The following is a 57671-nucleotide window of genomic DNA, read 5'->3' on the forward strand; positions in this document are numbered from 1 at the left end:
ACTGCACAACTTGTAAAAAAGCGGCCAAGTTTTTATCAGATAATGGCGTGAGCTTTGAACCGATCGATATCACACAACACACACCAACGAAAGAAGAATTTCGTCAAATCATTGAGAAATCAGATATAGATATTAAAAAATTTTTCAACACACATGGTGCCAAATATAGAGAACTGAACTTAAAAGATAAGTTAGGAGATATGAGTGATGAAGAAAAGTTAGAATTACTCGCATCTGACGGCATGTTAGTGAAAAGACCACTTGCGGTTTCGGGTGATACGGTAACAGTTGGTTTTAAAGAAGCTGAATATCGTGACATTTGGGTGTCATAAAATAGTTGATTGAACCGTTTCAATGTGTCATGATTAACTTGTAACCGTAATCATTAAATAGGAGGGGATTCAAGTGGCAGTGCCAAGTGGATTAAAATATTCAAAAGAACATGAATGGGTAAAAGTTGAAGGAAATACTGCAATTATTGGTATTACTGACTTTGCACAAAGCGAATTAGGTGACATCGTTTTCGTTGAGCTTCCAGAAGTAGACGATGAAGTATCAGAAGGTGAAACTTTTGGTAGTGTAGAATCTGTTAAAACAGTTTCTGAATTATATTCCCCAGTTTCTGGTAAAGTTGTTGCAGTCAATGAAAACTTAGAAGACGCACCAGAAGCAGTCAATGAATCACCATATGAGGAAGCTTGGATGGTTAAAGTTGAACTGAAAGATGAAAGTGAACTTGATGCATTATTAGATGCTGCAGGTTACGAAAAAATGATTGGCGAATAATATCAAAATGAGAACTCCTAGGTAATTTGATTATCGAGGAGTTTTTTATACTCAAATATTTTTTAGAAGGTGAAGACCATGACGATGATCCATAAGGCTATTGTTGTTGAAGGCAAATCTGATAAAAAACGTGTCCAAGAGGTGTTGATAGAACCTGTCGAAATCATTTGTACCCATGGCACGATGGGAATCGAAAAGTTAGACAATATGATTGAATATTTGTATGATAAGCAAGTCTACATTTTAGTAGATGCTGATGCAGAAGGTCGTCGCATTCGCAAATGGTTTACGACATATTTGAGTGAAAGTACTGATATTTTTATAGATACAAAATATAGTGAAGTTGCCCGTTGTCCACGCGATTACCTCTCAAATGTATTGCAGCATTTTGACTTTAAAGTGAAGCAAGACTTTTATGTAAAAGGGAAGTATTCATATGAAGAGTGTTTCAAAGCAATTGAACAATATATCTGAGCATTTTGATCAAAGCGTGCATCTGATTTTTGGTTATACGCCGATGTGTGGCACATGTAAAATGTCAGAGCGCATGCTAGATATCGCGAATGAAATCACCCAGTTACCGATTGTCAAGCTAGACTTGAACTATCATCCTGAGTGGAGCCAGGAAAAAGAAATTCAATCGGTCCCTATTTTAATACTCATGCGCTACGATCAAGAAGTAGAGCGACTCTATGCATTTCATTCCGTACCGTATTTGTTAGAAAAATTAAAAAAAGTCATTGACGATAGTGAATGACGATGATATGATAATAATCAATCGAATAGTCAGAAAACTCTTATCCAGAGTGGTGGAGGGATGTGCCCTACGAAGCCCGGCAACCGTCTATATGATAGAAATGGTGCCAATTCACATAAAGTAATCATTTACTTTTGAAGATGAGAGAAAAGCGTCCATATTTATGCTTTCTCTTTTTTCTTTAAAAGGGAAAGCATTTTTTTTCGAAATTTTTAAAGTAGCAACACAGGGGAGGAACAGTATGATCACACTTAAAAATATAGTGAAAAAGTACGAAAGTAAGTCGAAATCTGTTACTGCTGTAGATGGTGTCAACCTTGAAATTGGGAAAGGCAAGATTTATGGCATCATTGGTTTTTCAGGTGCAGGTAAAAGTACTTTAGTTCGTTTATTTAATCATTTAGAAAAACCGACGTCAGGGGAAGTGATTATCGGTGGTGACAATATCGGACAATTAAGTCCAGCCGAATTACGTCAAAAGCGTCAAAAAATCAGTATGATTTTCCAACATTTCAATTTATTGTGGTCAAGAACTGTACTAGACAATATCATTTTTCCACTTGAAATTGCGGGAGTTCCTAAAAGCCAAGCAAAAGCACAAGCATTAGAATTAGTGTCTCGTGTAGGGCTACAAGGGCGAGAACATGCGTATCCATCTGAACTTTCAGGCGGACAAAAGCAACGTGTAGGCATTGCGCGTGCACTTGCTAACGATCCAGAAGTATTGTTATGTGACGAGGCAACAAGTGCGCTAGATCCACAAACTACCGATGAAATTTTGGATTTATTACTACAACTCAAAAATGAGAAAAATTTAACGATTATTATGATTACGCATGAAATGCATGTCATTCGTCGTATTTGTGATGAAGTGGCAGTCATGGAAAATGGTCGTGTTATTGAAGAGGGCAAAGTGTCGCATATTTTCGAGCATCCACAACATCAAGTGACACGCCGATTCGTTCAAGATGATTTGAAACCAAGTGATGACAGTGAAGATTTAGCGCAAACTTTTAAATTAGGTAAGGATGAAGTATTGGTTAAGCTGATCTTCTCAGGTGAAAATACGACACATCCTGTTGTGTCACACTTAACACAGACACATGGGATTTCATTGAACATTTTAGAAGGTAATATCAAGCATTCCAAAAACGGCACATTAGGTTATTTATTAGTGCATATTGAACAGTTTTCGAGTATTAACTTTGACCAGATTCAAGCAGAGTTAAAAGCGCAAAACGTTGAGTTAGAGGTGGTCAGTCATGGGTAAAAGTTTTAACGAAATCTTACAAGAAATGATAACAATGCCGAATGTACGCTGGCCAGATGTGTGGGAAGCCACGTATGAAACATTGTATATGACCATTATTTCAACAGCGTTTTCATTCGTTTTGGGATTGATTTTAGGTGTCATCTTGTTTTTAACATCTAAAAGTGAGTCGAAAATCGGACGCGTATTTTACAATATTGTATCGTTTGTTGTGAACCTATTCAGAGCGATTCCATTCATCATTTTAATCTTGCTCTTAATTCCATTCACAAGTTTGCTACTCGGTACAATTAGTGGTCCAACAGGTGCCTTACCTGCCTTGATCATCGGTGCTTCACCATTCTACGGTCGTTTAGTGGAGATTGCATTGAAAGAAATTGATAAAGGTGTGATCGAAGCAGCACGTTCAATGGGGGCAACAACTTGGAATATCGTACTTAAAGTGTTAATTCCAGAGTCATTGCCGGCACTCATTTCAGGTATTACTGTGACAGCTATTGCGTTAGTCGGTTCAACAGCAGTGGCCGGCGTGATTGGTGCTGGAGGATTAGGTAATCTTGCCTATCTCACAGGTTTTACGCGTAACCAAAATGACGTGATTTTAGTTTCAACGATTTTAATCTTAATTTTAGTATTTTTAATTCAATTTCTTGGAGATTGGATTACAAATAGAATTGATAAACGTTAATGATTAAGGAGAATGTGGAATGAAAAGGATTTTATCAATTATTGTTATTTTAGCTTTAGCCATTGGACTTGCAGCGTGTGGTAATCAGTCAGCAGATAAGAAAGATGATAAGAAAATTGTTGTTGGTGCCTCACCCGCACCACATGCAGAAATTTTAGAACAAGCGAAACCATTATTGAAGGATAAAGGTTACGAGTTAGAAATTAAAACAATTAACGATTACACAACACCAAACAAATTATTAGATGCTGGAGAATTAGATGCAAACTTCTTCCAACATACACCTTATTTAGACACTGAGAAAAAAGAAAAAGGTTACAAAATTGAGTCAGCAGGGGACGTTCACATCGAACCAATGGCTGTATACTCGCATAAACACAAAAGCTTAAAAGATTTACCAAATGGTGCAGAAATTTTTGTTTCTAACAACCCAGCTGAACAAGGTCGTTTCTTGAAATTCTTTGTAGACGAAGGTTTAATTAAAATTAAAGATGGCGTTAAAATCCAAAATGCAACATTTGACGACATTGTAGAAAACAAAAAAGACATTAAGTTCAATAATAAACAAGCTGCAGAATTTTTACCAAAAACATTCCAAAATGATGAAGGTGATGCAGTAATTATCAACTCTAACTTTGCGATTGAACAAAAATTAAACCCTCAAAAAGATTCGATTGCTGTTGAAAAAGGTGAAGACAACCCTTATGCCAACTTAATCGCTGTTAAAGAGGGCCATAAAGACGATGAAAAAATCAAAGCTTTAATGGAAGTGTTACATTCTAAAGAGATTAAAGACTTCATTAAGAAAAAATATGATGGTGCGGTATTACCTGCAGAATAAGGCGAATCACACTACCATATGATTTGAAATGAAAATATGATGTGGTGTGATTAGGACAAAGCATTAAAAAGCTTTACTATCACACCATATTCATTATCACAAACAATCAATATGAGGGGAGCGCATGATACATATGAAAAAATTATCTGTATTGTTAACTGCAATTGTGGCATTAGTGCTTGTTTTGGCAACATGTGGTAAAGGAAGTAACGACAGTGATAGTAAAAAAATCGTTGTTGCAGCAACACCTACACCGCACGGTCAAGTGGTGAAAAAGGCAGCTGAAATTATGAAAGAAAAAGGATATGATGTTGAAGTTCGTGAGGTCAATGACTATAAAATTCCGAATAAGTTGTTAGACAAAGGTGATGTTGACGCGAACATGTTCCAACACGTTCCATATTTAAAAGCAGAGCAAAAATCACACGGCTATGAAATTGAAGAAGTCGGGAAAGTCTTAACGACACCAATGGCAGTATATAGTAAAAAACATAAAAGTTTAAAAGATTTACCAGATGGCGCTAAAATTTACATTTCAAATAATCCAGCTGAAGAAGGCCGTTTCTTATCATTTTTCGTTAAAGAGGGATTGATTAAGATTAAAGATGGCGTGAAAATTGAAGATGCAAAATTAGATGACATTGTGGAAAATAAGAAGAATCTTGAGTTCGATAACCAACAAGGGGCAGAATTTTTACCAAAAACATACAATAATGGTGAAGGTGATGCGGTGATCATGAACTCCAACTACGCAATCGATAATGGTTTGAAGCCGCTGAAAGATTCAATTGCGGTAGAAGATGAATCGTCACCGTTTGCGAATATTTTGGCTGTTCAAAAAGGACATAAGAATGATGAGAAGTATCAAGAATTATTGAAAGCGTTACAGTCGGATGAAGTACGTGATTATATAAATAAAGAGTTTGATGGATCTGTCATTCCTGCGAAGTAATGTTAGGGAGTTTTGATGACAACCATTGATATTTGTTTGAGATAGTGTAAGTAAATGTTTAAACGATGAAGTGTGAATAGCGCGACATCAAAAACATCGTATGTATGACCACACTGACTCATGGATTACGTGAGGGAAGCGGGGCAGTAAGTTTATTCAGTGTCACAATCGTTTTGTCCGCATTTCTTCCTATTATAATATTATAAAAAGCACACATGATATCGAAATGATTCATGTGTGCTTTCAATTTATTTTGTTTCAGCTTCGGCAGTGAATTGACCTAAGATGTAACTGATAACAAAACCGATAATGAGTGTTACGATGGAAACAATCCATGTGAGCCCTGTTGATGGTAGTCCTGGGAACACTGAAAATAGTGAACCAATAACAAGGCCTAATATCGCAGCATACGTTAAGTAAGTATAGTGTTCGAGTATAAAAGTAATGATTTTGCTAGCAATCAGAAAGCCAATCACAATACCGATTCCCACTAAGAATATGACGGGTAGACCTTCAAAGTTAAAACGAACGGCTTCTGAAATAGAAAATGTCACTGTACTATAAACACCGAATAATAATAGAACGAATGATCCGGAAATGCCTGGTAACAGCATGGCGCTTGATGCACAAATCCCTGCAATAACATATTTGATTAACATGGGTCCTGATAAATCGATATGTGTTGGCACTGCACTGTCACCTTTGAAAAACGCCATCGATGCTAAAATAACGGCACAGACTACGAGCACGATCCAATGTTGCACATGATATGTTTGTCTAAATCGTGAAATGCGCATTAAAAACGGTATAATACCCAAAATCAGTCCAAAGAAAAAGAACATGGTCGGGACAGTTTGTTCGGCTAATAAATAGTTGATCACACTGCTTAATATACCGATTGCTAAAGCCATCCCAATCGCAATGGGTAATAAAAATAAAATACTCTTTTTAAAATTTTTAGAAAAAACACCACTTACTGATTGAATGAAATCATCATATATTCCAAGTAGTAACGCAATGGTTCCTCCACTTACACCAGGGATTAAATCACTAATCCCCATCGCGAAGCCACGAGGGATATTAGAAAGTTTGAATTTCGACATAATTGTATTCCTTTCCTTTTTATCCATACATCTTAACATATTATACCCAATTTTCTTTAATGATAATATCAACATGATTTGAATGAGAACAGAGTCCTTGTAATTATCAATAATGTTTCTAAAAAAGTTTGGATTCATGATTCTTTTATAAACTGAATATATAACGCGAAACGGTTTATCAATCCTGTTATTTCCGTTATAATAAGCAACTAGATAGATTTGAAAACCTTTTGACGTTACATTAAAATTATTATAAACTAAACTATGGAATCTAACATTATTTTGGAGGGAATATTAATGCCATCAACATTAGAAATTAAAGACTTACACGTGTCTATTGACGATAAAGAGATTTTAAAAGGTGTTAACTTGACAATCAATACAGGGGAAATTCATGCCATCATGGGGCCAAATGGTACAGGTAAATCAACATTATCTTCAGCGATTATGGGGCATCCATCTTATGAAGTCACACAAGGTGAAGTGTTATTAGATGGCGTAAACGTTTTAGAATTAGAAGTTGACGAACGTGCAAAAGCGGGTCTTTTCTTAGCTATGCAATACCCGTCTGAAATTACAGGTGTAACGAATGCGGACTTCATGCGTTCAGCTATCAACGCGCAACGTGAAGAAGGTAACGAAATTAACTTAATGCAATTCATTAAAAAGTTAGATAAACAAATGGATTTCTTAGACATGGACAAAGACATGGCGCAACGTTACTTAAATGAAGGTTTCTCTGGTGGGGAGAAAAAACGTAACGAAATCTTACAATTAATGATGTTACAACCTAAATTCGCTATTTTGGATGAAATTGACTCTGGTCTTGATATCGATGCATTAAAAGTCGTATCAAAAGGAATCAATGAAATGCGTGGCGAAGAATTTGGTTCATTAATTATTACGCACTATCAACGTTTATTAAACTATATTACACCAGACCACGTTCACGTAATGTATAACGGTATCGTAGTCAAATCAGGTGGTGCGGAATTAGCAAAACGCCTTGAAGATGAAGGTTATGAATGGGTTAAAGAAGAATACGAAACAGTAATGGCAAACCAATAATCATCAATAGGAGGAAATAATTATGACGACTGAAACATTAAATATTTCTGAAGCGCAACTTGTTGATTATTCACAAGCCCATAATGAACCTTCGTGGATGACTGAATTAAGAAAAAAAGCACTTAAACAAGTCGAATCTTTAGAAATGCCTAAACCAGATAAAACAAAATTAACGAAATGGGATTTTGATTCATTTAAACAGCATGAAACAACAGGTGCTGTGTACAATGACTTAAAAGAATTACCAAAAGAAATCGATCGTATTATTAATGTGGAAAACACTGAAAACTTAGTCATTCAACACAATAATACGCTTGCATATACAAAGGTCAATGAACAAGCGCAACAAGACGGTGTCATTATTGAACACATTCAAGAAGCGCTAGTGAACCACAGTGATTTAGTGGAAAAATATTTCATGAAAGATGCGGTAACTGTTGACGAGCACCGTTTGACAGCTTTACACACGGCATTAATGAACGGTGGTATTTTCGTTTACGTACCGAAAAATGTCGTTGTCGAACATCCAATTCAATACGTTGTGCTTCATGACGATGACAATGCAAGCTTCTTCAACCACGTGTTGTTAGTGACTGAAGAAAGTGCAGAAGTCACATACGTAGAAAACTATTTATCAACAGCGAGTGGCGAAGGAAACCAATTGAATATTATTTCAGAAGTGGTTGCTGCTGCGAACTCTAACATTTCATATGGTTCTGTTGACTTTTTAGATCAAGGTTTTACAGGTCATATCATTCGTCGTGGTGTGACGGAAGCGGATGCCTCTATTCGTTGGTCATTAGGTTTAATGAATGAAGGCGACCAAATTATTGACAATACAACAAACTTAATTGGAGACCGTTCAACTTCGGAACTAAAATCAGTGGTTGTTGGACGTGGGACACAAACAATTAACTTAACATCGCGTATTGTGCAGTATGGTAAAGAAACAGATGGCTATATCTTGAAGCATGGTGTCATGAAAGAAAATGCTTCTTCTATCTTTAATGGTATTGGTCACATTAAACATGGGGGTTCAGGTTCATCAGCAAACCAAGAATCACGTGTATTGATGCTTTCTGAAAATGCACGTGGTGACGCGAACCCAATTCTATTAATCGATGAAGACGATGTCGAAGCAGGTCACGCAGCATCAGTAGGTCGTGTAGATCCAGAACAACTTTACTATCTTATGAGTCGTGGTATTTCGCAATCAGAAGCAGAACGTCTTGTCATTCACGGTTTCTTAGATCCAGTTGTACGTGAATTACCAATTGAAGATGTTCAACGTCAATTACGTGAAGTGATTGAGCTGAAAGTAGGCAAATAATACAATTCAAGAAAGGTCTGTGATTGTAGTGGCCGATACAAAACTCAATGTAGAAGCAATTATCAAAGACTTCCCCATTTTAGAACAACAAGTGAATGGGAAACGGCTTGCATATTTGGATTCAACAGCAACGAGTCAAAAACCGAAACAAGTGATCGATGCATTGACGGATTATTACGAACGTTATAATTCTAACGTGCATCGTGGTGTGCATACGCTGGGATCACTTGCGACAGACGGTTACGAAGGGGCACGTGAAACGGTCCGTCGTTTTATCCATGCGAAATATTTTGAAGAAATTATCTTTACTCGTGGTACAACAGCGGCAATTAATATGATTGCACATAGCTATGGAGATGCCAATGTAGGGGAAGGTGACGAAATCGTTGTTACGCAAATGGAGCATCACGCGAACCTTGTCCCTTGGCAACAACTCGCGAAACGTAAAGGTGCGACATTAAAATTCATCCCAATGGCAGAAGATGGTACGATCACATTAGAAGCTGTGCGTGAAACAGTTTCAGAACGTACGAAAATTGTAGCTATTGCGCATGTTTCTAACGTTTTGGGAACAATTAATGATATTAAAGCCATTGCAGAAATTGCACATGAACATGGTGCGATTATTTCAGTTGATGGTGCGCAGTCTGTTCCACATATGAAAGTTGATGTTCAAGATTTGAATGTTGATTTTTATAGTTTTAGTGGCCATAAAATGCTTGGACCGACAGGAATTGGTGTCCTTTATGGAAAACGAGAACACTTAAATCAAATGGAGCCAACTGAATTTGGTGGCGACATGATTGATTTTGTGGATTTATATGATAGTACTTGGACAGACTTACCGACGAAGTTTGAAGCGGGAACACCTTTAATTGCTCAAGCGATTGGCTTACAAGCAGCGATTGAATATCTTGAATCCATTGGTTTTGATGCGATTCACGAACATGAGCAAGCTTTAACAACGTATGCTTATGAACAAATGTCCCAAATTGAGGGCATTGATATTTATGGGCCATCTCAAGAGAAACGTGCCGGAATTATTACGTTCAACTTGAAAGATGTGCATCCACATGACGTTGCCACAGCTTTAGATACTGAAGGTGTCGCGGTGCGTGCGGGTCACCATTGTGCACAACCATTAATGAAATGGTTAAACGTTTCTTCAACAGCGCGTGCAAGTTTTTATATCTATAATACAAAAGAAGATATCGATCAACTTGTCGAAGGATTGAAACAAACGAAGGAGTTTTTCTCATATGAATTTTAATAATCTAGATCAATTATATCGTTCAGTGATTATGGATCATTATAAAAATCCTCGTAATAAAGGTGTCATTGAAGATGGAACGATGACTGTCGATATGAACAATCCCACTTGTGGTGATCGCATTCGCTTAACTTTTGATATTGAAGATGGTGTTATTCGTGATGCGAAGTTTGAAGGTGAAGGCTGTTCTATTTCGATGTCCAGTGCGTCGATGATGACTGAAGCGATTAAAGGGCATAGTTTGAAAGAAGCCATGCAAATGAGCCAAGAATTTACGAAAATGATGCTCGGCGAAGATTATGAAATCACTGAAGAAATGGGAGATATTGAGGCATTACAAGGTGTTTCTCAATTCCCAGCCCGCATTAAATGTGCGACACTTGCATGGAAGGCGCTCGAAAAGGGTACTGTAGAAAAAGAAGGTAAAAGTGAAGAATAGTCGTTTGTGATGAATTTTTACACAACGATAACGATAGAGTTGAAAATGAGTTGTCATAAGGCACTCATCAATTAGTTAAGAAATAGGAGTGATCAATGATGGCTAAAAAAGCACCTGATGTAGGCGATTATAAATATGGCTTCCATGATGAAGACGTATCGATTTTTAGATCAGAACGTGGCTTAACAGAAAATATTGTACGTGAAATTTCAAGAATGAAAGATGAACCGGAATGGATGTTAGACTTCCGTTTAAAATCTTTAAAACAATTTTATAAAATGCCAATGCCACAATGGGGCGGCGACTTATCTGAATTAGACTTTGACGATATTACGTATTATGTTAAACCGTCAGAGCGTTCAGAACGTTCTTGGGATGAAGTACCTGAAGAAATTAAACGTACTTTCGATAAATTAGGTATTCCTGAAGCTGAACAAAAATACTTAGCAGGTGTATCTGCACAGTATGAATCAGAAGTGGTTTACCATAACATGGAAAAAGAACTTGAAGAAAAAGGCATTATCTTCAAAGATACAGATACAGCTTTAAAAGAAAATGAAGATCTTTTCAAAGAATATTTTGCATCTGTTATTCCAGCAGCTGACAACAAGTTCGCAGCATTGAACTCAGCAGTATGGTCTGGTGGTTCATTCATTTACATTCCGAAAAACGTGAAATTAGATACACCATTACAAGCGTATTTCCGAATTAACTCAGAAAACATGGGGCAATTCGAACGTACATTAATCATTGCTGATGAAGGTGCATCAGTGAACTATGTAGAAGGTTGTACAGCACCAGTGTACACAACAAACTCATTACACTCAGCAGTGGTTGAAATCATTGTACACAAAGATGCGCACGTCCGTTATACAACAATTCAAAACTGGGCGAACAACGTCTACAACCTTGTAACAAAACGTACATTCGTTCATGAAAATGGAAACATGGAATGGGTTGACGGTAACTTAGGTTCTAAATTAACAATGAAATATCCAGCTTGTGTATTACTAGGAGAAGGTGCGAAAGGTAGCACATTATCTATCGCATTCGCTGGTAAAGGTCAAGTGCAAGATGCGGGTGCTAAAATGATTCATAAAGCACCAAACACATCTTCTACAATCGTATCTAAGTCCATTTCTAAAGATGGCGGTAAAGTTGTCTACCGTGGTATTGTACACTTTGGACGTAAAGCAAAAGGTGCACGTTCAAACATCGAATGTGATACGTTAATTTTAGATAACCAATCTACATCTGATACCATTCCTTACAACGAAATTTTCAATGATCACATTTCATTGGAGCACGAAGCGAAAGTTTCTAAAGTATCTGAAGAGCAATTATTCTATTTAATGTCTCGTGGTATTTCAGAAGAAGAAGCAACTGAAATGATCGTTATGGGCTTCATTGAACCATTTACAAAAGAATTACCAATGGAATATGCCGTTGAAATGAACCGACTCATCAAGTTTGAGATGGAAGGTAGTATCGGTTAAGCTGAACATACATGGTTGAGCGGTTTTGACCTATAACTTAGACAGTTTGATACCTCTTTATTTTGATTATGTTCAAAATAAAGGGGTATTTATTTTTATATAAGTTTTTTAAATCACTGATTACGTCAATCAGAAAGGATACTTACAATGAAAAAGATTATGATTGTTAACACAAGTCAGAATCAGTTTGAAGGCACTCAAAAACCAACAGGATTATGGTTAGGGGAGCTTGTCCATTTTTATGATTATTTTAATCACGATAACTATAAAATTGACATATTCAATATCAACGGTGGGGATACGCCAATCGACCCAGTGAGTTTAAACAAATTGATGTTAGACCGTGTCACTCAGCAATATTATGAGGATACACAGTTTATGAATTTATTAAAAAATGCGCCATCGATCACCGATGCAGATCCTCAAAAGTATGATGCCATCTATTTCACTGGAGGTCATGGTGTGATGTATGATTTTCCTGACAATGCAACTATACAAAATGCGGTCAATGAAATATACAATCACGGCGGCGTCGTTGCTGCGGTATGTCATGGTGTGACGGCATTGTTGAATGTAAAAAATGAAAAAGGAAGATTTTTTGTCGATCGCAAGCAACTTACTGGTTTTTCGAATATGGAAGAAGTTTTAGCCAACCGTAAAAAAATCGTTCCATTTATGCTGGAAAGCGAATTAGAAAAACGAGGGGCGAAATATAGTAAATCGAAGTTGCCGTTTAGACCTTATATCCAAATTGATGAAAGATTAGTGACAGGGCAAAATCCACAATCTCCAAAAGGTGTTGCGCAAGCCGTTGCAGAGCTATTAGAGCAAGATGAAAACACGATTAAAGCATAGGGGATATCTTTGAGTGAGGATGTCTAAATAAAGAGATTTAACGCACATTAAATCATGTTGCAACATGTGTGGAAGTCATGTAGTTATACCGAATGATTCATTTGCATTTTCGTTATCATTCAGACACAATAATACTATGATTGCCGGAATATATTTTCGGTGTATAAGGTTGAAGATGATTGGGAAGTCGTGTGATGTGCTAGGGACTTTAGTTTTCATATTTTCTTTCTACTAATGATGTACTTCATTACAGAAATAATTGAGCTATTTGTTCACCATATCAGCTATTTCCAAGAGCTAGAGATTAAGAGGGGAGAACTGCTTAATGATCATTGCGATCATTTTACTCATCATTGTCTCTTGTTTCTTTTCGGGAAGTGAAACGGCACTTACCGCAGCAAACAAGGTCAAATTAAAATCTGAAGCGGACCAAAATCATCAAAAGTCCGCAAAATTATTAAAGTTATTAGAAAAACCAAGTGAATTTATTACGACCATATTAATAGGTAATAATATCGCAAATATTCTATTGCCAACATTAGTCACGATTTTAGCAGTAGATATGGGCTTAAATGTCGGGATTGCGTCGGCGATTTTAACGGTTGTCATTATCGTATTTGCCGAAGTGATTCCGAAATCCGTAGCTGCAACATTTCCGGATCCGATTGCACGCTTTGTATTTCCAATTATTCGCTTTTTTGTCATCGTATTCAAGCCGGTAACAGTTATTTTGAATGCTTTGACAGATGGCATCAATCGTATGTTGTCGCGTGGCCAAGAAAATCAAGGTGTGTCCAAAGAAGAAGTGCGCACGATGGTGTCGATTGCGGGGACTGAAGGTGCGTTTAACGAAATGGAGCGTAACCGAATTCAAGGGGTCATGGATTTTGATCGTTTGAAAGTGAACGATGTGAGCAATACACCGCGTGTGAATGTCACGTCTTTATCTGTAGAGGATACGTACGATGAAGTGTATGATATTGTGATGAATCATCCATACACGCGTTATCCGGTATATGAAGGTGATATTGATAACGTGATAGGTGTATTTCATTCTAAATATTTGTTAGCTTGGAGTAAGACGCCTGACAAAGCGGTGACAGATTTTTGTTCAGAACCTTTATTCGTTTATGAGCATAACCGAGCTGAGTGGGTATTGAGAAAAATGACGGTCACACGTAAACATATGGCCATTGTACTTGATGAATATGGTGGAACAGATGCCATTGTGACACATGAAGATTTAATTGAAGAAATGTTAGGAATGGAAATTGAGGATGAAATGGATCGTGAAGAAAACGATAAATTGAAACAAATCCGTTAAAACAATATTTATCAGTGAGGATTATTTTGATTGGGACTGGGACATTAACTTTCCTAGTCCTGATCCTTTTATATATTGATGAATGATGATAAAACAGCCCAAAAATGAGGGTGAACTGGACATAAAAAAGATGATTTGGATTGTCTTCATTTCATAAACTTGCCCTTTATTTCCTGTGTTTGGAGTAAGATTGCCCAGAAGGCTGAGACTCCTGAGGGTATGCGTACATACTGCTAACAGTTCCTTCTTTACTTTAATAGTGGATGATGTTTATCCCAGAATCCACTAACGCCTCAATAAATGTAACAGTTTAATCAAGCGTGAGTTAGTCGAAGGGCCAGCCTCTTGGAGCGAAGCCATGAAGGCAATCAAAAATACAATTCATAGGAAAAGGGCAAGTTAAACAAAATACCGAATCAATCGCATCAAAACTTTTTATGTCCCGGCTTTTTCTTAAACTTAAGGGGGAAATGGTAATGTGGTACAAAACGAAAGTGACAGAACAATGTGGTATAGATTATCCGATTATTCAAGCTGGCATGGCTGGAAGTACGACACCTGAACTTGTCGCAACGGTCAGTGAACAAGGTGGACTAGGAACGATTGGTGCGGGTTATATGACGCCAGAAACACTTGAACAAGAAATTTTACAAGTTAAAACACTTACGTCAAAGCCTTTTTCAGTCAATTTATTCGTGCCAGAACCTTTTACATATACGGACGAAGATGTGACGGCTATGAACGATTTCTTAGCGCCATATCGAGAGACGTTACAACTTGAAAAACCTACAATCGGGCAACATGACCCTTCCACATTTGATACACTTGTCAACATTGTCATTCAGCAACAAGTCCCGGTTTGTAGTTTTACGTTTGGCATTCCAGATGAACAAACGATACAACGTTTAAAAGAGGCAGGTATTGTTTTGATTGGGAGTGCCACAACTGTTGATGAAGCAAAAAAAGTGGAAGTAGCAGGATTTGATGCCGTTGTCGCACAAGGGAGTGAAGCAGGCGGTCATCGCGCAACGTTTGACGACACCCCAAAAACATCACCATTAATCGGTACAATGGCGCTCATTCCTCAAGTGGTAGACCATGTGAGCATTCCAGTGATTGCGGCTGGGGGTGTGATGGACGGTCGTGGTTGGGTTGCGAGTCATGCGTTAGGGGCACAAGGTGTTCAAATCGGGACCGCCTTTTTAACAACACATGAAAGTCAAGCAAAGGCAGTGCATAAACATGCGATTTTTAACAGTGTTGAAACGGATGTTATTGTGACACACGAGTTGAGTGGCAAACCCGCAAGAGGCATCAGTAATGCATTCATTCAACATTTACGACAAGAAGGACCTGTCATTTTACCATATCCGATTCAAAATGATTTAACGAAACAAATCCGTGCGACAGCGGGTAAGTTAGGTAAGTCAGCGTGGATGCATATGTGGAGTGGACAAGGTGTACGACTTGCACGTGATGTCGATGCGGCAACCTTTTTCACACAACTCATTCAAAATGCACAATCACAAGTTGAAAAATTCAAAGTGTAACTGTGCATGATGCGTGAAGCTTTATATGGTATTGCCAGCAGTCCGATGTGCCAGCCATTCTAACAACATATTGAGATGTGTTGCACTTGGGTTGATACAATCTAAATGGTCTAAATAGGGCAAGGCATAGAGGGTTAAATATTGACCATGCTTATAGTTTTCTTGTACATAAGAAAGTGTGGTATCCATATGCACGGAAGTATCGTTAAAGCCATGTATAATGAGTGTATCGACATCCACTGGTCCTTGCATTAATGGAGAAGCTGCACGCATCGTATGTGTCGAGTTCGTGTCAAAATATTCTGCTACAGCATCTTGTCCTAAATGTTGATGCAACGTGTAAAGGACGTCTGTCACCGGTGCAAGAGCGGCGATTTGATCGAATAACTGTGCATTTAATAAAGCAAGTTGTCCACCGACTGAATGCCCTATGCCGACCAATTGTTGTGGTTGATAGGTAGAAGCTTTGAAATGTTGAATCGCTTCTGCCACATCGTCACTCGGTATTGGCCATGGATGTGATGTACCACGGCGATATTCAACATTGACAACAGCATAGCCTGCTTCAATCAACGTATCAATCATTAAATCCATCATTGCTTTACTGTATTTTTGTCTCCAATAGCCTCCATGAATCAAAAGAATCCATGCTTGCGACGTTTTCTGTTCATTTTCATAAACATCATAATGCTGGTCTTCATGTGGTCCGTAACTGATTTGTTTCACCATGTTTAAAAACTCCTTTTTGCACGTCTTTAATCCCATTATACCCTATGCCACTTTCCAACAAACGAAGGGCATCACCACGTACATCATCACGGTGGATATGATAAAATGAAGGCGGTGATAAAAATGATAGAGATTGGTCTAACAGGGTGGGGCGATCACGACACCTTGTATGAAGATTTACAACGCAAAACAGATAAATTACAAACCTATGCAAGTCATTTTCCAGTTGTTGAATTAGATGCTTCATATTATGCCATTCAACCAGAGCGTAATATCGTGAAATGGATCAGTGAGACACCGCAACGTTTTAAATTTGTCGTCAAAATTCATCAAGCATTGACATTACATGCGGACTATCATGATTATGCAGACACGATTGAAAGCTTGTTTAATGATTTTCGACTTATGATACAACCTTTAGTTGAGGCTGATCGTTTAGCAATGGTTCTCGTTCAATTTCCGCCTTGGTTTGATTGTAATGCAAAAAACATTAAATATATTCGCTACGTCCGAGCCCAACTTGAACACGTACCTGTATGTATCGAATTTCGCCATCAATCATGGTTCCAAGGCGAGATGAAAGAACATACATTGCAATTTTTGACAGACAATCAACTCATTCATTCCGTATGTGATGAACCGCAAGTAGGTGAAGGGAGCATTCCTTTGGTGAATCGCATTACGCATCAAACGGCACTCGTTCGACTTCACGGCCGCAACAAGTATGGATGGACGAAAAAAGATATGACAGACCAAGAATGGCGAGATGTGCGATATCTTTATAACTATAACGCTGAAGAATTACAGCAATTAGCGGATAAAGTGACGTTGTTAAATCAAAAAGCGCAACATGTATATGTCGTATTTAACAATAACTCAGGCGGTCATGCTGCATCAAATGCCAAATATTTTCAGAAGCTTTTAGGCATTGATTATGAAGGTTTAGCACCACAACAACTTAAATTATTTTAGAGGAGGGCATGACTTTGAGTGTTATCATACTTATTCTCGTAGGCTTTTTATCCGCTATTATCGGTTCCTTAGTCGGAATTGGTGGCGGCATTATTATTGTACCGACGCTCATATATTTTGGTGTCTCATTAAATATTTTAGGGGGGATTACACCTCAAACGGCAATCGGTACGTCATCTATTATTTTGATTGCGACAGGACTATCCTCAACAGTAGGGTATTTAAAACAAAAGCAAGTCGATGTCAAAAACGGGATTATATTCACGATTGGTATTATTCCTGGGGCGTTGATTGGGGCTTATTTAAGTCAGTTTTTAACGTTGCATTCATTTAATTTATATTTTGGTATCTTTCTTATCGTCGTGTCGGTGCTACTCATGGTACGTCATCGGATCCCACCGATCAAAGCCTTCCAACAAGAACGTTATATGAAATCATTTACAGATGCACATGGTGAACATTATCGTTATGGTGTTGTGCCATCTATTGCGATTATTGCATCATTTGTGATTGGTTTAACTGCAGGTTTATTTGGTATTGGCGGCGGTGCACTCATGACGCCACTCATGTTGCTTGTATTCCGATTTCCGCCCCACGTCGCAGTAGGGACAAGTATGATGATGATTTTCTTTTCAAGTGTGACGGGTTCAATCGGCCACATTATGTTAGGCCATGTCCTATGGGGATACAGTCTAATCTTAATCATATCGAGCTGGATTGGTGCGCAGTTAGGTGTGAGATTAAATAAAACAATCAAATCTGACACTGTCGTACTCATTTTACGATTAGTCATGCTAGGATTAGGAATTTATCTCATTTTACAATCATTCTTTAACTAAAAAGTGAGGCGAGATTATGCGTATAACGATTTATCATACGAATGATATTCACAGTCATTTACATGCTTATTCACGTATCACAGCCTATTTAACAAAGGCACGTACACAATTAGCGCACCCTTCTCGATATGTTGATATCGGCGATCATGTCGATTTATCCTTACCTGTAACTGAAGGAACGTTAGGAAAGCGTAATATCGAACTTCTGAATGCAGCAGGGTGTGATGTTGCGACAATCGGGAACAACGAAGGAATGACGATTTCGCATGAAACACTGAATGCATTGTACGACGAGGCACAGTTTAAAGTGACGTGTACGAATGTATTAGATGAATCAGGACAATTACCGCACAATTTTTTATCTTCCTACATTGAACAAATTGAAGATGTGCGTATCATGTATGTCGCAGCGACAGCCCCGTTCACGCCATTTTATCGTGCATTGGATTGGGTCGTTACAGATCCGTTTGATGCGATACGACAAGAAATCGATGCGCACAAAGGGGAATATGACGTCTTAATCATCTTAAGTCATGTAGGGATCTTCTTTGATGAAAAACTTTGTGAAGCGATGCCAGAAATTGACGTCATTTTTGGTGCCCATACACATCATTACTTTGAAGACGGTGAAGTTCAAAATGGTGTATTAATGGCAGCAGCAGGAAAATACGGTCAATTTTTAGGAGAAGTGACTTTAGAGATAGAAAATGGAAATGTCGTTGAGAAAACGGCGAAGTTACACCCACTCGAACAATTGCCGGAAGTTGAAACAAACTTTGAAGCTGAAGGTCAAGCACTGCTCAATACACCGGTTGTGGATCACCCCGTCACTTTACAACGCGCCACGAACCATATTACAGAAGCAAGCTATTTGTTAGCTGAAAGTGTGCATGAATTTACTGAAGCAGACTGCACAATTATTAATGCAGGCCTGATTGTAAAAGGATACACGGAACAGCGATTGACTGAATATGATATCCATCAAATGTTGCCACATCCGATTAATGCTGTGCGCATTCGATTAACAGGTGCTGAACTTAAAGAAGTGTTGTTGAAAGCACGTGCGCAAGAATATATGTACGAATATGCGCAAGGACTTGGTTTTCGCGGTGATATCTTTGGCGGTTATATTTTATATGGTGCCGGTTATATTGAATCGAGTGAACGCTATTTTGTGAACGGTGAAGAAATTGATGATGAGGCGACGTATATATTAGGTACGGTTGATATGTACACGTTTGGACGCTATTTTCCAACATTAAAAGGCAGTCATATCCAATATTTAATGCCTGAGTTTTTGAGAGACATCTTTAAAGAAAAGTTGTTAACGGTTTATTTTGCATGAACAGGTGATTTTAATTTCTAGTAAAGTTCGTTATAATAGAGTAAGACCTATAAATTATGGGAGGTTTTCCGCTGTCATGGCTACAAAAAATGAAGAAATTTTACGCAAACCAGATTGGCTTAAAATAAAGTTAAATACAAATGAGAATTACACAGGCTTAAAGAAAATGATGCGCGAAAAGGGGCTACATACGGTATGTGAGGAAGCAAAATGTCCAAACATTCATGAGTGTTGGGGTGAACGTCGTACTGCAACATTTATGATTTTGGGTGATGTATGTACACGTGCATGTCGTTTCTGCGCAGTTAAAACAGGTTTACCGAATGAGTTGGACTTAGGTGAGCCAGAACGTGTCGCTGATTCAGTTAAACAAATGAACTTGAAACACGTAGTTATCACTGCAGTAGCTCGCGACGATTTGAAAGATGCAGGTTCAAACGTGTACGCTGAAACAGTGCGTAAAGTACGTGAACTCAACCCATTCACGACAATCGAAATTTTACCATCTGACATGGGTGGCGATTACGAAGCATTAGAAACATTAATGGCTGCACGTCCAGACATTTTAAACCACAACATTGAAACAGTGCGTCGTTTAACACCGAGAGTGCGTGCGCGTGCCACTTATGATCGTACATTAGAATTTTTACGTCGTTCTAAAGAATTACAACCAGACATCCCAACAAAATCAAGTATTATGGTGGGATTAGGCGAAACAATTGAAGAACTTCATGAAACAATGGATGATTTACGTGCAAATGGTGTAGATATTTTAACAATCGGTCAATATTTACAACCTTCTCGTAAACACTTAAAAGTTCAAAAATACTACACACCATTAGAATTTGGTAAATTGCGTAAAGTTGCGATGGAAAAAGGCTTCAAACATTGTCAAGCGGGTCCATTAGTGCGTAGTTCTTACCATGCAGATGAACAAGTAAATGAAGCAGCAAAAGCGAAACATCGACTTGGTGAAGAACAACTTAAATTATAAGAACCAGGTGATGAACGTATGATTAAAGTAGGAAACCATTATTTTGAATTATTAACGTCGTATAAAGATGGATTCAATGAAGATGATTTTATTGCGAGATATTCTGAAATTCTAGATAAATATGACTTTGTGGTTGGGGATTATGGTTATGATCAATTGAGATTAAAGGGCTTTTATCATGATTCATATAAAAAAGCAGATTTTAACAAACGCTTTTCCACAATACAAGATTATCTCTATGAATATTGTAATTTTGGATGCGCCTACTTTGTCTTACGTCGACTGTCAAAAGCAGAAGTCGAGCAGCAATTAGGACTTGATACGCCAATTGATGCAACAGATAAATTGAAGGATGTCAAAATACAACCGACAATACAAGATTAAACGATATATGAGCAGCATGTGCATAGTGAAGCATGGATACCTTCATTATGTCCATGCTGTTTTTTTATTTATAGAAGACTCACCCACGTTTTCAGTCAATGTCACATTTCAATAGAGCATTGGGGGAGTGTCAATATAATCAGTAGAAAGCTTACTTCAGTCCTCAAAAAAACGATTGAAATGAAGAAGGGAAATGTTCTTGAAAGCGTGGAGTGATGAAAAAAAGTGGTTGTAGAACACCGTACCATTAGATTTATTATTCCAACATTGCCAAAACCGTGCAAGACTCCCGAGGGAAAGAGCTGAAGCAAAAAACCTACCAATGAAATATTTCGATAGAGCATTAGGGAATGACAATGTAATCAGCAGAAAGCTCACTCCAATCTCCTCACAAAAATGATTGAGATGAAGAAGGGAAATGTTGTAAAAAGCGTGGAGTGATGAAGAAAAGTGGTTGTAGAACACAGTACCATTAGATTTATTATTCCAACATTACTCCAAACCGTGCAAGACTCCCGAGGGAAAGAGCTGAAGCAAAAAACCTACCAATGAAATATTTCAATAGAGCATTGGGGGAGTGTCAATATAATCAGTAGAAAGCTTACTTCAGTCCTCAAAAAACGATTGAAATGAAGAAGTGGAACGTTGTTGAAAGCGTGGAGTGATGAAGAAAAGTGGTTGTAGAACACTGTCTCATAAGATTTATTGTTCCAACATTGCCAAAACCGTGCAAGACTCCCGAGGGAAGAAGTTGAAAACAAAATAACGTCATTTGACTTTGACAGTGGCTACTGTTTATCGCAGTAGCTGTCTGACTTCTCAATGCTTGTGCTTTTGAGAAGTCTAGTCAGCCTTGCGGGGGCAGTACGACGAAATCTTTGTTCCACATGAGATTTCTGTACTGCTCCCAAAATCCTATTTGGCTTCCATCAAGTGTATGGTTCAATCAAGCCGAATTTAGTTGAAGGGTCAGCCCCTGGGAAAGCGCAGCACGGTTCGGCAATCGGACGAACATAGAAAATCAATAACTCGAAGTGCTTAAAAACCCCACTAAAACAGCAATGACTCGAAGTGCTTAAAAACACTACTAAAAGAGCAATAACTCGAAGTGCTTAAAAACACTACTAAAAGAGCAACAACTCGAAGTGCTTATCAACCCTCTACTGAATCACTTCATGTAAATAAGCCGTTATCTCATCGCCTTCTTCTTCACTCACACCTAAAATATAAGCAATATAACTTTCTTCCTCTAAATCATCCGACCCAATAATCCCAAACTTATTCGTCTGTGTATTCAACACCAACGTTTTTCCATAATGACGATCCGTTTGAATCAACACTAAATCATAGCGACTATGTTCACCAACAAAGCCAACGAATCGAATTTGAGAAGGTTCCAAATCATCGTATAAAAACATATCTATCATCTGTGTAACTCCTTTAAAAATCATGTTATGGCAAGTATAGCGATAAATGAAGTTGCATGCAAAATTATGATATGATAGAGAGGAATAGAGGTGACCATAAAGTGTATTTTGTTGATAAAACACAATTAGAAACGAAATTAAAATATTTAAAACAACTGACTGAAGATTATGAGACGGTGAAATCAAATCATTATGCATTTGAACGTGTCGCGCAGATGTTAATTGAGTCATCAGTCGATATCGGTAACATGATTATCGATGCCTTCATTTTAAGAGACCCAGGTAATTATAAAGATGTGATTGATATTTTAGAATTGGAAGGTGCCATTTCTAAAGAGACGCAACACGCATTACATCAAACCATTGATGTGCGCCGTCAGTTCGTGCATTATTACGATACATTAGACACAGCACAATTAATTCCATTATTTGATGAAACAGTCCCATTTTATCAGCAGTTTATTCAAGAAATTTTACAGTTTTTAGAAAATGAAAATGTCCCTGTAACAGCATTTGGAAAAGGAGCGCAATAACCAATGAAAGCATACAAAGGCTATTTAATCGACTTGGACGGTACGATGTATAAAGGAAGTCAAAAAATAGAAGGTGCATCAGAATTTATTGACTACTTAAATGAAAATCAAATTCCGCATTTATACGTTACGAATAACTCAACGAAAGCCCCCGTCGATGTAGTAGACAAATTAACGACAATGGCTATTGAAGCTAAACCACAAGAAGTCATTACGTCCGCCATGGCAACAGCCGATTATATCCATAGTGAAAAGCCAGGTGCAACCGTATTTATGATTGGCGGTTCGGGTTTAGCGACAGCGTTAGAAGAGGCCGGTTTACAACTTAAAAATGATATCGATGTCGATTATGTCGTAGTAGGATTGGACGAAGCGATTACTTACGAAAAATTAACGACAGCCACATTGGCAGTTCAAAACGGTGCTACATTTATTTCTACAAATCCCGACCCATCGATTCCAAAAGAACAAGGTTTCTTACCAGGCAATGGTTCTTTAACAAGTGTCGTAACGGTATCATCTAAGCAACAGCCGATTTTTATTGGTAAACCTGAAACACCGATTATGGAAAAATCGCTAGAAGTGCTACAACTGAATAAAGATGAAGTGGCAATGATTGGCGACTTATACGATACAGACATTATGGCGGGTATTAACTTTGGCATCGATACCATTCACGTTCAAACAGGTGTGACATCAAAAGAAGAAGTCATGCAACGTGACGTCCCACCGACATACAGTGTGAAAGATTTGAATGAGTTACGTGAACAATTAATCAAAGGCGAGTGATCAGAAATGGAAAAAATTTTAGTAACGCGACGAATTCCACAAAAATTTTTAGAACGTCTAGAAACTTTAGGCGAAGTTGAAATGTGGGATCATGAATTAACACCTATGCCACGCGAAAAATTTTTAGCAGCAGTTCAAGATAAAACAGCGATACTTGTAACCTTAAGTGAAAAAATTGATGCGACTTTATTTGAAGCGGCACCGAAATTGAAAATTGTCGCAAATATGGCTGTAGGCTATGACAATATTGATTTACAGGCAGCAGCGCAACATGAAGTCGAAATTTCCAACACGCCACATGTTTTAACAGAAACGACTGCTGAATTAGGCTTTGCGCTCATGATGGCGACATCTCGACGTATCGTGGAAGCTGAAAAATATGTACAAGACGGCAAATGGGAAAGCTGGGGACCTTATTTGTTAGCTGGAAAAGATATTTATCATTCAAAAGTGGGTATTTTTGGAATGGGTGAGATCGGTCGTGCCTTTGCGCGTCGCTTAAAAGGCTTCCACGCTGATATTTTGTACCACAACCGTACACGAAACATTCAAGCAGAACAAGAATTAGGTGCGTTTTACACATCGTTTGATCAATTAATCAAAGAAAGTGATTTTGTCATTTGTACCGCACCATCTACACCAGAAACACAAAATAAGTTCGACAAAGCAGTGTTCAAGAACATGCGTAATGATGCAATTTTCATTAATATCGGTCGCGGTGATTTAGTCGTTGAGGAAGATTTAGTTGAAGCGATTGAAACGGGAGAAATTGCGGGTTGTGGCTTAGATGTCGTGCGCGATGAACCGATTCGTACGGACCATCCGTTACTGCAATATCCGAACGTCATTGTGACACCGCATATTGGTAGTGCCACTGTTTTAACACGTGACCAAATGATTCAAACATGTTTATTAAATATTAAAGATGTTTTAGAAGGTCAAAAACCACGCAATCAAGTTAAAGTGAACTAGCATTTCAAAATAAAAAAAGTCGGGGCATAAAAACATTTGATACTATTGATGCAGTAATGTGTTTAACTTGCCCTATTCTTAAGATGTATGACTTTGGATTGCCCTCATGGCTTCGCGTTCCTAGGGACTTGCCTCAACTAAATTCGGCTTGATTCAAGTGTAGACTGGAATGAAGCCGAATTGGATTTTCGGGAGCAGTACAGAAATCTCATGTGGAACAAAGATTTCGTCGTACTGCCCCCGCAAGGCTGACTAGACTTCTCAAAAGCATGCGTATTGAGAAGTCAGACAGCTACTGCGTAAAACAGTAGCCACTATCAAAGTTAAATGGCAGGGTTTTGTTTATGACATCTTCCCTCAGGAGTCTCAGCCTTCTGGGCAATCTTACATCAAATGTAGTCACTTAGGGCAAGTTTATGAAATGAAGTCAACCCATAGCATCCAATTTTTACGTCCAATTCATTCTTAATTTTGACTATTTTATCTTCATTAATCGAAATAAGTTCATCCAATAGGAAAGGGACTGGGAAAACTTAATATCCCAGTCCCTTTCCTCATCTCATATGAAATACAACATTGAATTGAACATGTTGTTAAAATACTTGTTCGACCTCGACAACACCTGGCACTTCTTCAACTAATGCACGTTCAATACCAGCTTTTAAAGTGATTGTACTACTTGGGCATGTTCCACAAGCACCGAGTAATTGTAGTTTTACAATACCATCTTCCACGTCGACAAGTTCACAGTCACCGCCGTCACGTAATAAGAATGGGCGTAATTTCTCGATGACTTCTGCAACTTGATCGTACATTGTAGCATTTTCAGTTGGCATGTGTAATGCCTCCTTTCAAATTTAAATGGTTCATTTTATCCTTATCTTTTTATTATAATAGAATCAGTACAAAAAATCTATCGAATCAATTAGGGGGATGACTATGGAAAAGGTAAGCGTAGTTGTGTATGGTGCAGAAGTGGTTTGTGCAAGTTGTGTGAATGCGCCAAGTTCGGAAAACACGTATGACTGGTTGAAAACATTATTACCACGAAAATATCCAAACATCGATTTTGAATATACGTATATTGATATTATGGGGTCACAAGAGAATTTGTCCGATCATGATGTGCAGTTTATTGAACAAATTCAAGAGGATGAACTGTTTTATCCACTTGTGACGATGAACGATGAATATGTGGCTGACGGTTATGTCCAATTGAAGCCGATTAAACGCTTTATTGAACGAAATTTTGAAGTATCAGCAGAATAGGTAAACTGTAGATAAATAGCGGTGAGTGTGAATAGGCACTTACCGTTTTTTGGATGCGCTTTTGATTTTTATTTTCAAAACATGGACGATGACTTGAACATGTCTCAATACAAAAACGCCAAAATGGACGAGACTCCCGAGGGTCAGTTCTTGGGAAAGTGTGTCCATCATGGCATTTGTAAAATACAATATATTAAAAAGTAAAAGTTCAAATTCTATCCGTTATGATGTTTGTACAACCAAAGTACGCCTGATTTCAAGATGGAAGCCAAACGACCTGTCACAGTTGTATCCATCAAGTAAGCGAAACCTTTCTTTTCACCTAAAGAACCTAAGAAGCCTTGAATCTTAATCTCAGGCATTGTATCAGGTAACTTTTCGCCTTTCCATAATGTTTTAAGCACCATGGCGATTTGGTCTGCTTGTTCTTCAGCCAGTTGCGCACTCGGTGCATGGGGCAAGTTCGCACAGTCCCCAACCACATATACATTAGGATACGTTGGGATTTGATGATATTGATTCACCATCACACGATTGCTACGACTTAAGTCAACTGGAAGGTTACGCACGATCTCGACAGGTTGAATGCCTGCTGTCCAGACGATGAGGTCATGTTCATTTTTTGTTTCTTTATTATAAAGTGTCCCTGGTTCAACTTTGACGATATCAGAGTTAGGTACAACGGTAACATCGTGTTGATCGAACCATTTTTTAACATAATTACTTAATTTTTCGGGGAATTGATTTAAAATACGTTCACCGCGATCGTATAAGTAAATTTTTAAATCGTTACGGCTTTCACGTAATGCACTCGCAAGTTCGATACCGCTTAAACCCGCACCGACAATACCAACCGTTGCATTGGTAGGAAGATCAGAAATATCGTGGTAAGTTTTACGAGCGTCATGTAAAGTTTGGATGCTATACGTATACTCTTTAGCACCTGGGACATTATGGTATTTATCTTCACAGCCGAGACCAATGACTAATTCGTCGTAATCGACTTTGTTTTGACCTACAGAAATGATTTGATTGTCTAAATCGATATCTGTAATTTCTCCGTATACTGTGTGCGTTCTATCATGTTGTGGGAAATTAACACGAACCTCTTTATCAGATTTAGAGCCAGCAGCTAATGCATAAAATTCTGTTTTAAGCCCATGGTAAGGCATCCGGTCGATTAACGTAATATTATAATCATTTGGAAGCGCGTCTGGTAAAATTTTAGACATAATACGCATGTTACCATAACCGCCGCCTAGCAATACTAAATTCTTCATTTTGATACCCCTTTTTAGTGATGTGAATTCCGATATCTATTTCAGCAATGGACGCCATATAAAACGAAATAGGTACCGTTCAAGTCATTCATAATAGCTCTAATGTTAATTATATCCCTTTTTTGAAAGCCATACAAACAAAGGAAAACACGTGCTTTCAATTTTTTTCATAAGCCATTTTCACCAACACCGTCGACATACCTCATGAAGCGTTATCATGAGCCGTCACATAGATGTCCAGTCTAAAATTTGTTATACTGAAACCATTAAATCATAGAAGAGGGTGTAAAATGAATCCGATTGTCGAGTTTTGCATTTCTAATATGGCGAGAGGTTCAGAGGTTGTTTACCAAACTTTAGAAAACGATCCAAGCGTGGACGTGCTAGATTATGGTTGCCTTCAAAACTGTGGGATTTGTTCGTCGGGGCTCTACGCACTTGTGAATGGAGATATAGTCGAAGGTGATACGCCAGACGATTTATTGCAAAATATTTATAAGCATATAGAAGAAACGTGGATTTTTTAAAGGAGGCCAAAACATGGCAGTAGTGAATTTAACAGAAGCAGCAGCATATGAAGTGAAAGATATGTTGAAACAAAATGATATGGCAGACGGTTATTTAAAAGTGAAAGTGAACGGTGGAGGCTGTACAGGTTTAACATACGGCATGACTGCTGAAGCTGAACCAGGTGAAAACGATGAAGTACTTGAATTTTACGGCTTAAAAGTACTTGTAGATAAAGAAGATGCGCCAATTTTAAATGGCACAACAATCGATTTTAAACAATCCCTTATGGGTGGTGGTTTCCAAATCGATAATCCGAACGCGATTGCATCATGTGGTTGTGGTAGTTCATTTAGAACAGCGCAAGCAGCCGGTTCACCTGAAAGTTGTTAATCGGTTAAATGGAAGATGGTAGTCATTAAAAACTGAAATAAATGATACAATCATCATTATCCGAGACTTTTCGTGATGTCGAATGGTCTCGGTTTTTTTCGTTTGTCCATAGTCTTTGGAACGAGCGTAAGTAGATGTCATCATGTCAGCAACCCCACCCATACTGACAGCTATTTGACGCGAAATGATTTCTGAACAATAGAGTGGGACGAAGGATAAAAAGTGCGTGTATTGAAAATAATGAAAATCTGTTGAAAACTTGTAGGGTATTAACTTGAATTCAATAATAAAAAACTATACACTAATGAATGACAACATTTTACAATTTTGTGTACTATAAAAATTAAGAGGGTATACAGTATTATTGGAATTTGATTATATTTACGAAAGAATAGGTGAATGCAAATGGCAGAACGTAAAAAAGTACTTGTTTTAGGTGCTGGTTATGCGGGCTTACAAACTGTTACAAAACTTCAAAAAAAATTATCAGAACAAGACGCTCAGATTACTTTAATCAACAAAAACGACTATCACTACGAAGCAACTTGGTTACATGAAGCTTCAGTAGGTACATTGAATTATGAGGATGTATTATATCCAATCGAAAACGTGTTGAAAAAGCATGTTGATTTTGTTCGTGCGGAAGTAACAAAAATCGATCGCAATGCGAAAAAAGTTGAAACAACACGTGGTATTTTCGAATATGATATTTTAGTTGTTGCTTTAGGCTTTGAGTCAGAAACATTCGGTATTGAAGGTATGAAAGAACATGCTTTCCAAATCGAAAATGTGAATACTGCACGTCAAATCGCTCGCCATCTTGAAGATAAATTTGCAAATTATGCTGCATCAAAAACGAAAGACGAGAAAGATTTAGCGATTCTTGTTGGTGGTGCGGGCTTCACTGGTATTGAATTTTTAGGTGAATTAACAGACCGTATCCCTGAATTGGCAAACAAATATGGTGTAGAACAAAGCAAAGTGAAAGTGACATGTGTAGAAGCGGCACCAAAAATGTTACCAATGTTCTCTGATGAGCTTGTAAGCCATGCAGTGAGCTATTTAGAACAACGTGGCGTAGAGTTCAAAGTAGGCACACCTATTGTTGCTGCAAACGAAAAAGGTTTCGTAGTTAAAATTAACGACGAAGAACAACAATTAGAAGCAAACACAGTGATTTGGGCTGCAGGTGTTCGCGGTAGTCAATTAATGGAAAAATCATTCGAAGGTGTTAAACGTGGACGTATCGTGACGAAACAAGATTTAACTATTGAGGGCTATGATGATATTTTCGTAATTGGTGACGTATCTGCGTTTATTCCTGAAGGTGGCGACCGTCCATTACCAACAACTGCACAAATCGCAATGCAACAAGGTGAAAAAACAGCTTCTAACATTGTGAATATTTTAAAAGGTGCACCAACTGAAGACTTTAAATATGTCGATCGCGGTACTGTATGTTCATTAGGTCGTCATGATGGTGTAGGTATCGTTTATGGTCGTGAAATAACTGGTAAAAAAGCAGCATTCATGAAACGTGTGATTGATACACGTGCAATCTTTAAAATTGGTGGTTTAGGTTTAGCTTATAAAAAAGGTAAATTTTAAGCATCCATCAATCCATCTTTGATTTGACGATTTTAAAAACGATCGTCACATTCAGCAAGGTTTAATCATAATGCATTGACGATGAAACGGCATGATTTTCATCTATACAATGCTTGATGAGAGAGAAAGTATTTGACCATACGATACACATATACAGTGCAATAGTATGTATAGGATCATTGCAGGGAGTGGAAAAATGGAATCTAAATGTGATGTTTAGGTTGCGATTCCACTCCTTTTTTACATATAGAAAGGAGAGAAAGTGATGACTTCACAACAAACAGAAACAGCAGCTGCGATGATTGCGGGTATTCCTGAACATTTAAATCAATATTCCGATGTCGTGAAACAAGACACGGCATTTTTAGAAGCACTGACGGAACTAAAAGCACATCATCTCATCAGTTCGAAAGTAGGAGCTATTGCGTCTACAGCAGTTACGATAGAGGGCCAAATGTATCGTTTAATCACGGTGGGGCTTGGCAATCTGAACCAACTGAAAGCACAAGATTATTTGAAAATATGGGGTAAATTATTCCAATATTTACAACAAGGCGCCATTGCGAACATCAATTTGAAAGTCAATACATTTTTAACAAAAGCAGTCGACTCAGAAACGATATTTAATTTAATGGGACTTCAAAGTGAACAAGCGATTTATCAATTTGATGACTATAAATCTGATAAAAAAGCACCATTTCGTCTTAGAATGATGTTAGATTGCGAGCAAGTGTCAGACTATACACCGTCCATTGATGCAGGTCAAAAGTTAGGTAGAGCCATCAACAGAGCACGTGATTTAAGTAATACGCCGCCGAATATTATGACGCCTGCTTATTTAGCTGAAACAGTTGAACAGTATTTTAAAGATACATCAGTGAAAGTCCTGATTAAAGATGAGCATGAAATTGAACAAGAAGGATTCGGATTAGTCCAAGCTGTGGGTAAAGGGTCTGTAAATCCCCCGCGCATCATTACGTTAGAATATCGAGGCAATCCAGAGCAAGAAGAACAGGTGATTGCATTAGTCGGTAAAGGGATAACGTATGATTCAGGTGGTTATTCGATCAAATCTAAAAACGGAATGCCATCTATGAAATTTGATATGAGCGGTGCGGCCAACGTGATTGGAATGGTTGAAGCCATCCAAGCATTGAAACTTAAAATCAATATTGTAGCGGTCATTGCGTCAGCAGAAAACATGATTGCGAATAATGCGATGAAGCCAGATGATGTATTCACAGCACTCAGTGGTGAAACAGTAGAAGTGCCCAATACTGATGCAGAAGGACGCCTCGTATTAGCCGATGCGACGTTCTATGCAAATCAATACAAGCCTGAAATGATTATGGACTTCGCAACGCTCACAGGGGCAGCGGTGGTTGCATTAGGGGAAGATAAAGCAGCTGTGTTTCAACATCGTGTGCAGCCAGAAGTATTGAATCAAATTTTTCTAACTTCTCAAATTTATGAAGAACCTGTCTTTGAATTACCGATTACAGATACTGAACGTCAAAATATTAAAGCATCAGATGTCGCAGATTTAACGAATCATGTTAATGCCCACGGTAAAGCTTTATTTGCAGCAGCATTTATTACGCATTTTAGCGGTCAAACACCACATCTTCATTTTGATATTGCAGGACCAGCAACCATTAACAAAGCGACACATAAAGGTCCAAAAGGTCCGACTGGCTTTATGATTCCAACAATCGTAACATGGCTGAAAAATCAATACGGTTTAAACCGATAAAAATAACTGGGAGATGGATAATCATTTTTGATGTGGTTGATGAAGTGTTTTTGATTGCCCTCATGGCTCTGTGTTCTTTCTAGGGATTGACTCTAGAAAGGGAGTCCGTGAAAGCAAATGTGAAAACTAAAAAAGGTTATCAAAGCGTGCAGTTGGATTAAATGATAACATGTGAACGCAATCAAAAATTTTGTGCTCCGTCTCCTTGTCATTTTTATTGAGTTATCATTGACGAACAGTCAGACAACTGTTACTATTATACCCATACGCTTTAGCTCGATAATGAATTAAAGGAGATAAAAAAATGAATGCTGTGTTAATAGCGGTCGTCATCATGATCGTGCTCTGTTTATGTCGACTCAACGTCGTCATTAGTTTATTTATTAGTGCATTGATAGGTGGATGGATTGCAGGTCTGCCATTTAATAAAACGATTACGATTTTTACAGAAAATATTGTTGATGGGGCAGAGGTAGCGCTGAGTTATGCGTTACTCGGTGGATTTGCTGCACTCATTTCATACAGTGGCATTACTGATTATCTTGTACGTAAAGTGATTTTAACAATTCGTGCAGAAGAGACAAAAGTATCACGAATTAAGGTGAAAGTACTCATTATTGTGAGTCTACTTGTACTCAGTATTATGAGTCAAAACGTGATTCCAGTACATATCGCATTTATTCCTATTGTGATTCCACCTTTATTAAGCTTATTTAATGAATTGAAAATCGATCGTCGTTTGATTGCGATGATTATTGGCTTTGGGCTATGTTTTCCATATGTCTTATTGCCATTTGGATTCGGACACATCTTCCATGAAATTATTCAAAAAGGCTTTGAAAAGGCACACCATCCTATTGCATTTAACATGATTTGGAAAGCGATGCTCATTCCAGCATCAGGGTATATTATTGGTCTCATCATAGCAATGTTTTATTATCGTAAACCGAGAACGTATCGCGAAACAGCAACACAAGAGGAAGAAGTGGCAGTGGACTTAAAACCATCAGTTATTATCGTCACTGTTGTTGCGATCATTGCGACATTCCTTGTACAGACACTTTCTGATTCAATGATTTTCGGTGCATTGGCAGGGGTACTTGTCTTTTTCATTTCCGGCATCTATTCTTGGCGCAAACTCGACGACCAGTTTGTAGAGGGCATTAAAATTATGGCTTACATCGGTGTTGTCATTTTAACTGCGAACGGTTTTGCAGGTGTGATGAATGAAACAGGTGAGATTGAAAAGCTTGTGAAAGGTTTAACTGCAATTTCAGGAGATAATTTATTGATCAGTATTGTTCTGATGTATCTCATTGGTTTAATTGTAACTTTAGGGATTGGTTCTTCATTCGCGACGATTCCAATTTTAGCGGCACTCTTTATTCCTTTTGGTGAAGCGATGGGCATGAGCACAATGGCTTTAATCGCATTAATTGGTACAGCGAGTGCGCTTGGAGATTCTGGTTCGCCAGCGAGTGACTCAACATTAGGACCTACAGCCGGACTCAACGTAGACGGTCAACACGATCATATTCGTGACACATGTATTCCAAACTTTGTCTTTTATAACGTGCCACTCATTATAATGGGAACTGTCGCGGCACTCGTACTATAATAATAGAAAAAGGAGTGACCTCATGACGAATTTAATCGAGTTATTAGAAATGAAAATTGAGGAACAAGCAGACGGTTATCTTAAAATGTCAATGCCTGTCACAGATCAAGTGAAACAGCCATTTGGTTATTTACATGGTGGTGCATCACTCGCATTAGGAGAGACCGCTTGTTCATTAGGATCTGCCCATTTAATTGACACTTCAGCACAGATTCCTTTAGGGTTGGAAATGAATGCAAATCACATCAGCTCAGTCCGTGAAGGTGTTGTCTATGCAGAAGCACGTATTTTGCATCAAGGCAGTACGACACATGTATGGGATATTCATATTAAAAACGAAGCAGGGCAGCTGATTTCAGTCATGCGTGGTACGATTGCGATTAAACCGTTAAAGAAGTAATTTGAAACTAAAAGCTGGGAGGCATTGATGACATGCGCCCAGCTTTTTCTATGATAAAAGAAAATTAGAATGACCAAAGTTTTTATGTCTCATCCTTCTCACGTTTTCTCCTTTTGAACAAAGATATCACAACATCACGTAGGAGGAGTAAATCCAAAAAGCCAACAGCAACTTGGATTGCCGTTGCACTGAATCCTTGAAAGAAGACATAGACTAAAAAGAGAAGTAACGTCAAAATCAAATTAGTGAAAATAAGCTTGCGCATCCCATCATCTCATATGAAAAATATTGCTATGATATTATCATGAAATTTCTATTTATGTCATCGTAAAAATTAGAGGTTTAAAAGCGTATTTCAAAACAAAAAACAAACATAAAGAAACGGCTAGGACACAAATGCGCCTAGCCGTTTCTAAATATTGAGTAAATGCTATAATTTGGTATCTTTCATGTCTTCCTTAATCTCATCAAGCTTCAGTCGTTTAGAAGCGGGTGTCTTAAGGTTATACGCTGCTTTCAATACGAGATGACTCGCTAAAGGACCTGTAATAAATACAAAGACAATACCGATAATCAATTGAAAGTTGACGTAACCTTCTTTACCGATGAAATAGATAAAAGTGCCAGTCAATAATAACATTGCGCCAAGTGTTGAAGCTTTACCCGCAGCATGTGCACGAGAGTAGACATCATCAAGACGTATCATTCCAATGGCTGCGAGGGCACTAAATAAAGCGCCGACGATAACGAGAATTAAACCGATACTAATCGTGATCGTTTCTGTCATTTTCAATCACCTGACCTTTATCCATAAATTTGGCGAATACCGCTGTACCTAGAAAGGCAAGAATCCCAATTAAAAGAATTGCGACAATCATATAGTGTGTGCCTAAAATAATTGAGAACAATCCGATAATCGCCATAAGCTGAATGCCAATCGCATCTAATGCTACGACGCGATCTGGTAATGTAGGACCGAGAATCACACGGACGAGCATTGCTAAAATTGATAAAACGACGATGACTAAAGCAATAATGATGAAAATATCATAGTTCATTACGATTCACCCACCTCTCTCACTGCTTTTTCAAGAGAGCCTTTAATACCAGCAACTACTTCTTCTTTTGTTGAGAAGTTTAAACAGTGAATATATAAACGTTTCATATCATCATTGACTCCGATAACGACAGTCCCCGGTGTTAATGTGATTAAATTCGATAATAATGCGACTTGCCAAGGATGTTCTAAGTCTGTTTCATAAACGAAAAAGGCAGATTCATTTTTGATGCGTGGTTGCAAGATAACACGCAATACATCAAGATTTGCTTTGATGAGTTCAAGTAAAAAGATAAATACGAGTTTAATAACTTTGTATAGTGTAATCACGTAAAAGCGTCCTGGTAGCAGTTTACGCATTAAAAATACGAGCAATAAAGCGAAAAGGTAGCCTAAGACGAAAGCGTTCATCGTATAACTGTCAGAGACGAACAGCCAAAATATTGCTAAAAATAAATTGATGACGATTTGTATTGCCATATTACTGCACCCCCAATACGCTATGAATGTACGTGTCTGGTTGGTAGAATGACTTCGCAGCTTCTGCAACGATTGGATACAGTTGACCCGCTGTAAGACCGAAGACCACAGTTATTACGACTGCTAAAACACTCACTGCTAATAAACCACGGTGATGTAAGCGCGGGTTATAAACGTAGCCATAACTTTTACCAAAGAACCCACGTAAAAAGATGTTGATGACTGAATAGAGTACAACTAGGCTTGAAAGGAGTACAATGATCCCTGTCGCATAAAAGCCTTCTTCAAATGCAGCTTGCACGATGTAAAGTTTGCCATAAAAACCACTAAATGGTGGAATGCCGGCTAAACTTAAAGCCGCAATAAAAAATGTCCAACCTAATAATGGATAATGATGAATCAGACCACCAAATTTACGCAAGTCCGTTGTTTTCGTGATTTTAAACATAATTCCAATGAGGAAGAAGAGTGCAGCTTTAATTAACATATCATGAATGGTGTAGTAAATCGCACCGACCATGCCTGCTTCGCTCATTAAGCCAACACCGACTAAAATGACACCGACTGCAATCATGATGTTGTATAAAATAATCCGCTTCGTATCACGGAAACCGACTGCACCGACTGACCCAAAAATGATCGTCAACAATGCAAGTGCTAATATCGTGTAATGCGAGAAAGTTAACGTATCATGGAAGAATAAGCTCATCACACGTGCAATCGCATAAACGCCGACTTTTGTCAGTAGGGCACCGAAAAATGCGATAATCGCAAATGGTGGCGCGTAATATGCACCTGGTAACCAAACATACATTGGGAAAACCCCAGCTTTTGTCGCAAATACAAAGATGAACATAATAAATGCGACACTTAATAGCCCTGGATGATCTTCAGAAAGGGTATTTAACTTTAAACTAATGTCCGCTAAGTTCAATGTACCGACGATAGAATAGAGTATACCGACTGCCATGACGAAAAAGGCAGAAGAGACGACGTTCACTAACAAGTATTTAACACTTTCTTGAAGTTGAATTTTAGTTCCGCCAATGACCATTAAGCCGTATGACGACATTAAAAATACTTCGAAAAAGACGAATAAGTTAAAGATATCGCCTGTAATAAAAGCACCGTTAATCCCCGTCAGCATCATCATGACTGTGAAATAGTAATAATATGTCTCACGATGTAACCCAATCGACTGATACGAGAATAAAATAATCAGTAACGTAATCAAAATACTTGTTGTCACGAGGAGGGCACTAAATAAATCTAATACGAAAACGATACTATAAGGTGCCTCCCATGACCCCAATCTTAAAACGAGGGGGTGACCGCTTTGCCATACATTGACTAAATTCCATATCGAAAACGCTAACGTGACAGTCGTACCAGTTAATGCGATATAGCGTTTAATAAAAGGTCGGAGTCCACTAACAATTAACAGAATCGCTGTAATAATTGGGACAACTAACACCATAACGATTAAGTTTTCATTCATCATCTTCTTGTGGCACCCCTTTCATTCTTTCGACGTTATCTGTTCCTAATTCTTTATAACTTCTGAAAGCGAGTACTAAGAAAAAGGCAGTGACCGCAAATGAAATAACAATTGCAGTTAAAATTAATGCTTGTGGGATAGGGTCTACATAATCAGAAACACCTTTTTCATAAATAGGGACGTTCCCGTTTTTAAGCCCACCCATCGTTAAAATAAACAAGTTTGCGGCGTGTGATAATAATGTTGTACCGATAATAATTCTGATCAAACTTTTAGAAAGAATGAGGTACACACTGATGGAAGTTAACAAGCCACAAACGACGATTAAAACAATTTCCATTACTCATTCTCTCCAATCGTTAGAATAATTGTAAGTACTGTACCGATAACGACAAAAAGAACGCCGGTATCGAAAATGACTGCTGTATGCACATGCATCGGTTGGAGTAATGGCAACGGAATATCCACAGATGTATGTGTGAAAAAGTTCTTCCCATATGTCCAACTGAGCATAGGTGCGCTGACACAAAACGTTAAGCCTACAGCAATTAATTTTTTGAAATCCCAAGGGAACACTTTACGCAATGTTTTGACATCAAATGCCACTGCGATAATCACCAGTGCACTTGAGACGAGTAAACCACCGATAAAGCCGCCCCCTGGTGTATAATGTCCAGCTAAGAAAAGTGAGAAGCCGAACATCATAATTAAGAAAAAGATAATTAATGATGAATACTGTGCAATTAAATCATTTTTCTGTCTGTTCAATCTTCTCAACCCTTTCATAACCGTTTTTATGTTTCGCACGTAATTTAATTAACGTGTAAATCCCCATACCTGCAATACCGAGTACAGATGATTCAAACAATGTATCGGTACCACGGAAGTCTACAAGAATCACGTTAACCATGTTTTTACCTTCAGCGAGGTCATAAACATGCGCTTTGTAGAATTCGCTAATGGATTCGAAGTGACGGTTGCCGTAAGCGATTAAACCTAACACAATCACAACTGCACCGACCCCGATAGAGATCATTGCATTAACGACACGATAGCGTACAGATTCGTTGTAACGACTCATATTTGGCAAGTGATAGAAACAAAGTAAGAACAATGCCGTTGAAATCGTTTCGACAACGAATTGTGTTAAGGCAAGGTCAGGCGCATTAAAGAAAATAAAGAAAATCGCCATAGAGTAACCCACAGCACTTAACATGATAATGCTGAACAGTCGAGAACGCGCAAAAATAATCATAATCGCAGCAATCGTAATAGTAATCACGGATACAAATTCATAAGGTCTGATAGGGGAGACCTTCATAAAGTCTACTGTGAATGGTACGAAAATCAATGTGACAAATGTAAGTACAATCATCATGAAAAAGATAATGACTAAATTGTTACGATTGAAACCTGTCATATACGTACGCGTAATTTGTGTTGCGTAGTACGGTGTGTAACGTCCAGTTTGGTTATACCAGTGATTTAACGTCATTGCATTTGGAATCCCTCTCAATATTGGCACCCAACGTTTGGCAGTCAATATGAGTACAGCACCTACAGCATAAATGATTAAAGTTGCAATAAATGCTGGTGTGAAACCGTGCCATAAATGGAATGAAGCACTCACTTCATTGGTATTCGCAATCGATTTGACTGCTGGTTCAACAAGGGGTGCAGACACAATACTCGGGAATAATCCAATGGCTATAACTAAAGTAGCTAAAATTGTTGGCGAAATATTCATCAGTATTGAAGCTTCATGTGCTTTGTTCGGTAATGCATCCGGCTTATGGTCGCCTAAGAAAATTTCCACAATAAATTTAAATGAATAAACAAATGTGAAAATACTACCGACAATCGCAACGATAGGGATTAACAAGCCAACTGTGTTTAAGCTAAATATTGAGGCATGTGTCACTTCTATCATGGATTCGATAAATGCTTCTTTAGATAAGAAACCATTGAACGGAGGTACACCTGCCATACTTAATGACGTAATAATCGACAAAGTAAATGAAATCGGCATGATTGTCATTAAGCCACCGAGTTTACGAATATCACGTGTTCCCGTCGCATGGTCTACCGCACCTGTGATCATAAACAGTGCACCTTTAAATGTCGCATGATTGATCAGATGGAAAATCGCTGCACTGTATGCGGCAAGGTATAATTGACTTTCATCACCTTGGAAATGATAACTTACTGCACCGATACCGAGCATCGACATGATCATCCCGAGTTGAGACACTGTTGAAAAGGCTAAAATACCTTTAAGATCCTGTTGCTTCGTTGCATTGAGCGAGCCCCAGAAGAGTGTAACGAGACCAAATGCCGTCACAGCCCATATCCAACCTTGTGACACTGCAAAAATCGGTGTTAAACGTGCAATAAGATAAATACCTGCTTTAACCATTGTTGCGGAATGGAGATAGGCACTGACCGGTGTCGGTGCTTCCATCGCATCGGGTAACCAAATGTAAAATGGAAATTGTGCAGATTTCGTCATTGCACCAATAATTACAAAAATCATGGCGAGTAGAAAAATCGGTGATGCTTGAATTTGATCCACATTTTCGATAATTTCACGAATACGCCACGTGCCTGAAGCGAGGTAAAGTAAGATGAAACCACCGAGTAGTGATAAACCACCAAAAACGGTAATCATCATTGACTTCATCGCACCATAAAGCGATTTTTCTTTGTGTCGCCAAAATGAGATTAATAAGAAACTTGAAAATGATGTGAGCTCCCAGAAAAAATATAGGACGAGTAAATTATCGGATAACACGACGCCGAGCATCGCACTCATAAACATTAACAAGTAACAGTAAAAATGGCCGAGTTGTTCTGATTGGCTTAAATAACTAATTGAATATAATACAACAAGACTCCCTATGCCTGTAATCAGTAAACTAAAGAGTAAACCTAGGCCATCGACATAAATATCGAAATTCATCCCAATTTGCGGCATCCAGGCTGCAGACTGTTCTGTAAATTGCCCGGACATTGTTGGCTTAATATAAGATAAAAAATAAGCAAACAATATGACTGGTATCGGCAATACAAACCAGCCAAGATGGATGCGTTTGTAGAAGCGATACAATATCGGGATGAGTATTGCAAATATTAACGGCAACAGTACCGCTATATGTAACCCACTCATAAATTGCCCTCCTTTAAAAACTACGATATATCTATTATACATGATTCTGAAACGTCTGAAAAACATGGTCATGCATAGATAACTCTAGATTTCCTTCACTCTTAAATAAGAAGAAACACGTCGAAATTATGAAAAATTTGTTTTATATTGACGTGCATAATCTGCTTTAAGTTGTGTCAAACAATCTAAAGATGCATGCGCAAAAGGTGTATCCAAATCTTGTAATTCATTTTCGAGTTTTGAAATCGCACGTTGTAAAGTCACCGTATAGTCTTCAACCTCACCTTCAAATGGTTTTAGACGACTTGGAGACGTATATCTTTTTTCATATAAACTGAGTGCTTTTCGTTCATGGAAAAAAACACCTTCCACTTCATTAGGGTGGTGGAGGTCACCTTGTTTCGGATGTTTGATGACTTGTAAAACCTTTACTAACACTTGATCCCCTTGTTCTTCTACGACCTCTACAGCATAGACGCCAGTTTTATGTGCAAAACGATAAAGCATGACAATACCATCCTCTCTTAAATATGTTAAAATAGTGATATACAACAGTTTATCACGAATGGAGTATAAAAAATGACAAACTATCCACAATTAACGAAAGAAATTCAAGAAAACGAAATTAAAGTAATTATGCATACGAATAAAGGGGACATGACATTAAAGTTATTCCCTGACATTGCACCAAAGACAGTTCAAAACTTTGTCGAACTTTCTAAAAAAGGTTACTACGACGGGATTACATTTCACCGTGTGATCAATGACTTTATGATTCAAGGTGGCGATCCAACTGGTACAGGTATGGGTGGCGAAAGTATTTACGGCGGCCCATTTGAAGATGAGTTTTCAATGAATGCGTTTAACTTATACGGTGCGTTATCAATGGCGAATGCAGGTCCAGGTACAAACGGTTCACAATTTTTCATCGTTCAAATGAAAGAAGTACCCGCACAAATGGTAGACCAACTCGTTGATGGGGGTTGGCCAAAAGAAATCGCTGAAGCATACAAAGAAAAAGGCGGTACACCGTGGTTAGACCAAAAACATACAGTATTCGGTCAACTCATTGAAGGTGAAGACACATTAGAAGATATCGCAAGTGTTAAAGTCGATGCACAAGACAAACCAATGTATGATGTTGTCATTGAATCGATTGACATTGAAGAATAAGCAATGAATGGAGGTCATCACGTGGCAAATAATGATTTAAATATTCGATTATATCAATATTTAGCGGATTGGAATCCCATGCAATTTGATGACCCAACGATGGGAGACGCAGAAGTTTACGAAATGATGGATGCGGTACATCAAATAGGTGAAGCAGAAGCCGTGGCACAAGCGTTCCAACAGATTTATCAATTTTCGTTTGATGAAACATTGCCATATGACGTTTGCTTAGTGAAAGCAACTGAAGCGGTCAACATGCAAACGGAATGCAGTATTTCTTAATGAATAGAAGAGTCGGTAAAAATCGTGAATGGTTTTTATCGGCTTTTTTGGTTAAACATGTTTCATGACGTGACAGACGGATTCTACTTTAACAATATGTTGAGAAGGGGCAACCATCGCATAGGGTTAAAAAAAGGGGGTTATAAAATGAACACGTGTACTATAAGACACACGACCAAGGAGGGCAAAGCATTAAAACAACGCAAAAAAAGAGACGAGGAGTGCTTCCTCGTCTCTTCTCTATTAAAAGGTTAGATTACATTTTAACAACGTTTGCTGCTTGAGCACCACGTTCGCCTTCAACGATATCAAAGTCAACATTTTGACCTTCTTCTAATGATTTGTATCCGTCTCCAACGATTGCTGAGAAATGTACAAATACATCGTCGCCGTTTTCTCTTTCAATAAATCCAAAACCTTTTTCTGCGTTAAACCATTTTACTGTACCGTTATTCATATAGAATACCTCCACGTGCTTTTGCACAAATATTTGCAATAAATTCATTGATTAAAAAAGAGGATATTCTAAACAAATACACTACATTTAAATTCAAGTTCTTTTATTACGACAACCTAACTATACGCCTTAATTTAAATAAAGTAAAGGATAAATAATTTAGGTTGTTCAAAAATGAAGTGTTAAAACACCTCTGAAGTCGGGCGCACGTAAGCACGAAAAAAATTTAAAAAAGATGAAATCAAGCACTTTTGTATACTAGATTCACATGCTTTTGACACTTAAACATAATGAGAAAAGTAAAAGAGCAACAAAAATAGCAAACGTGTAATATCGAAATTGACAGTTGGATTGGGGGGGTATATTTAAATAAAAGATGGTAGTTACCTTTTGACGGGTGTACTAGTAACTCGATAATTGTCGGAATGTTCTGAAATAAAGAAGGTAAAGTACAAGGGATGCTGCAATTAGTAACATTGTGAGTAAGAGAGTGAATTTTGCATGTAATAAGGCAAACTATTCCTTCTATTTGCATCACAGAATTTTCACGAGTCAAAGATGATTTTATATTAACTAAAAAGGGATGAAACAAATGAACATTTTAGTTGGAATTTTACTGTCGTTATTTATTTTTGTCACAGGTGTTCTCTTTATGAAATTTAACAGCACGTTTTGGAATAATCCACTATTACTCATTTTTAAAAATAGAATCTATGTTAATCAAATAACAGGAAAATCGTTCATAGGTATGAGTCTATTGTATTTCATCATTGCTATCCTATATCATCCGACGATATCGAGTATGGTTGTATTGTACTTAGTTTTAATTCTCATTGATTTCATTGTCGTTGGTTTTATCATTTATACGAAAAACAGAAACCATATTAAAGTACAATAAGGCTTTAAAAAATCAGTAAAGGCACTTATAGTTCACTAAACATGAAATTTGAGTGCCTTTTCTATAGTTGATATTTCGATAATAGGAAAACAAATCACATAACGGAGTGTGTGTTAAAAAACCGTGCCATTGATTCGATGAAAGTGAAAGTAGAAAAGAGAATGTCGTTCAAGTAATTAAATAGAGCGAGGTGGACGTCTAAAAAGAAGCAACCGCTCAAGTCTTCAATGACGATTGAAGGAAAATATCGATGCACTCCATTTTTTCTTGGGAATGTACTTTTAATAACACGAGTTACTCTTCCTATGATTGCTAAGGTTTGTGGGGTACCCTTGAGGACTCAACTCTAGCATTCTTAATATTGTCAATGAATCTGATATAGGTAACACCGATGCTTCCAACCTACCAAAGTCCCAAAATCTTCAAATAAAAAAGCCAATGCACAAACCGTACATTGACTTCAAGCGTTATTTAGACTCATATCTCATCTTCTTTTTGGACTGTTTCACCCAATATGGCAAACGTTCCTCTAATGTTCGAAACCCATATTTCTCAGTTTCCTGAATTTCATCCAATACTGAATATTTACCTTTCTTACGCTCATAATTTTTAAAATAATCATTATCCTTCAGAGATAAATTTAACTTTCCGTTTTGATCAATAGAGATGATTTTGGCTTTCACAGTTTGACCTGGTGACAAAAGCTTTTTTAAATTATGTACATAATCATCCATGATTTCGGATATATGAATGAGTCCTTCAGTACTGTCAGGGGTCTCGACGAATGCGCCGTAGGGTTGAATACCAGTCACGCGTACTTTGACATGTTGTCCAACACGATACTGTCTTTTCAACATTCATAACCCCTTATCGATTAGTTTTTAACATTTTTATCATAGCACATCTTTTGAGAATCTCCTAACTATTCGTTATATGAAATGGATATTTTAACATTCACAAACAACTGTTTTTAACAGGATAAACGTGATTTGACAACTATTTACAAAAGTATCGTAAAGTCACTATTTTCAAGAGAAAGGCTATTGCAATATTAAGGTTAAAAAGGCTATAATTGCTTATAAATGAAAGCGCTTAATCACTATCGATTGATTTAAATTGATGCGAGCATGTCAGTGGGTCATGACATATGGAACGTACGGCTTTTATGTTGATACAAATAGTGTTTTCTTTTACAAATATGTCATGAATATGTCATGATAGATGTAAGGGTTTTCTTATAATAAACAAAGGAGGATTTTAAATGATTCCATATCAACACGAACCATTTACAGATTTTACGAAAGAGGAAAATCGCGAGGCTTATTTTCGTGCATTAGAAAAGGTTGAAAGTGAACTCGGGCAAGACTATCCATTAATTATTGGTGGAGAACGTATATTCACTGAAGACAAAACACGTGTATACAATCCTTCAAATCGCGAAGAAACAATCGGCTATGTTTCAAAAGCGACTAAAGAACATGCACAACAAGCGTTAGAAGCAGCAAAAGAAGCGTTTAAAACTTGGAGAAAAGTAGATCCAAAAGTACGTGCCAATATTTTATTCAGAGCTGCTGAAATTACACGTAAGCGTAAGCATGAATTTTCTGCATTATTGTCAAAAGAAGGCGGCAAACCTTGGAAAGAGGCAGATGCGGATACAGCGGAAGCGATTGACTTTATGGAATATTATGGTCGTCAAATGCTTGAACTTAAAGATGGCAAGCATGTGAACAGCCGTCCTGGCGAATACAATCAGTTTGATTACTTACCTGTAGGTGTAAGTGTTGTTATTTCTCCATGGAACTTTGCGTATGCGATTATGGCGGGTACAACGTCAGCACCACTTGTAACGGGGAATACAGTATTATTAAAACCATCTTCTAATACACCAATTATTTCATATAAATTTATGGAAGTTTTAGAAGAAGCCGGTTTACCTAAAGGGGTCGTGAACTGGATTCCTGGTTCTTCAAGTGAAATTGGTGACTTCTTAATTGAAAACAAAGATGTGGGTCTCATTTCATTTACAGGTTCTAAAAAAGTCGGTAAAGAAATTATCCAAAAAGCTGCAGTCATTCAAGAAGGTCAAAACCATATTAAACGTGTTATTGCTGAAATGGGTGGTAAAGACGCAATCATCGTCGACAACGAAGCAGATTTACAAGTTGCGACAGATTCGATTGTTTACTCAGCATTCGGTTTCTCTGGTCAAAAATGTTCAGCATGTTCACGTGTTATCGCGCACCAAGACATTTATGATGAATTGTTAGAGCGCGTTAAAGAAGCAACAGAAAAAATTAAAGTGGGTAATGCTGCAGAACCAGATACGTATGTGGGTCCTGTCATTGACCAAAAATCTTTAGATAAAATTAAAAACTACATCGAAATTGGTAAAGAAGAAGGTCGTCTTGTAACGGGTGGTAACACGGACGAAGAAGTGGGTAACTTTGTATATCCAACAATTTTCGCTGATTTAGATCCAAATTCACGCGTGATGCAAGAAGAAATTTTCGGACCAGTTGTTGGTTTCACTAAAGTTAAAGACTTTGATGAAGCAATTGATGTTGCGAATGATACTGAATACGGTTTAACAGGTGCCGTGATTTCAAATAACCGTATGAAGTTAGAACAAGCGCGTCGTGACTTCATGGTCGGCAACCTTTACTTCAACCGTGGCTGTACAGGCGCAGTCGTGGGTTACCAACCATTCGGTGGCTTCAAAATGTCAGGTACAGACTCAAAAGCAGGTGGACCAGACTACTTAGTATTACACATGCAAGGTCGTTCAGTATCAGAACATCTATAATGATGAATTAAATAACAGAAATGTACAAAGCATCACGTTTTGTACTGAATGTAGGGTAAATCATTTATGAGCACCGTTCACTACTTGAATGATAGGTATTGGATGATACTATTAATCGATTTGCCCTACACTTTCATGTGAAGAGATGTGCGTATTATATTTAAGGAGGAGATTGCATGGTAACAAAATCTGAGGAAATCATTGAAAAAACGAATCATTATGGAGCGCATAACTATTTACCACTTCCAATCGTTATTGCTGAAGCTGAAGGGGTATGGGTGAAAGACCCAGAAGGCAATCGTTATATGGACATGTTAGCGGCATATTCAGCGGTCAACCAAGGTCATCGTCACCCTAAAATCATTCAAGCTGTTAAAGAACAAGCGGATCGTGTGACTCTTGTTTCACGTGCTTTCCATAGTGACAACTTAGGTGAATGGTATGAAAAAATCTGTAAATTATCAGGTAAAGAGAAAGCCTTACCGATGAATACAGGTGCAGAAGCGGTAGAAACTGCATTGAAAGCTGCACGTCGTTGGGCATATGAAGTGAAAGGCATTAAACCAAATGAAGCTGAAATCATTGCAATGGTCGGTAACTTCCACGGACGTACAATGGCGCCAGTATCACTTTCTTCAGAAAAAGAATATCAACGTGGTTATGGTCCACTTTTAGAAGGTTTTCAAAATGTTGAATTTGGTAACATTGAAAGCTTAAAAGCTGCAATTAATGAAAATACTGCTGCTGTCCTCATTGAACCGATTCAAGGTGAGGCAGGGATTAACATTCCACCAGAAGGCTATTTAAAAGCAGTACGTGAACTTTGTGACGAACACAACGTATTATTTATTGCTGATGAAATTCAAGCTGGTTTAGGACGTACAGGTAAGTTATTTGCGACAGATTGGGACGATGTGAAATCAGATGTATACATTTTAGGTAAAGCACTTGGGGGCGGTGTATTACCAATTTCTGTTGTTCTTGCAGATAAAGAAGTGCTTGATGTCTTTACGCCAGGTTCACACGGTTCTACTTTTGGGGGCAATCCATTAGCATGTGCTGCTTCACTAGCGGCGCTTGACGTGATTGTGGATGAAGACTTACCAGGTCGCTCTCTTGAACTCGGTGAATACTTTAAAAATGCATTACTTGAAATCGATCACCCAGCAATTAAAGAGGTCCGTGGTCGTGGTCTCTTTATCGGTGTGGAATTGCATGAAGATGCGCGTCCATATTGCGAACGTCTTAAAGATGAAGGGCTTTTATGTAAAGAAACACACGATACAGTCATTCGATTTGCACCCCCATTAGTCATTACTAAAGAAGAGTTAGATTTTGCGATTGAAAAAGTGAAAAAGGTGTTCGCACAAGGGTAAAAGTTACACGTTTAAATTGAGCGGAAAGCACTTTAAAATAAAATCGCTTATGTTACAATACGAATGTAAGCGAAAACAATAGTAGGAAAAAGAGGCGAAATGGATCATGGCTGAAAAAAATAATTTAGTGACGTCAACGCAAGGCATCATTAAGGAAGCAATGCATAAATTAGGCTTTGATGATGGCATGTATGAACTTATCAAAGAACCTTTAAGATTTTTGACAGTACGTATTCCAGTGAGAATGGATGATGGTACAGTTAAAACATTTACGGGTTACCGCGCACAACACAACGATGCAGTCGGACCAACTAAAGGTGGGGTACGTTTCCACCCAGACGTTGATGAAGAAGAAGTTAAAGCATTGTCAATGTGGATGACATTAAAATGTGGTATTGTCGATTTACCATATGGCGGTGGTAAAGGTGGTATCGTTTGTGACCCACGTCAAATGAGTATTCATGAGGTTGAGCGACTATCTCGTGGTTATGTGCGTGCGATTTCACAAATTGTTGGACCGACAAAAGACATTCCAGCGCCAGACGTATTCACAAACTCTCAAATTATGGCATGGATGATGGATGAATATAGTCAAATGGACGAATTCAACTCTCCAGGCTTTATTACAGGTAAACCGATCGTATTAGGAGGATCACAAGGACGTGATCGCTCAACAGCATTAGGTGTGGTTATCGCAATTGAAGAAGCAGCAAAACGTCGTGGCAAATCAATTGAAGGTTCACGTATTGTGATTCAAGGTTTCGGTAACGCAGGAAGCTTTTTAGCGAAATTCTTATATGATAAAGGTGCCAAAATTGTAGGTATTTCAGATGCTTACGGTGCACTTCATGACCCAGAAGGACTAGACATTGACTACTTATTAGATCGTCGTGACAGTTTTGGTACAGTGACAAACTTATTTGAAGATACCATTTCAAACAAAGAGTTATTCGAATTAGACTGTGATATTTTAGTACCAGCAGCCATTGCGAACCAAATTACTGCAGACAACGCAGCAGACATTAAAGCTGAAATTGTTGTCGAAGCAGCCAATGGACCAACAACGCCTGAAGCAACAAAAATTTTAACTGAACGTGGTATTTTATTAGTGCCAGACGTGCTTGCAAGTGCTGGTGGCGTAACGGTTTCATACTTTGAATGGGTACAAAATAACACAGGTTATTATTGGACTGAAGATGAAGTCAACGAAAAATTACGTGAAAAATTAGTGACGTCATTCGATACGATTTATTCATTAGCTGAAAATCGTAAAATTGATATGCGTTTAGCAGCCTACATTGTCGGTATTAAACGTACTGCAGAAGCGGCACGTTATCGTGGTTGGGCATAGAATAATAGATAAAAAGCAGAGACGCTGAATACGTGCGTCTCTGTTTTTTTATACCTTTAACTCAAAATGAACTTTTGGTAGACACCAGCCGTTCATAAAATATGAAATTGCACCTTTAAGCAACAGGAGGAAACAACAATGAATAGAATTACGTTTACACTCATCATCGCAACCATTTTTACCGTAGCGGGTATCACATTTGCAACGAAGCACGAATGGCTCATTGCTGCAGTATTCATCATCATCGGCGTGATTTATGTGATTAAAGGGGTGAATAGAGGTTCATCCAAAAAGTAACATGGACAACGATAACTGAACTGAAATCGTGAATTTGTGTTTTAAATTGGAAAAATGAAATTCAAAATAGCCAATGGATGGGATATAAAATTTTTTAATTGTCTAACCTGGATATATTTTCATCAAATTGCACACATGGATAACCTTTTTAAAATTCCGCAATTGCTGTCATGGACTCGTGTTCTATGGGGAGCGGAAAGCGTAGCCATGAGGGCAATCAAAAACATAAATCTTAGGAATAGGGCAAGTTAAATGAAATACTACATCAATAGCATCAAAGTTTTTCATTTCTATTCACCTTAACAGATTTTATATTTTCATATTTTACTTGTTGCTCATCATAGGAGAGGGGCCGGGAAACGTCATTGTATCCCGGCCCCTGGCTATTGCTAATTTGTTGTAAATGAAAAAGTGAGGTGCTTATTGTTGGATTAAAGCGTGATATACATCTGGATAGTTCGTAAAGACGCCTGTCACCCCATATTGATTTAAACGCATCATTGTTTTTTTATCGTTCACAGTATAAGGGTGAATATAGAAACCTTGTTGACGCAATGAACGTGTGTTTTGGGCTGTTAAATCATGATAATCTGGCCCTACACCAACTGCATATCTTTGAATGTTGTGTAAATCAGTCGCGGATTGACGTGAAAGTTCGCCTCGCTCCAACAATTGTACAAGTGGAATATAAGGGTTAAGTTGATGTACTTTTTTTAGACTTTCTTTTGAAAACGATTGAATCACCACTTTCCCATTGCTCAAATTATTTTTACAGTCGAGACCGTGTTGATGTAACTTTTGAAGCAGTTTTTCTTCCATTCCTGGATAAACATCTGGTGATTTCGTTTCTATGTAATAATTGGCTTGCGTACCATAACGATTGAAAATTTCGTCGAGCGTTGGCACTTGTTGACCGACGTATTGTGAATTTTGATATTCTGGATGTTTTTCGTTAAACCATGAACCCGCATCTAACTTTTTTAATTCTGCCAATGTATAGTGGTCGACACGGCCTGTGCCATTCGTCGTACGGTCCACTTTATCATCATGCATCGCCACTAAATGACCGTCTTTCGTCATTTGTAAATCAATTTCTAAATAATCAGCGCCCATTTCGTTAAGGCTTTTGTCATAAGAAGCAAAAGTATGTTCAGGCGCATAACCGCTTGCACCACGATGACCAATGTTGACATGAGGTTTGTTTAATACATTATGTTGACTTGGTGACAGTGGTGTAGCTTGATGGTGTTGGGCAGCGCTTTGAGGTGAACCTGCTTGGGTGTTGTCAGCGAGCGCGTTTGCACCTACAATGAGTGACCCAATCAAAACGGTTGATGCTAATAAATGTGATGTGACTTTCATATTGATGCCTCCTTAATTAATGGTGTTAATGTTAGCATAGAGAAAATTCAAAAAAACGGCAATAGTCTTAATTCAAAAATTACTTTATCTTTATGTTTGAAATGATCGCCACACATTCAGTTAAAAGGGGACGTCAAATTTTCGTAACACAATAGAATATGTAGATGTTGGGGGATATTTCAACGCAATAACGCCTGATCAAACTTTGTGACAGTTCAATCAGGCGAGGATATGTTTTTCAGAGCTGAGTCACAGGCACCATAGCACTCCTATGAATTATGCGTTAGTATGATGTTGTGCTAAATGTGTCTTTGCGACTTTGATTTGATGACGAACAGCGTCTTGACCAGTGGCACCATAGCTTTGACGACGTTTGACCGCTTCATCAGGCTGTAAGTATTGATAAATGTCTGCTTCGATCTGTGCGTGATGATCTTGATACACCGCTAATGGGACATCGAGTAAATACATCTCATGTTGGATGGCCCACAGTACAAGTTTGCCGACGATTTCATGTGCCTCTCTAAATGGGATACCTTTCGTGACAAGGTAGTCCGCTAACTCAGTCGCATTTGAAAAGTCTTGGCGTACGGTTTCTTGCAAACGATCGGTATTGACAGTCATCGTTGCAACCATACCGTCAAAGATGCGGAGTGAGCCTTTAACGGTTTCAATCGCATCGAATAAGCCTTCTTTATCTTCTTGCATATCTTTATTGTAAGCGAGTGGCAATCCTTTTAATGTCATTAATAGGCTGACGAGATGTCCTGTTGTACGGCCGACTTTACCACGAATGAGCTCTGCCATATCTGGATTTTTCTTTTGCGGCATAATTGAAGAGCCTGTTGAAAATCCGTCAGACAATGTGATGAATTTTGCTTCTTCTGATGACCAAAAGATGATTTCTTCAGCAAAACGAGACAAGTGAATCATCGTTAAGTTAATATTGTTCAACGTTTCAACAATGTAGTCACGATCACTCACGGCATCGATACTGTTTTCATATAACGCGTTAAAACCAAGTAATGTTTGCGTTTCATGACGGTCGATCGGATACGTTGTCCCACTTAAAGCTGCTGCGCCTAAAGGGGAAACGTCGATACGTGCTAACGCCTCTTTAAAACGCGTTTGATCACGTTCAAGCATCCAGAAATACGTCATGATATGATGCGCAAATGAAATTGGTTGTGCACGTTGAAGGTGAGTGTAGCCGGGCATGATGGTTTCTACATGCTGTTCTGCAAGCTGTAATAACGTTTGTTGAAAAGTATGAAGGTATTCAATGATGGTCTGGACTTCTTTTTTTGTATACAGATGCATATCCGTTGCGACTTGGTCATTACGGCTACGACCCGTATGCAGTTTGCCACCCACAGGACCGATACGTTTGATCAATTCATGTTCAACATTCAAATGGATGTCTTCTAACGCCGCTTGAAATTCAATTTTACCTTCATGAAAGTCATGTTGAATCGCTTGTAATGTTTCGATGATTAACGCACTTTCTGCTTCGGTTAAAATGTGTTGGTGTGCAAGCATGGTCGCGTGCGCAATACTGCCTTGAACATCTTCGTCAATGAGCGTTTGATCAAAGTGAATCGACGCATTAAACGCATCGACCCACGCTTCTGGTTTTTCTTCAAATCTGCCGCCCCAAGCTTTTTTACTCATCCGCATAGCCTCCATGTAACATCGCATTCACTTGTGTAGGTAAACCGTAAATATCGATAAAGCCCACTGCTGATTGTTGGTTGAATGCATCTTCTTTTGTATAAGTCGCTAATTTTTCATTGTAAAGTGTGTAAGGAGATTTTCTACCGTTTACAATGGCATGACCTTTGAACAATTTGACACGAACATCACCAGTGACATATTTTTGCGTCTGATCAACAAACGTTTTAAGCGCATCAGTTAAAGGTGAGAACCATAAGCCGTTATACACTTGTTCAGCAAATTGTTTTTCAATAATCGGTTTGAAATGTGCCACATCTTTTGTCAAAGTGATAGTTTCTAGCGCTTGGTGTGCTTTAATAAGGACTTCAGCGCCAGGTGTTTCATACACTTCTCTTGATTTAATACCAACGAGACGGTTTTCAATATGGTCGATTCTACCGATACCGTGTTTTCCAGCAAGTTCATTTAAATACAAAATCAGGTCATCTAATGCATAATGCTGACCATCGATATGTGTCGGAATCCCTTGTTCAAATGAGATTAAAATTTCATCAGCCGTATCAGGTGTATCTTCTAATTCACTTGTTAAATCATATGCATCTTGAGGAGGTGCTACATAAGGATCTTCTAATACACCACATTCGTTACTACGACCCCATAAGTTTTGATCGATTGAATACGGAGAATCTTTGCCAATTGGGACTGGAATATTGTGTTTTTTCGCATAATCAATTTCCTCTTCACGACTCCAACCCCATTCACGTACGGGTGCAATCACTTTAAGGTTCGGATCTAATGCTTTAATCGCCACTTCAAAACGCACTTGGTCATTACCTTTTCCTGTACAACCATGCGCAATCGCTACGGCATTCGTTTCATGAGCGATTTCCACTAACTTTTTAGAAATAAGTGGGCGAGATAATGCAGAAACGAGCGGATATGTTTGTTCATACATTAAATTACCTTTAATCGTATAACCGACATAATCTTCCGCAAATTCCTTCGTCGCATCAATAACATGAGATTCAATTGCGCCCATATCGAGTGCTTTTTGATAAACAAGGTCTAAATCTTTACCTTCGCCAACATCCAAACAGCATGCAATCACATCGTAACCTTGTTCGATCAACCATTGCACTGCCACACTCGTATCTAAACCGCCTGAATATGCTAAAACCACTTTATCTTTCATCCTAGTCACCTCTGTTGAAAATTTAATATTTGATTAACTTTACTATAACATATATGAATTTATATGCAAATACCCAAATAAATATTCGCGAAAAATACATGTCAATTCATATGCTTGGGTAAGTCAATTGAATTTGTTGAGACAACTTAGTAAAATAAATTTATGTTAAGTTAAATTAGGAGGCAAAAGTGTATGACACATATCCAATTAGATTATCAAAAAGCTTTAAAATTTTTCGGTCAACACGAATTAGATCAGCAACAAGATGCTGTTAAAACAATTCACCGTACTATTCATGAAGGTACAGGTGCAGGCAGTGACTTCTTAGGATGGGTTGACCTACCAGTTAATTACGATAAAGAAGAATTTTCACGTATTAAAGAAGCAGCTAAGCAAGTTCAATCACATTCAGATGTACTTGTCGTAATCGGTATTGGTGGTTCGTACCTTGGTGCACGTTCAGCAATCGAAATGTTAACACCAGCATTCAAAAAAGATAGTGAATATCCTGAAATCATCTTTGCAGGAAACCATTTATCATCTTCATATTTACAATCACTGATTGACTATTTAGCTGACAAAGACTATTCAGTTAACGTGATTTCAAAATCTGGTACAACAACTGAACCTGCAGTCGCATTCCGTATTTTCAAAAAATTATTAGAAGACAAATATGGTAAAGAAGAAGCGGTTAAACGTATTTTTGCAACTACTGACCAAGCTAAAGGTGCATTAAAACAACTTGCAACAAATGAAGGCTACGAAACATTTGTCGTACCTGATGATGTCGGCGGACGTTTCTCAGTATTAACTGCAGTTGGTTTATTACCAATCGCTGTTGCTGGTATTGATATCGATGCAATGATGGGCGGTGCAGCAAAAGCGCGTGAAGAATTATCATCAGACGATTTATCTTCAAACATCGCTTACCAATATGCATCTATCCGTAACATCCTTTACAACAAAGGTTACACAACAGAAATGTTAATCAACTATGAACCATCATTACAATACTTCAATGAATGGTGGAAACAATTATTTGGTGAATCAGAAGGTAAAGACTTAAAAGGGATCTATCCTTCAAGTGCCAACTTTACAACTGACTTACACTCATTAGGTCAATATGTACAAGAAGGTCGTCGTTTCTTAATCGAAACAGTGTTAAAAGTAGAAAATCCAGAACACGACATTACAATTGAAGAAGACGCGGATGACTTAGATGGTTTAAACTACTTGGCGGGTAAAACAGTAGATGAAGTTAACACTAAAGCATTCGAAGGGACTTTACTTGCGCATACTGACGGTGGCGTGCCAAACATGGTTGTTAAATTACCACGTTTAGACGCTGAAACTTATGGTTATGTCGTATACTTCTTTGAATTAGCTGTAGCAATGAGTGGTTACCAATTAGGTGTGAACCCATTCAACCAACCAGGTGTAGAAGCTTATAAACAAAACATGTTTGCGTTATTAGGTAAACCTGGATTTGAAGATAAGAAAAAAGATTTAGAAGCACGCTTATAATTTAAGATTGTTTTTGAACCGTATATGAATGAAAGACTGATGAGGCATAATGTCTTGTCAGTTTTTTTATTGCGAGCGTCGATTGAATTTTGACATAGATGACCGATTTGTATTATGAGTATATTTGTCATCGCTCTCATTGTTCAAAGTGAATGAATAGATGAACGCAAACAAACAATGAAGCGTGTGATTTAAATGTAAAAGTTAACGTTTTAAGAGAAATTATGATAAGATAAAATTTGTTATGATGAATTTGAAATGATTGGGAGTGCAAAATTGAAGTTTCTGTTAAAGATGACATTCGCCTTAATGAGTGCAATGGTAGTTTTAGCCGTCATCGTCTTGCTTGTTGTGATACCCTATGAAGTAAAGCATCAAAATATGGACACGACACTTCAACCTCACGATCGGCTGTTGGTGAATAAACTCGCACCACGCTTCAATGGGATTCATCATCAAGATATCGTGGTCTACCGTGTCGATCAACAATATCGTGTTGGACGTGTGATTGGCGAACCTGGGCAATCGGTGGAATTTCAAAATGGCGACTTGTATTTGGACCATACGCCTGTGAAAGAATCGTATGTGCACCAACAAGATCATAAGTCGTGGTCATTGAAATCACTGCCGAATTCAGAAAGTGACATCATTCCTCCAAACACGTATTTAATATTAAACGATCAACGTGATGATGGTGCGGATTCGCGAACGTTTGGTCTCATTAAGAAATCAAATATTGAAGGTAAGTTATGGCTTCGTTATTATCCTTTCGATAGAATAACGACTCATTTTTAAAATAAGAGGTGTAAAACTGTGAAAAAAGAGACAATAGAATGGCTGCTGTCTATAGGATTAGCATTATTGATTGTAGGTCTACTGTATGCATTTGTCATTAAACCGTACAATATTAAAGGGGATTCCATGGATCCTACATTAAAAGATGGCGAAAGAGTCATCGTTAACAAACTTGGTAAAACTTTAGGTCATTTAGATAATGGAAATGTGATTGTATTCCATGCAGATGAAACGAATGACTATGTGAAACGTATTATCGGTAAACCGGGAGACCATGTTGTTTATAAAGATGATCAACTTTATCTTAATGGCAAAAAAGTAGATGAACCTTATTTAGATTACAATCTTAAACATAAGACATATGAACAAATTACAGGTTCTTTTGATTCTAAAGACTTACCAGGCAGTAACGGCGAGGCACAGATTCCGAAAGACAAATATTTGGTGTTAGGTGACAACCGTGAAGTAAGTAAAGACAGTCGTGCTTTTGGTCTGATTGATAAAGACCAAATCGTAGGGAAAGTCGCATTTAGATTCTGGCCATTGAGTGAATTTAAAATCAACTTCAATCCAGATCATACAGATACACAAGAGTAACAATCATAATACATGATATATTGTTTGCATCAATAAGATAAGAACTTAGGCTGGGAGACTATTTCGTTTTCCCAGCTTTTTCTGTGCCAAAGATGCAACATATGACTGACTTTCATAGAGTATCGCAAGCGGTTAATGCTATAATTAATGTTAAATCATGAATCATAATTTGGACTTAAGATAGGGGGGATTCGATGTTTCGAACATTATTAGGTCGTGCTGGAACGGGCAAAAGCACACACATGTTAGCGGAAATTAAAGAAAAAATGAAAGCACAACCGATAGGACAGCCTATCATCATCATTACACCGATGCAGGGGACGTATTTGTATGAACAAGCGCTCGTTAATGATACAGAGTTGTTAGGCAGTGTGCGTACAGAAGTGTTGCACTTTGAACGGCTTGGACATCGCATTGTGCAAGAATTAGGTGGGGTGCATGAGAAACGTTTGTCGTCGATTGCGATTGAGATGATGATTTACGATATTTTACAAGAGACACAGCAAGAGTTGAAGTTGTATCGTTCACAAGTACGTTATATGGGGTTTAGTACAAAAGTGCGTGAACAAATTCAAGATTTTGAAAAATATGCCGTGACGCCTGAGATGGTATCAGAAATGGCTGTAGATGAGCATCTTGATCCGCGTACACGTCATAAGTTATATGATATTGCGCTGATTTATGAAAAACTGCAAGAACGTCTGTCCTCGGAATATTTTACCGGTGAAGCGTTGATGAATCGACTCGTCACGTTGATTCCACAGTCGCAATGGCTCAAACAAGCAGAAATATACATAGATGGTTTCCACAACTTTTCTACCCAAGAATATCAAATGATTGAAGCATTGGTAAAACATGTGAAGTCTGTGACAGTCGCACTCACAACAAACGGTGATTCAGATGCATTAAGTATGTTTCGAAAGCCATCTGAGTCATTGCGTCATTTTGAGGAGATGGCTCAGCGCATACAACAACCACTTGAACGGCTGTATTTTAATTCGCAGCAACGTTTTAAGTCTCAGTCATTACGCGTGTTAGAAGCGCAATTTGATGCATTGCAACCTGAAAGTCATCATACCGCAGACGACGGGGTTCGTATCATAGAAGCACCGACGACACGTGAAGAAGTGAATGAACTGGCACGTGCGATTTTAAGAGATGTGCGTGAAAAACAATACCGTTATCAAGATATTGCAATTTTGTATCGTGATCCAGCTTACGTTTATTTATTAGATGCGATATTGCCACAATATGATATTCCGTACAATATTGACGTCAAAAAATCAATGACGCATCATCCAATTATGGAAATGTTACGTGCCTTAATCGAAGTGTTACAAACCGATTGGCAGTTTGAACCGTTGATGCGTTTGTTGAAAACGAATGTCTTAACGCAAACATTTTCAGACAGTGCGTATTTAGTCCATTTATTGGAAAACTTTGCGATTGAGCGTGGTATTTATGGTAAACGTTGGGTCGATCCACAATATTTCGAACTGAATCAATTTCGTAAAATGGGCATCCGACCGAATGACCCGTTGACCGAAGAAGAGACGGCGACGTTTGAACGTGTCATTGATTTAAAAACGAATGTGTTTAATAAGCTGATGAATTTTGAAGAAAAGTTAGCACAAGGTTCAAATGCCAAAGCGTTTGCGACATATTTTTATGAAGCGATGGAAGATTTTGAATTGCCGAATCAATTAATGACGCAGCGTGACATGTTGGATCAGCAAGGTGAACATGAAGCGGCGGAAGAAATCGATCAAATTTGGAATGGGTTTATTCGTGTGTTGGACGATGTCGTGACTGTGTTTGGTGAACGTGAAATGACATTGACACGCTTTTTAGAAGTGTTGGATGTCGGTTTGAACGAACTCGAATTTTCAATGATTCCACAAACGTTAGATCAAGTGACGATTGGGACGATGGATTTAGCGAAAGTGGACAATAAAAAACACATTTATATGATTGGCATGAATGATGGTGTGATGCCGCAAGCGATTAACGGTTCGGGACTTATTTCTGATAATGAAAAGAAAGATTTTGAAACGTATGCGGGTGTGCAGTTGAGTCCAACTTCAGATATTTTACAAATGGATGAAGCTTTCGTCTGTTATTTTGCGATGACACGTGGGACAGATG

The 57671-nt window shown here is 38.1% G+C and carries 60 protein-coding genes and 1 riboswitch (2 of these 61 only partly in view); of the genes, 42 read left to right on the forward strand and 18 right to left on the reverse strand.

All coding sequences use genetic code 11. From position 1 onward, the window contains the following. The 8 genes from CD138_RS03115 to CD138_RS03150 form a co-directional block, all read left to right on the forward strand. Positions 1 to 332, forward strand: the 3' portion of a protein-coding gene (locus CD138_RS03115; protein ID WP_019168946.1) for an arsenate reductase family protein. The gene continues 25 nt to the left of window position 1, outside the view; the window shows 332 of its 357 coding nt (coding positions 26–357); the start codon falls outside the window, past its left edge; its stop codon occupies positions 330 to 332. 73 nt (positions 333 to 405) lie between these two features. Beyond that, entirely contained in the window at positions 406 to 786 is a 381-nt protein-coding gene (gene gcvH / locus CD138_RS03120) for a glycine cleavage system protein GcvH (protein WP_019168945.1), read from the forward strand. Positions 787 to 864: 78 nt separating this feature from the next. Continuing rightward, positions 865 to 1260, forward strand: coding sequence for a toprim domain-containing protein (locus CD138_RS03125; RefSeq protein WP_019168944.1), 396 nt, complete (start codon positions 865 to 867; stop codon positions 1258 to 1260). Continuing rightward, complete coding sequence (locus CD138_RS03130; protein WP_019168943.1) at positions 1223 to 1543, forward strand: thioredoxin family protein; 321 nt, start codon at positions 1223 to 1225, stop codon at positions 1541 to 1543. Before CD138_RS03125 ends, CD138_RS03130 begins: the two co-directional genes overlap by 38 nt. A gap of 37 nt (positions 1544 to 1580) precedes the next feature. Next, a riboswitch (SAM riboswitch) is annotated at positions 1581 to 1690 on the forward strand. Between the two features lie 94 nt (positions 1691 to 1784). After that, positions 1785 to 2813 carry a methionine ABC transporter ATP-binding protein gene (locus CD138_RS03135; protein ID WP_019168942.1) on the forward strand — a complete coding sequence of 343 codons (1029 nt, stop codon included), beginning with the start codon at positions 1785 to 1787 and terminating at the stop codon, positions 2811 to 2813. Next, the gene (locus tag CD138_RS03140; protein WP_019168941.1) at positions 2806 to 3501 is read left to right on the forward strand and encodes a methionine ABC transporter permease; all 696 of its coding nucleotides are present in this window, start codon (positions 2806 to 2808) and stop codon (positions 3499 to 3501) included. Before CD138_RS03135 ends, CD138_RS03140 begins: the two co-directional genes overlap by 8 nt. Before the next feature lie 19 nt (positions 3502 to 3520). Further along, positions 3521 to 4342 (forward strand): MetQ/NlpA family ABC transporter substrate-binding protein, encoded by an 822-nt coding sequence (locus CD138_RS03145; RefSeq protein WP_019168940.1) that lies wholly within the window; start codon positions 3521 to 3523, stop codon positions 4340 to 4342. Between the two features lie 133 nt (positions 4343 to 4475). Continuing rightward, a complete protein-coding gene (locus CD138_RS03150) occupies positions 4476 to 5294 on the forward strand; it encodes a MetQ/NlpA family ABC transporter substrate-binding protein (protein ID WP_026066881.1) in 819 nt (272 codons plus the stop codon). Between the two features lie 248 nt (positions 5295 to 5542). Here CD138_RS03150 and popT read toward each other — a convergent pair whose 3' ends face one another. Then, positions 5543 to 6397 (reverse strand): polyprenyl-phosphate transporter PopT, encoded by an 855-nt coding sequence (popT, locus tag CD138_RS03155; protein WP_019168938.1) that lies wholly within the window; start codon positions 6395 to 6397, stop codon positions 5543 to 5545. 297 nt (positions 6398 to 6694) lie between these two features. Here popT and sufC point away from each other — a divergent pair, with 297 nt between their 5' ends. The 8 genes from sufC (at position 6695) to CD138_RS03195 (ending at position 15729) form a co-directional block, all read left to right on the forward strand. Beyond that, positions 6695 to 7465, forward strand: coding sequence for a Fe-S cluster assembly ATPase SufC (sufC, locus tag CD138_RS03160; protein WP_019168937.1), 771 nt, complete (start codon positions 6695 to 6697; stop codon positions 7463 to 7465). Positions 7466 to 7487: 22 nt separating this feature from the next. Then, positions 7488 to 8795: a Fe-S cluster assembly protein SufD gene (gene sufD, locus CD138_RS03165; protein ID WP_019168936.1), complete on the forward strand. Its 1308-nt coding sequence runs from the start codon at positions 7488 to 7490 to the stop codon at positions 8793 to 8795. Between the two features lie 19 nt (positions 8796 to 8814). Beyond that, positions 8815 to 10065, forward strand: coding sequence for a cysteine desulfurase (locus CD138_RS03170; protein WP_019168935.1), 1251 nt, complete (start codon positions 8815 to 8817; stop codon positions 10063 to 10065). Continuing rightward, complete coding sequence (sufU, locus tag CD138_RS03175) at positions 10055 to 10504, forward strand: Fe-S cluster assembly sulfur transfer protein SufU (protein WP_019166867.1); 450 nt, start codon at positions 10055 to 10057, stop codon at positions 10502 to 10504. The genes CD138_RS03170 and sufU overlap by 11 nt, the downstream gene beginning before the upstream one ends. Before the next feature lie 98 nt (positions 10505 to 10602). Next, positions 10603 to 12000, forward strand: coding sequence for a Fe-S cluster assembly protein SufB (gene sufB, locus CD138_RS03180; protein ID WP_019168934.1), 1398 nt, complete (start codon positions 10603 to 10605; stop codon positions 11998 to 12000). A gap of 147 nt (positions 12001 to 12147) precedes the next feature. Continuing rightward, entirely contained in the window at positions 12148 to 12855 is a 708-nt protein-coding gene (locus CD138_RS03185) for a type 1 glutamine amidotransferase domain-containing protein (protein ID WP_019168933.1), read from the forward strand. Between the two features lie 325 nt (positions 12856 to 13180). Continuing rightward, positions 13181 to 14179, forward strand: a complete 999-nt coding sequence (locus CD138_RS03190) for a hemolysin family protein (protein WP_019168932.1) — start codon at positions 13181 to 13183, stop codon at positions 14177 to 14179. Positions 14180 to 14655: 476 nt separating this feature from the next. After that, complete coding sequence (locus CD138_RS03195) at positions 14656 to 15729, forward strand: NAD(P)H-dependent flavin oxidoreductase (protein ID WP_019168757.1); 1074 nt, start codon at positions 14656 to 14658, stop codon at positions 15727 to 15729. A 21-nt stretch (positions 15730 to 15750) separates the two neighbouring features. On the opposite strand, the gene CD138_RS03200 is transcribed toward CD138_RS03195, so the two are convergent. Then, positions 15751 to 16458 (reverse strand): alpha/beta hydrolase, encoded by a 708-nt coding sequence (locus CD138_RS03200; protein WP_019168756.1) that lies wholly within the window; start codon positions 16456 to 16458, stop codon positions 15751 to 15753. A 123-nt stretch (positions 16459 to 16581) separates the two neighbouring features. On the opposite strand from CD138_RS03200, the gene CD138_RS03205 reads away from it, so the two are divergent. From CD138_RS03205 to CD138_RS03225, 5 genes are all read left to right on the forward strand, one after another. Next, positions 16582 to 17430, forward strand: coding sequence for a DUF72 domain-containing protein (locus CD138_RS03205; RefSeq protein WP_026066868.1), 849 nt, complete (start codon positions 16582 to 16584; stop codon positions 17428 to 17430). Positions 17431 to 17438: 8 nt separating this feature from the next. Beyond that, on the forward strand, positions 17439 to 18269 hold the full coding sequence (locus CD138_RS03210; RefSeq protein ID WP_026066867.1) for a sulfite exporter TauE/SafE family protein: 831 nt from the start codon (positions 17439 to 17441) through the stop codon (positions 18267 to 18269). A 16-nt stretch (positions 18270 to 18285) separates the two neighbouring features. Continuing rightward, the gene (locus CD138_RS03215; RefSeq protein ID WP_019168753.1) at positions 18286 to 19614 is read left to right on the forward strand and encodes a bifunctional metallophosphatase/5'-nucleotidase; all 1329 of its coding nucleotides are present in this window, start codon (positions 18286 to 18288) and stop codon (positions 19612 to 19614) included. Between the two features lie 76 nt (positions 19615 to 19690). Beyond that, positions 19691 to 20608, forward strand: coding sequence for a lipoyl synthase (gene lipA, locus CD138_RS03220; RefSeq protein WP_014614435.1), 918 nt, complete (start codon positions 19691 to 19693; stop codon positions 20606 to 20608). A gap of 18 nt (positions 20609 to 20626) precedes the next feature. Beyond that, on the forward strand, positions 20627 to 20992 hold the full coding sequence (locus CD138_RS03225; protein WP_019168752.1) for a YutD family protein: 366 nt from the start codon (positions 20627 to 20629) through the stop codon (positions 20990 to 20992). A gap of 1160 nt (positions 20993 to 22152) precedes the next feature. Here CD138_RS03225 and CD138_RS03230 read toward each other — a convergent pair. Then, positions 22153 to 22419 (reverse strand): DUF3055 domain-containing protein, encoded by a 267-nt coding sequence (locus CD138_RS03230; RefSeq protein ID WP_019169148.1) that lies wholly within the window; start codon positions 22417 to 22419, stop codon positions 22153 to 22155. Between the two features lie 101 nt (positions 22420 to 22520). On the opposite strand from CD138_RS03230, the gene CD138_RS03235 reads away from it, so the two are divergent. The 3 genes from CD138_RS03235 to CD138_RS03245 are packed head-to-tail and all read left to right on the forward strand — an operon-like array spanning position 22521 to position 24713. Continuing rightward, positions 22521 to 22952: a DUF86 domain-containing protein gene (locus CD138_RS03235; RefSeq protein ID WP_026066904.1), complete on the forward strand. Its 432-nt coding sequence runs from the start codon at positions 22521 to 22523 to the stop codon at positions 22950 to 22952. Positions 22953 to 22955: 3 nt separating this feature from the next. Next, the gene (gene nucF, locus CD138_RS03240; protein WP_019169146.1) at positions 22956 to 23741 is read left to right on the forward strand and encodes a 5' nucleotidase NucF; all 786 of its coding nucleotides are present in this window, start codon (positions 22956 to 22958) and stop codon (positions 23739 to 23741) included. Positions 23742 to 23747: 6 nt separating this feature from the next. After that, positions 23748 to 24713, forward strand: coding sequence for a 2-hydroxyacid dehydrogenase (locus tag CD138_RS03245; RefSeq protein ID WP_019169145.1), 966 nt, complete (start codon positions 23748 to 23750; stop codon positions 24711 to 24713). Between the two features lie 593 nt (positions 24714 to 25306). Here CD138_RS03245 and CD138_RS03250 read toward each other — a convergent pair. Then, positions 25307 to 25549 (reverse strand): NifU family protein, encoded by a 243-nt coding sequence (locus tag CD138_RS03250; RefSeq protein WP_014614429.1) that lies wholly within the window; start codon positions 25547 to 25549, stop codon positions 25307 to 25309. Positions 25550 to 25652: 103 nt separating this feature from the next. Here CD138_RS03250 and CD138_RS03255 point away from each other — a divergent pair, with 103 nt between their 5' ends. Further along, entirely contained in the window at positions 25653 to 25982 is a 330-nt protein-coding gene (locus CD138_RS03255) for a YuzD family protein (RefSeq protein WP_019168303.1), read from the forward strand. A gap of 215 nt (positions 25983 to 26197) precedes the next feature. Here CD138_RS03255 and CD138_RS03260 read toward each other — a convergent pair whose 3' ends face one another. Then, complete coding sequence (locus tag CD138_RS03260) at positions 26198 to 27262, reverse strand: NAD(P)/FAD-dependent oxidoreductase (protein ID WP_019168302.1); 1065 nt, start codon at positions 27260 to 27262, stop codon at positions 26198 to 26200. Positions 27263 to 27552: 290 nt separating this feature from the next. Here CD138_RS03260 and CD138_RS03265 point away from each other — a divergent pair, with 290 nt between their 5' ends. From CD138_RS03265 to CD138_RS03290, 6 genes are all read left to right on the forward strand, one after another. Continuing rightward, positions 27553 to 27789 (forward strand): YuzB family protein, encoded by a 237-nt coding sequence (locus CD138_RS03265; RefSeq protein ID WP_019168301.1) that lies wholly within the window; start codon positions 27553 to 27555, stop codon positions 27787 to 27789. A 13-nt stretch (positions 27790 to 27802) separates the two neighbouring features. Then, a complete protein-coding gene (locus CD138_RS03270) occupies positions 27803 to 28162 on the forward strand; it encodes a HesB/IscA family protein (protein ID WP_019168300.1) in 360 nt (119 codons plus the stop codon). A 405-nt stretch (positions 28163 to 28567) separates the two neighbouring features. Then, complete coding sequence (locus tag CD138_RS03275; RefSeq protein ID WP_019168299.1) at positions 28568 to 29770, forward strand: NAD(P)/FAD-dependent oxidoreductase; 1203 nt, start codon at positions 28568 to 28570, stop codon at positions 29768 to 29770. Between the two features lie 265 nt (positions 29771 to 30035). Beyond that, positions 30036 to 31523 (forward strand): leucyl aminopeptidase family protein, encoded by a 1488-nt coding sequence (locus CD138_RS03280; RefSeq protein ID WP_019168298.1) that lies wholly within the window; start codon positions 30036 to 30038, stop codon positions 31521 to 31523. 304 nt (positions 31524 to 31827) lie between these two features. Next, positions 31828 to 33141 (forward strand): Na+/H+ antiporter family protein, encoded by a 1314-nt coding sequence (locus tag CD138_RS03285; protein ID WP_019168297.1) that lies wholly within the window; start codon positions 31828 to 31830, stop codon positions 33139 to 33141. Positions 33142 to 33163: 22 nt separating this feature from the next. Next, on the forward strand, positions 33164 to 33541 hold the full coding sequence (locus CD138_RS03290) for a hotdog fold thioesterase (protein ID WP_019168296.1): 378 nt from the start codon (positions 33164 to 33166) through the stop codon (positions 33539 to 33541). A gap of 430 nt (positions 33542 to 33971) precedes the next feature. Here CD138_RS03290 and CD138_RS03300 read toward each other — a convergent pair whose 3' ends face one another. From CD138_RS03300 to kapB, 8 genes are all read right to left on the reverse strand, one after another. Continuing rightward, positions 33972 to 34328, reverse strand: a complete 357-nt coding sequence (locus CD138_RS03300; protein WP_019166980.1) for a Na+/H+ antiporter subunit G1 — start codon at positions 34326 to 34328, stop codon at positions 33972 to 33974. Continuing rightward, entirely contained in the window at positions 34306 to 34599 is a 294-nt protein-coding gene (locus CD138_RS03305; protein ID WP_019168294.1) for a Na(+)/H(+) antiporter subunit F1, read from the reverse strand. The genes CD138_RS03300 and CD138_RS03305 overlap by 23 nt, the downstream gene beginning before the upstream one ends. Beyond that, positions 34599 to 35078 carry a Na+/H+ antiporter subunit E gene (locus tag CD138_RS03310; protein ID WP_019168293.1) on the reverse strand — a complete coding sequence of 160 codons (480 nt, stop codon included), beginning with the start codon at positions 35076 to 35078 and terminating at the stop codon, positions 34599 to 34601. The genes CD138_RS03305 and CD138_RS03310 overlap by 1 nt, the downstream gene beginning before the upstream one ends. A gap of 1 nt (position 35079) precedes the next feature. Further along, complete coding sequence (locus CD138_RS03315) at positions 35080 to 36579, reverse strand: Na+/H+ antiporter subunit D (protein ID WP_019168292.1); 1500 nt, start codon at positions 36577 to 36579, stop codon at positions 35080 to 35082. Continuing rightward, entirely contained in the window at positions 36569 to 36916 is a 348-nt protein-coding gene (gene mnhC1 / locus CD138_RS03320; RefSeq protein WP_014614416.1) for a Na+/H+ antiporter Mnh1 subunit C, read from the reverse strand. Before mnhC1 ends, CD138_RS03315 begins: the two co-directional genes overlap by 11 nt. Then, positions 36916 to 37362: a Na(+)/H(+) antiporter subunit B gene (locus CD138_RS03325; protein ID WP_019168291.1), complete on the reverse strand. Its 447-nt coding sequence runs from the start codon at positions 37360 to 37362 to the stop codon at positions 36916 to 36918. The genes mnhC1 and CD138_RS03325 overlap by 1 nt, the downstream gene beginning before the upstream one ends. Next, complete coding sequence (locus tag CD138_RS03330) at positions 37325 to 39742, reverse strand: Na+/H+ antiporter subunit A (RefSeq protein ID WP_019168290.1); 2418 nt, start codon at positions 39740 to 39742, stop codon at positions 37325 to 37327. Before CD138_RS03330 ends, CD138_RS03325 begins: the two co-directional genes overlap by 38 nt. Before the next feature lie 126 nt (positions 39743 to 39868). Continuing rightward, a complete protein-coding gene (gene kapB, locus CD138_RS03335; protein WP_019168289.1) occupies positions 39869 to 40249 on the reverse strand; it encodes a sporulation phosphorelay system protein KapB in 381 nt (126 codons plus the stop codon). 72 nt (positions 40250 to 40321) lie between these two features. On the opposite strand from kapB, the gene CD138_RS03340 reads away from it, so the two are divergent. After that, the gene (locus tag CD138_RS03340) at positions 40322 to 40915 is read left to right on the forward strand and encodes a peptidylprolyl isomerase (RefSeq protein ID WP_019168288.1); all 594 of its coding nucleotides are present in this window, start codon (positions 40322 to 40324) and stop codon (positions 40913 to 40915) included. Positions 40916 to 40936: 21 nt separating this feature from the next. Continuing rightward, complete coding sequence (locus CD138_RS03345) at positions 40937 to 41197, forward strand: DUF1871 family protein (protein ID WP_019168287.1); 261 nt, start codon at positions 40937 to 40939, stop codon at positions 41195 to 41197. 256 nt (positions 41198 to 41453) lie between these two features. Here CD138_RS03345 and CD138_RS03350 read toward each other — a convergent pair whose 3' ends face one another. After that, entirely contained in the window at positions 41454 to 41654 is a 201-nt protein-coding gene (locus CD138_RS03350) for a cold-shock protein (protein WP_014614408.1), read from the reverse strand. A 652-nt stretch (positions 41655 to 42306) separates the two neighbouring features. Here CD138_RS03350 and CD138_RS03355 point away from each other — a divergent pair. Then, complete coding sequence (locus CD138_RS03355) at positions 42307 to 42552, forward strand: hypothetical protein (protein ID WP_241520309.1); 246 nt, start codon at positions 42307 to 42309, stop codon at positions 42550 to 42552. A gap of 467 nt (positions 42553 to 43019) precedes the next feature. Here the strand turns inward: CD138_RS03355 and ygs are convergent, their stop codons facing one another. Continuing rightward, a complete protein-coding gene (gene ygs / locus CD138_RS03360; RefSeq protein ID WP_019166970.1) occupies positions 43020 to 43409 on the reverse strand; it encodes a S1 domain-containing post-transcriptional regulator Ygs in 390 nt (129 codons plus the stop codon). A 404-nt stretch (positions 43410 to 43813) separates the two neighbouring features. Here ygs and pruA point away from each other — a divergent pair, with 404 nt between their 5' ends. The 4 genes from pruA to CD138_RS14125 all read left to right on the forward strand — a co-directional run bounded on the left by pruA (position 43814) and on the right by CD138_RS14125 (position 48382). Then, positions 43814 to 45358 carry an L-glutamate gamma-semialdehyde dehydrogenase gene (gene pruA, locus CD138_RS03365; RefSeq protein ID WP_019168284.1) on the forward strand — a complete coding sequence of 515 codons (1545 nt, stop codon included), beginning with the start codon at positions 43814 to 43816 and terminating at the stop codon, positions 45356 to 45358. 176 nt (positions 45359 to 45534) lie between these two features. Next, positions 45535 to 46734 (forward strand): ornithine--oxo-acid transaminase, encoded by a 1200-nt coding sequence (locus tag CD138_RS03370; RefSeq protein WP_019168283.1) that lies wholly within the window; start codon positions 45535 to 45537, stop codon positions 46732 to 46734. 106 nt (positions 46735 to 46840) lie between these two features. After that, the gene (locus tag CD138_RS03375; RefSeq protein WP_019168282.1) at positions 46841 to 48085 is read left to right on the forward strand and encodes a Glu/Leu/Phe/Val family dehydrogenase; all 1245 of its coding nucleotides are present in this window, start codon (positions 46841 to 46843) and stop codon (positions 48083 to 48085) included. Positions 48086 to 48223: 138 nt separating this feature from the next. Further along, the gene (locus tag CD138_RS14125) at positions 48224 to 48382 is read left to right on the forward strand and encodes a hypothetical protein (RefSeq protein ID WP_019168281.1); all 159 of its coding nucleotides are present in this window, start codon (positions 48224 to 48226) and stop codon (positions 48380 to 48382) included. A gap of 420 nt (positions 48383 to 48802) precedes the next feature. Here the strand turns inward: CD138_RS14125 and CD138_RS03380 are convergent, their stop codons facing one another. The 3 genes from CD138_RS03380 to CD138_RS03390 all read right to left on the reverse strand — a co-directional run bounded on the left by CD138_RS03380 (position 48803) and on the right by CD138_RS03390 (position 52610). Continuing rightward, a complete protein-coding gene (locus tag CD138_RS03380; protein ID WP_019168280.1) occupies positions 48803 to 49744 on the reverse strand; it encodes a glycerophosphodiester phosphodiesterase in 942 nt (313 codons plus the stop codon). A 276-nt stretch (positions 49745 to 50020) separates the two neighbouring features. Next, the gene (argH, locus tag CD138_RS03385) at positions 50021 to 51415 is read right to left on the reverse strand and encodes an argininosuccinate lyase (RefSeq protein WP_019168279.1); all 1395 of its coding nucleotides are present in this window, start codon (positions 51413 to 51415) and stop codon (positions 50021 to 50023) included. Then, positions 51408 to 52610: an argininosuccinate synthase gene (locus tag CD138_RS03390; RefSeq protein ID WP_019168278.1), complete on the reverse strand. Its 1203-nt coding sequence runs from the start codon at positions 52608 to 52610 to the stop codon at positions 51408 to 51410. The genes argH and CD138_RS03390 overlap by 8 nt, the downstream gene beginning before the upstream one ends. A gap of 192 nt (positions 52611 to 52802) precedes the next feature. Here CD138_RS03390 and CD138_RS03395 point away from each other — a divergent pair, with 192 nt between their 5' ends. From CD138_RS03395 to addB, 4 genes are all read left to right on the forward strand, one after another. After that, positions 52803 to 54134, forward strand: coding sequence for a glucose-6-phosphate isomerase (locus tag CD138_RS03395; protein WP_019168277.1), 1332 nt, complete (start codon positions 52803 to 52805; stop codon positions 54132 to 54134). A 276-nt stretch (positions 54135 to 54410) separates the two neighbouring features. Next, positions 54411 to 54929 carry a signal peptidase I gene (gene lepB, locus CD138_RS03400; RefSeq protein ID WP_174700859.1) on the forward strand — a complete coding sequence of 173 codons (519 nt, stop codon included), beginning with the start codon at positions 54411 to 54413 and terminating at the stop codon, positions 54927 to 54929. Positions 54930 to 54947: 18 nt separating this feature from the next. Continuing rightward, positions 54948 to 55526 carry a signal peptidase I gene (gene lepB, locus CD138_RS03405; protein WP_019168275.1) on the forward strand — a complete coding sequence of 193 codons (579 nt, stop codon included), beginning with the start codon at positions 54948 to 54950 and terminating at the stop codon, positions 55524 to 55526. Between the two features lie 194 nt (positions 55527 to 55720). Beyond that, positions 55721 to 57671: the 5' portion of a helicase-exonuclease AddAB subunit AddB gene (addB, locus tag CD138_RS03410; RefSeq protein WP_019168274.1), read on the forward strand. Its footprint extends 1514 nt past the window's final position; only the first 1951 of its 3465 coding nucleotides appear in the window; it begins with the start codon at positions 55721 to 55723; its stop codon lies off the right edge, out of view.

The sequence above is a fragment of the Staphylococcus intermedius NCTC 11048 genome (assembly GCF_002902385.1).
In the GTDB taxonomy this organism is placed as follows: Bacteria; Bacillota; Bacilli; order Staphylococcales; family Staphylococcaceae; genus Staphylococcus; species Staphylococcus intermedius.

What these genes read in the sequence shown, in the direction of transcription:
- CD138_RS03210 (WP_026066867.1), top strand. Translation starts at nt 17,439, where the DNA reads ATGACTTTGAGTGTTATCATACTTATTCTCGTAGGCTTTTTATCCGCT.
- kapB (WP_019168289.1), bottom strand. Translation starts at nt 40,249, where the DNA reads ATGCTTTATCGTTTTGCACATAAAACTGGCGTCTATGCTGTAGAGGTC.
- CD138_RS03215 (WP_019168753.1), top strand. Translation starts at nt 18,286, where the DNA reads ATGCGTATAACGATTTATCATACGAATGATATTCACAGTCATTTACAT.
- CD138_RS03245 (WP_019169145.1), top strand. Translation starts at nt 23,748, where the DNA reads ATGGAAAAAATTTTAGTAACGCGACGAATTCCACAAAAATTTTTAGAA.
- sufB (WP_019168934.1), top strand. Translation starts at nt 10,603, where the DNA reads ATGGCTAAAAAAGCACCTGATGTAGGCGATTATAAATATGGCTTCCAT.
- sufD (WP_019168936.1), top strand. Translation starts at nt 7,488, where the DNA reads ATGACGACTGAAACATTAAATATTTCTGAAGCGCAACTTGTTGATTAT.
- CD138_RS03145 (WP_019168940.1), top strand. Translation starts at nt 3,521, where the DNA reads ATGAAAAGGATTTTATCAATTATTGTTATTTTAGCTTTAGCCATTGGA.
- CD138_RS03200 (WP_019168756.1), bottom strand. Translation starts at nt 16,458, where the DNA reads ATGGTGAAACAAATCAGTTACGGACCACATGAAGACCAGCATTATGAT.
- popT (WP_019168938.1), bottom strand. Translation starts at nt 6,397, where the DNA reads ATGTCGAAATTCAAACTTTCTAATATCCCTCGTGGCTTCGCGATGGGG.
- CD138_RS03325 (WP_019168291.1), bottom strand. Translation starts at nt 37,362, where the DNA reads ATGAAAGGGTTGAGAAGATTGAACAGACAGAAAAATGATTTAATTGCA.
- lipA (WP_014614435.1), top strand. Translation starts at nt 19,691, where the DNA reads ATGGCTACAAAAAATGAAGAAATTTTACGCAAACCAGATTGGCTTAAA.
- CD138_RS03380 (WP_019168280.1), bottom strand. Translation starts at nt 49,744, where the DNA reads ATGAAAGTCACATCACATTTATTAGCATCAACCGTTTTGATTGGGTCA.
- CD138_RS03185 (WP_019168933.1), top strand. Translation starts at nt 12,148, where the DNA reads ATGAAAAAGATTATGATTGTTAACACAAGTCAGAATCAGTTTGAAGGC.
- mnhC1 (WP_014614416.1), bottom strand. Translation starts at nt 36,916, where the DNA reads ATGGAAATTGTTTTAATCGTCGTTTGTGGCTTGTTAACTTCCATCAGT.
- CD138_RS03395 (WP_019168277.1), top strand. Translation starts at nt 52,803, where the DNA reads ATGACACATATCCAATTAGATTATCAAAAAGCTTTAAAATTTTTCGGT.
- CD138_RS03250 (WP_014614429.1), bottom strand. Translation starts at nt 25,549, where the DNA reads ATGCCAACTGAAAATGCTACAATGTACGATCAAGTTGCAGAAGTCATC.
- CD138_RS03195 (WP_019168757.1), top strand. Translation starts at nt 14,656, where the DNA reads ATGTGGTACAAAACGAAAGTGACAGAACAATGTGGTATAGATTATCCG.
- CD138_RS03305 (WP_019168294.1), bottom strand. Translation starts at nt 34,599, where the DNA reads ATGAACTATGATATTTTCATCATTATTGCTTTAGTCATCGTCGTTTTA.
- CD138_RS03370 (WP_019168283.1), top strand. Translation starts at nt 45,535, where the DNA reads ATGGTAACAAAATCTGAGGAAATCATTGAAAAAACGAATCATTATGGA.
- CD138_RS03255 (WP_019168303.1), top strand. Translation starts at nt 25,653, where the DNA reads ATGGAAAAGGTAAGCGTAGTTGTGTATGGTGCAGAAGTGGTTTGTGCA.
- sufU (WP_019166867.1), top strand. Translation starts at nt 10,055, where the DNA reads ATGAATTTTAATAATCTAGATCAATTATATCGTTCAGTGATTATGGAT.
- CD138_RS03300 (WP_019166980.1), bottom strand. Translation starts at nt 34,328, where the DNA reads ATGACAGAAACGATCACGATTAGTATCGGTTTAATTCTCGTTATCGTC.
- CD138_RS03260 (WP_019168302.1), bottom strand. Translation starts at nt 27,262, where the DNA reads ATGAAGAATTTAGTATTGCTAGGCGGCGGTTATGGTAACATGCGTATT.
- ygs (WP_019166970.1), bottom strand. Translation starts at nt 43,409, where the DNA reads ATGTTGAAAAGACAGTATCGTGTTGGACAACATGTCAAAGTACGCGTG.
- CD138_RS03230 (WP_019169148.1), bottom strand. Translation starts at nt 22,419, where the DNA reads ATGATAGATATGTTTTTATACGATGATTTGGAACCTTCTCAAATTCGA.
- CD138_RS03125 (WP_019168944.1), top strand. Translation starts at nt 865, where the DNA reads ATGACGATGATCCATAAGGCTATTGTTGTTGAAGGCAAATCTGATAAA.
- sufC (WP_019168937.1), top strand. Translation starts at nt 6,695, where the DNA reads ATGCCATCAACATTAGAAATTAAAGACTTACACGTGTCTATTGACGAT.
- CD138_RS03290 (WP_019168296.1), top strand. Translation starts at nt 33,164, where the DNA reads ATGACGAATTTAATCGAGTTATTAGAAATGAAAATTGAGGAACAAGCA.
- CD138_RS03270 (WP_019168300.1), top strand. Translation starts at nt 27,803, where the DNA reads ATGGCAGTAGTGAATTTAACAGAAGCAGCAGCATATGAAGTGAAAGAT.
- CD138_RS03150 (WP_026066881.1), top strand. Translation starts at nt 4,476, where the DNA reads ATGAAAAAATTATCTGTATTGTTAACTGCAATTGTGGCATTAGTGCTT.
- CD138_RS03130 (WP_019168943.1), top strand. Translation starts at nt 1,223, where the DNA reads ATGAAGAGTGTTTCAAAGCAATTGAACAATATATCTGAGCATTTTGAT.
- nucF (WP_019169146.1), top strand. Translation starts at nt 22,956, where the DNA reads ATGAAAGCATACAAAGGCTATTTAATCGACTTGGACGGTACGATGTAT.
- pruA (WP_019168284.1), top strand. Translation starts at nt 43,814, where the DNA reads ATGATTCCATATCAACACGAACCATTTACAGATTTTACGAAAGAGGAA.
- CD138_RS03225 (WP_019168752.1), top strand. Translation starts at nt 20,627, where the DNA reads ATGATTAAAGTAGGAAACCATTATTTTGAATTATTAACGTCGTATAAA.
- CD138_RS03375 (WP_019168282.1), top strand. Translation starts at nt 46,841, where the DNA reads ATGGCTGAAAAAAATAATTTAGTGACGTCAACGCAAGGCATCATTAAG.
- CD138_RS03280 (WP_019168298.1), top strand. Translation starts at nt 30,036, where the DNA reads ATGACTTCACAACAAACAGAAACAGCAGCTGCGATGATTGCGGGTATT.
- CD138_RS03315 (WP_019168292.1), bottom strand. Translation starts at nt 36,579, where the DNA reads ATGATGAATGAAAACTTAATCGTTATGGTGTTAGTTGTCCCAATTATT.
- CD138_RS03355 (WP_241520309.1), top strand. Translation starts at nt 42,307, where the DNA reads ATGAAATTTAACAGCACGTTTTGGAATAATCCACTATTACTCATTTTT.
- CD138_RS03285 (WP_019168297.1), top strand. Translation starts at nt 31,828, where the DNA reads ATGAATGCTGTGTTAATAGCGGTCGTCATCATGATCGTGCTCTGTTTA.
- CD138_RS03190 (WP_019168932.1), top strand. Translation starts at nt 13,181, where the DNA reads ATGATCATTGCGATCATTTTACTCATCATTGTCTCTTGTTTCTTTTCG.
- CD138_RS03265 (WP_019168301.1), top strand. Translation starts at nt 27,553, where the DNA reads ATGAATCCGATTGTCGAGTTTTGCATTTCTAATATGGCGAGAGGTTCA.
- CD138_RS03350 (WP_014614408.1), bottom strand. Translation starts at nt 41,654, where the DNA reads ATGAATAACGGTACAGTAAAATGGTTTAACGCAGAAAAAGGTTTTGGA.
- CD138_RS03390 (WP_019168278.1), bottom strand. Translation starts at nt 52,610, where the DNA reads ATGAAAGATAAAGTGGTTTTAGCATATTCAGGCGGTTTAGATACGAGT.
- CD138_RS03340 (WP_019168288.1), top strand. Translation starts at nt 40,322, where the DNA reads ATGACAAACTATCCACAATTAACGAAAGAAATTCAAGAAAACGAAATT.
- CD138_RS03275 (WP_019168299.1), top strand. Translation starts at nt 28,568, where the DNA reads ATGGCAGAACGTAAAAAAGTACTTGTTTTAGGTGCTGGTTATGCGGGC.
- CD138_RS03205 (WP_026066868.1), top strand. Translation starts at nt 16,582, where the DNA reads ATGATAGAGATTGGTCTAACAGGGTGGGGCGATCACGACACCTTGTAT.
- CD138_RS03135 (WP_019168942.1), top strand. Translation starts at nt 1,785, where the DNA reads ATGATCACACTTAAAAATATAGTGAAAAAGTACGAAAGTAAGTCGAAA.
- argH (WP_019168279.1), bottom strand. Translation starts at nt 51,415, where the DNA reads ATGAGTAAAAAAGCTTGGGGCGGCAGATTTGAAGAAAAACCAGAAGCG.
- CD138_RS14125 (WP_019168281.1), top strand. Translation starts at nt 48,224, where the DNA reads ATGAATAGAATTACGTTTACACTCATCATCGCAACCATTTTTACCGTA.
- CD138_RS03330 (WP_019168290.1), bottom strand. Translation starts at nt 39,742, where the DNA reads ATGAGTGGGTTACATATAGCGGTACTGTTGCCGTTAATATTTGCAATA.
- CD138_RS03140 (WP_019168941.1), top strand. Translation starts at nt 2,806, where the DNA reads ATGGGTAAAAGTTTTAACGAAATCTTACAAGAAATGATAACAATGCCG.
- CD138_RS03310 (WP_019168293.1), bottom strand. Translation starts at nt 35,078, where the DNA reads ATGGCAATACAAATCGTCATCAATTTATTTTTAGCAATATTTTGGCTG.